Origin of the sequence: Edaphosphingomonas laterariae, assembly GCF_900188165.1 — a bacterium.
GTDB classification, from domain to species: Bacteria; Pseudomonadota; Alphaproteobacteria; order Sphingomonadales; family Sphingomonadaceae; genus Sphingomonas_E; species Sphingomonas_E laterariae.
Genome location: NZ_FZOS01000029.1, coordinates 1 through 43,121 on the forward strand (window position 1 = coordinate 1; position 43,121 = coordinate 43,121).

Below are 43,121 nucleotides of genomic sequence, written 5' to 3' on the forward strand. Positions count from 1 at the left end.
CTTGGCAGAAAGGCTTCAAGGTGGACGACTTTTACGCCGCCCGCAGCAGGGCTATCCCGCCGCTACCGTGGTCGAATATTGCTCCGCCGTTCTCAATCGGCGTGAAGACGCTCTACATCACGCCGGGTAGCCCGTGGGAGAATGGCTATTGCGAAAGCTTCAACGGGTCGCTGCGCGATGAACTGCTCAACGGCGAAATCTTCTACTCGCTCGCCGAGGCCCGGATCCTGATCGAGGCGTGGCGCCGACATTACAACACCGTCCGGCCGCACAGCTCGCTCGGGTATCGACCACCGGCGCCCGAGGCCGTTCCATCGCCAGTGTCGCCCTCCGGTTCCGCTTCGCTCCACCTACGGCCGACACTGGCGATGGAGGCTTCAATGCACTAACAATCCCAGCGGGCCACTCGGCGGGGGCCGGTCACGACTGCTACGTGGCGGTCCTTGAGGGTGGTGAGGCCATAACTCTTGTTCTGCTTCGCATAGTCAGCATTGCCGACGCGTATCATCGTGGTCTCGAGCAGATGCACTATGGTGGCGAGTACCTTTTCACGCGGGAGCCCACGTCGCTTCATATCGTCATCGACCTTCGCGCGGATCGCTGGCAGCGTGGCCGCGAATTCGAGCATATGTTCGTATTTCGTGCTGTCGCGAATGCTGCGGAAACGCTCGTGGTACCGATACTGCTTGCGCCCCTTCGCATCACGCCCGGTTGCCTGGATATGGCCATTTGCCTTCTGGCAGATCCACACGTCCGTGTATGCGGGCGGTATCGCGAGCTTCACGATACGCTCAAGTATCGTCTTGTTGGTTACGGCTTCGCCTCTGGGATCGCTATACCGGAACTTCGCGCCGTGTGTGTGGCGGCTGATACCGGGCAGGTCGTCGCTGACATAGATGAGCCCGACGCTCTCGGCAGCCTCCTTGGGATCGACGACGACACCCGCTTCGTCGGCATCTGAGATGGGGCGCATTTTGGATTTTTTCATCCTGGATCAGCAACCGAGGGCGCTTCAGGTTCCATCGTTCGATCCCCCCTCCTACAAGCGACCAGAGATGCCAGTCGTCGTAGACGGCGTTCCGGTCTGTTCTTGGGATGTCAGACCGATCGGGCACCCGTTTTACAACGGCGGGAGTGGCCTCTGCGGAATATTGTTCCGTCAGCTCGCCAGTTGGGCTTGGGGGATTATACCCAGGCTTTCGAGGATGGAGCGGGCTCTGGCCGCCCGGCGCGAGTGACTTTCGGCCAGGTCCAGATGCGAGGAGCGCTCTGCCGGATTGGATGAAGACATCGCAAGGGCACGTTCTTCCCTTTCTCGTCGCAGATGATGATGGAGATCAGAGACAGTGATCATTACGCCCTCCAGAATCCGACGTCTAAGCTGATTGCGGGCCTCAAAACTGAACATGGGGAGATTGGTTCCTCGGTGCGGAGCAACGCTCGCGGATGAATTGATCGCGCTCATGTGGAGCCGATGTCGGGACAAGGCTGCCCCGGCAGCGGGTTTGGCACGGAGGCGATCGAGGGTCGAACCCGCTCACCACCGCCGGTAGATCGCGCCCAGTAGGAGAACGGTGATGCCGAACGAGCGATGAATGTAGGCTAAAAGCCTCTGCCGCCAACCAACGCTTGCCAAGCCAATGCCGGTAGCCGAAGATTCCGCCGCAATGAAGAACGACGCCGATCACCTGCCCGAGCTCCAGCAGCGCGAACTGGAGCAGATCCAGAACGTGCTGATGGAGGAGTTTGCCAAGGCGATCGGCCGGGCGACCATGCCCAGTCGCAGGAATGGCAAGATCCTCAAGATCATCCTGTTCGGTTCCTATGCCCGCTCCGATTGGGTCGATGAGCCGGAAAATGGCTATCAGTCCGATTTCGACCTGCTGGTCGTGGTCAATCACGAGGATCTGACTGATATTGCCCACTATTGGTACGTTGCCGAGGACCGCATATTGCGGGATGCCGACATCGCCCGCCCAGTGAACATCATCGTCCATTCACTAGACGAGGTGAACCAAGCGCTGAAGCGCGGCGAATATTTCTGGGTCGATATCGCCCGCGAGGGGATCGTCCTGTACGAACTGCCCTGCCACCCGCTGGCCACGCCAATGCCGCTGACGCCGGCGGACGCTTATGCGATGGCCAAAGCCTACTTCGACGAGTGGCTGCGTAAGATCGAGAGCGGGCTAAAGCTCTCAAAATTCGCCATTGATGAAAGCGAGAGCAATGACGCGGCCTTCTTGCTCCATCAGACGACGGAACGCGCCTATATCTGCTTTCTGCTGGTGCGGACTCTCTATTTTCCGCGTTCGCACAACATCAAATTCTTGAGATCGTTGGCGGAAGACCATGAATCTCGGCTGATCGAGGCATGGCCGCGCGAGCGCCGGATAGACCGCCGGCGTTTCCAGCTATTGAAGCGAGCATATGTCGAGGCACGCTACTCGACTGCTTACGAGATCGACCTTGATGAGCTGAAGGCGATCCTCGCCGATGTGCGCCGGCTGCGCGATATCGTCGAACAGGTGTCGCGCGAACGGCTGGACGAGCTTGGAGTAGCGGCAGGCCTTTAGGACAGCGCCGTGCGGTCAAGGTGCCGGAGCCGGCTAACTCGATGCTCCAAGTACGTTCTCATTCGCACATAATCCGAATAGATGAACAGGCGCTCGCCCTTCAACTTGAAGTGGCGCGGAGCGGCGCCTCGCCCCATTGGTGTCCGACCTCACCGAAGCCGACGGTTATCGGCGGCTCGCGGCTGTCTCAACGATAGCCCACAACCTGGCCCGACGCATGAGCGGGCCGGTCGTATCGATCGATGCGTAGTGACGCCTATGCCTATGCCGCTTTTCCCGGAACTCGACAGCCAGCCGCAATGAACTGACGGGTTCGCGCCAAAGTCGGTGAACGATAGCGAGTGACGGCAAGCGTCGCATGACGTTTCGACCCCCTCGATGCGATCTTTCTCCTGCCGGGCATGGGGCCCGGACGGGAGGTCGCCATGTCGCCAACCAGGCTGCTTTACGGTCAGATTTTCGTTGTCATCGCGACCGTCATCGGCGGCATCTGGGTATCTACCCAATGGGCGGCAGCGATGCTCGGTTACCAGCCCGAGCTCGGACCATCCTGGTTCGAACTGGGCGGCCTCCCGATCTATCATCCCTGGGCGATCTTTCCCTGGTGGTACCGTTATGAAGCTTATGCCCCGGATGTCTTCGACAAGGCCGGAAGCCTGGCCGGCGGCAGTGGCTTCCTCGCCTGCCTGACCGCCATTGCCGGCTCGCTCTGGCGGGCGCGCCAGGCCCGGCATGTCACCACCTACGGATCAGCCCGCTGGGCCAGCGCGCAGGAGATCCGGCGGGCCCGCCTCTTCGGCGAGACCGGAATCATGCTCGGCCGCTACGAGGGCAATTATCTGCGCCATGACGGCCCGGAGCATGTCATGGCCTTCGCTCCTACCCGCTCGGGCAAGGGCGTGGGCCTCGTCATACCGACGCTCCTCAGCTGGATGGGCTCGACGATCGTCCACGATATCAAGGGCGAGAACTGGCAACTGACGGCGGGCTGGCGCGCGCTCTTCTCCCACTGCCTGCTGTTCAACCCCACGGATCCGCGATCGGCACATTATAATCCGCTGATTGAAGTCCGGCGCGGCGAACATGAAGTCCGCGATGTCCAGAATATCGCCGACATCCTCGTCGATCCGGAAGGCGCGCTCGAACGCCGCAATCATTGGGAAAAGACCAGCCACAGCTTACTCGTCGGTGCGATCCTTCACGTCCTTTATGCCGAGGAAGAAAAGACGCTCGCCCGCGTGGCAACCTTTCTCTCCGATCCGGCCCGCAGCTTCGTCGACACGCTGCGCGCGATGATGACGACCAACCACATCGGTACACCCGAAGTGCCCAGGGTCCATCCCGTCGTTGCATCGGCCGCGCGCGAGCTCCTCAACAAGAGCGAGAACGAGCGTTCGGGCGTCCTTTCGACCGCCATGTCCTTCCTCGGCCTCTATCGCGATCCGACCGTCGCCAAGGTCACGTCGCGCTGCGACTGGCGAATCCTGGACATTGTCGCCTCGGGACGTCCGCTCTCGCTTTATATCGTCATCCCGCCATCGGACATTTCGCGCACCAAGCCGTTGGTCCGCCTGATCCTCAACCAGATCGGCCGCCGGCTGACCGAGGAGCTGGAAACCGGTCGCCATGCCGGTGCCCGGCATAAACTTCTGATGATGCTCGATGAATTCCCGGCCCTTGGGCGGCTCGATTTCTTCGAGACTGCGCTTGCCTTCATGGCGGGCTACGGCATCCGCACCGTCCTCATCGCCCAGTCGCTGAACCAGATCGCCAAGGCCTATGGCGAGAATAATTCCATCCTCGACAATTGCCATGTCCGTATCGCCTTCGCGACCAATGACGAGCGCACCGCCCGGCGCGTGTCGGACGCACTGGGGACGGCAACCGAACAGCGCGCCATGCGCAATTATGCCGGCCATCGACTGGCCCCCTGGCTCGCCCATGTCATGGTCAGTCGGCAGGAAACCGCACGCCCGCTGCTGACGCCGGGCGAAGTGATGCAATTGCCGGCAAGCGACCAGCTCGTGCTCGTCTCAGGCATCGCGCCCATCCGCGCTAAGAAGCTCCGCCATTATGAAGACCGCAATTTCCAGGAGCGGCTTCTGCCCCCTCCCCTGCTGGCCGATGACACCTATCGCGATCGCCCGGCACAGCGCGGCAATGATTGGGGCAGCTTTGCCCGGCATATTGCCGCAGCGCTCGAACATAAGCTGAACCAGGACGAAGGTCTCGAAGGCGGCGGCTTCCAGCAGGAACGCCATCCAGGCCTGGCGATAGATGCCGTACCGCAACCCATCGAACAGGCAGAAAGTGATCCGCTGCGCGAAGGCGACGATGTTCCCAATGTGCCGGCCGATGTCGCGACCCTGGCCCGTTCGGGCAGCACCGGAGCCGTCGCCCGTGCCTTCGCGCTCGATGAAGGTCGCGGTCACGATAACCTCCTCCTCGACCGGTGAGGCACCATGAGACACCCGCAGGTCCGCTACCAACTCTTCGTTCCGAAGCCGCTCAGCGATCGTTTCGAGGCGATGGTGCGCGAAGGCGGCGCCACCAAATCGGCCCTTCTTGCAGCAGCGCTCGAAGACTGGCTCGACCGGAAGGGGGCCAACGACATCCAGATCTGGTTTGGTGGGCGGCTGGACCGCATCAACCGCCAGCTTAGCCGCCTAGACCGCAATGACCGGATCGCGATCGAATCGCTCGCGGTGCTGGCCCGCTATATCCTCACCAACCTGATCCCCGTCGCCGAAAGCGACACCGTCGCTATGGCCTATGGTCGCGATCGGTTCGATCGCCTGGTCCAGCGCGTCGCCGAAGCGCTTGCCACCGGCCGGCAGTCGATTGCGGGCGGGCCGATTGATCGCGATCCGGCGGAGCAGTCCGGTGATTGATACCGTGACGTTCACGCGTAGCCAGGCGATGCTCGCGGTCGCCATGGGTCCGGCCATCACCGCGGCGCTGGCCGATCCGATGGTGATCGAGATCATGGTCAATCCCGATGGCGCCCTCAGGCTCGACCGGCTTGATGGTGGCCGTGTGGACACCGGCATCCGGCTCGACTGCCGGCAGGTCGAACGCATCATCCGCCTCGTCGCGGCCCATCTTGGGCGCGAGGTTCATGGCGGCGCCCCGATCCTCTCGGCCGAACTGTCCGCGTCGACCAGCGGCGGCGAGCGCTTTGAAGGGGTGGTGCCGCCGGTCTCGGCCGCCCCCTGCTTCGCGATCCGTAAGCCCGCCGCGCGGATCCATAGCCTGATGGACTATGTGGACGATGGCATCCTGGCAGCCGAGGCGGCTCGGGCCGTGTCGCTCGCTGTCGTCGATCGCCGCAATATCCTGATCGCCGGCGGCACCTCGTCGGGCAAGACGACGCTAGCCAACGCGCTCCTCGTCGAGATGGCCCATCGCGACGAACGGGTCATCCTGATCGAGGACACCCGCGAACTCCAGTGCGCGGCACCTGACACGATCGCGCTCAGGACCAAGCCCGGCGTGGCATCGATGGGCGACATCATCCGCTCGACGCTGCGGTTGAGACCCGACCGGATCATCATCGGTGAAGTTCGCGGCGCCGAGGCACTCGACATGCTCAAAGCCTGGAACACCGGCCACCCCGGCGGCATCGCCACTGTCCACGCCAACAGCGCAGCTGCCGCACTCCATCGCCTCGAACTTTTGATCCAGGAAGGCGTGACCACCGTGCCACGCGCCCTGATCGCCGACGCGATCGACCTCATCATCTTCATCGCCGGGCGCGGCCCGGCCCGCCGGGTCGAAACCATCACCGTCGTCGAAGGGCTCGATGCCGCCGGCAATTACCGCCTCTCCCCCCTGTCCGTCGAAGGAGACCTGCCATGAAATATGCCTGCTCGATCCGTCGTGCACCGCTTGTCGCCGCTGCGGCGATGACTTGCCTCATGACAGGCCCGGCTTATGCTGCGGGGTCCGGAATGCCCTGGGAGGAACCGCTCCAGCAGGTACTGGAATCAGTCCAGGGGCCCGTCGCCAAGATCGTCGCGGTGATCATCATCATCGTGACCGGGCTTACGCTGGCCTTCGGCGAATCGGCGGGCGGCTTCCGGCGGCTGATCCAGATCGTCTTCGGGCTCTCGATCGCCTTTGCCGCCTCGAGCTTCTTCCTCTCCTTCTTCAGCTTTGGCGGCGGAGCGTTGGTCGCATGAGCGGGGTCGAGCAACCGATGCCCGGTTTCGAGGCCCCCATCCACCGCGCGCTGGTCGAACCAATCTTCCTTGCAGGCGCGCCCCGGAGCCTCGCCATCCTCAACGGCACGCTGGCGACCGCGATCGGGCTCGGCTTCCAGCAATGGCTGATTGGCATTCTCGCCGGCGCGATCGGGCATTCGATCGCGACGCTCGCCGCCCGGCGCGATCCGCACTTCGCCGCAGTGCTGGCCCGCCATCTCCGCCAAAAGGGTCAGATGTCATGCTAGCCCTGCACGAATATCGACGCAGGGCGGATCGGCTGGCGGATCATCTGCCATGGGCCGCGATCGTGGCCCCCGGCATCATACTCAACAAGGATGGCAGCTTTCAGCGGACCTTCGCCTTCCGCGGTCCCGATCTGGAAAGTGCCACGCCCGCCGAACTCGTGTCGATCTCGGCCCGGATCAACAACATGCTTCGTCGCTTCGGCAGCGGCTGGGCACTTTATTTTGAGGCCGATCGCCACGAGGCCCAAGGTTATCCGGCAAGCGATTTCCCGGACATCGCCTCGCGGCTTATCGACGCCGAACGCCGCGCCTCCTTCACGGTCGCCGCCCGCCATTTCGAAAGCCGCTACCGCCTGACGCTGCAATATCTGCCCCCCGAAGACGCCGTCGCCCAAGCGGGGCAGATGCTGATCGAACCGCGCATCGAAGAACATCCCCGCCGCGACTGGCGGCGGGAGCTCGACCAATTCCGGACGGAGACCGATCGGACGCTCGATCTTCTGAGCGCGATCCTGCCGGAGGTGTCGGCACTCGACGATGGCGACCTGCTCACTTATCTCCACGGCACAATTTCCGGGCGCGGACATAAGATCGCCGCGCCCGAGATCCCTTTCTATCTCGATGGCCTCCTAGCCGACACACCTCTGATCGGCGGGCTAGAGCCCATGCTGGGCGACCGCCATCTTCGCACACTCACCGTGCTCGGCTTCCCCAATATGAGCCAGCCAGGTCGCCTCGATGCGCTCAACGATCAGGCCTTCGCCTATCGCTGGGTCACCCGGTTCATCGCGCTCGATCGCGAGCAGGCAACTCGGACCCTGACCCGGCTGCGGCGCCAATGGTTCAACAAGCGCAAGTCGCTGTCCGCGCTGCTCCGTGAAATCATGTACAATCAGGCAGCCGCCCTCATCGACAGCGATGCCGACAACAAGGTCGCGGATGCCGATCAGGCGCTCCAGTCATTGGGCGAAGGCCTCGTCTCGTTCGGCTATCTGACGACGACGATCACCGTCGCCGACGAAACGCACGCTGGGGTTACCGACAAACTGCGCGCGACCGAACGCATCATCAACGGTCTCGGCTTCACCACCGTGCGGGAAAGCGTCAATGCCGTCGAAGCCTGGCTTTCTTCCTTGCCGGGCCAGGCCTATGCCAATGTCCGCCAGCCGCTGGTCCATAGCCTTAACCTCGCCCATCTGATGCCGCTCTCGGCCGTCTGGGCAGGGCCAGCGAACAACGCGCATCTGGCCGGCCCTCCGCTTTTCCAGGCGATCACCGGCGGGTCGACGCCATTCCGCTTCTCCACCCATGCCGGCGATGTCGGCCATATGCTGATCGCGGGGCCCACCGGTGCCGGGAAATCGGTGCTGCTCGCCTTCATCGCCTTCCAGTTCCGTCGCTACCCCCACGCTCGCATATTCATCTTCGACAAGGGCTGGTCGGCACGCGCTGCGGTGCTGGCGATGGGTGGGCGCCATTATCCGCTTGGCGCCAGTGACCATGGCGACGGGACGTCCGCCCTGGCCTTCCAGCCCCTGCGCCACATCGATGAGGAGGACGAGCGCGTCTGGGCCATGACCTGGATCACCTCGCTGATCGAGCATGAGACGATCCTGGTCACGCCGGATATCAAGGAAAGTCTGTGGTCGGCGCTCACCAGTCTGGCGACGGCGCCCGTCGAACAACGCACGCTGACGGGCCTCAGCCTCCTCCTGCAATCGGCACCGTTGCGATCCGCGCTAGCCAGCTACACGCTGGCGGGGCCTTATGGCCATTTGCTCGACGCCGCCGAGGACGGATTGGAAATCGGCACGCTCGAATGCTTCGAGACCGAAGCCCTAATGCAGCGCCCGGCGATCGTGGCTCCGGTTCTCACCTATCTGTTCCACCGGCTCGAGAAGCAGTTTGACGGATCTCCAACGCTGCTGATCCTCGACGAGGCCTGGCTGTTTCTCGATCAGCCGCTGTTCGCGGCCCGCATTCGCGAATGGTTGAAGACGCTGCGCAAGAAGAATGTTGCCGTCATCTTCGCGACCCAGAGTCTCGCCGACATCTGCGAGAACCGCATCGCACCGGCCATTATCGAGAGCTGCCCGCAACGTATCCTGCTGCCCAACCCTCGCGCGGACGAGCCACAGTCCCGTGATGCCTATCTGAGGTTCGGGCTCAATCACCGCCAGATCGAACTGATCAGCCGGGCGACGCCCAAGCGCCATTACTACCTTCAGTCCGCACTCGGGAACCGGCTGTTCGAACTGGGGCTGGGGCCAGCAGCGGCCGCGCTGTGTGGTGCGTCGGGGCCAGCCGCACAGGCGACGATCGATGCCTTGCTCGCCATTCACGGCGATGAAGATTTCGCAACCCGCTTTCTCGCCGCCTCCGGCCTGCCCTGGGCCGAAGCCCTTCTGCCTGCCCCCGATGATGGAGACCGCCGATGAGTGCTCACACGCTTCCGACGCCCGGCCGGCGAAATCTTGTCCGGTCGTTGCTGATCGCATCACTGCTCGTCGGGCTTAATGTCCCGGCCATGCCCGCAGCCGCGATCCCGGTTTTCGATGCCAGCAACTATGCGCAGAATGTGCTGACCGCCGCGCGCACGCTCCAGCAGATCAACCAGCAGATCCAGTCGCTGCAGAATGAAGCAGCCATGCTCATCAATATGGGAAAAAACCTGTCGCGGGTGGATTTCCCCCAGCTACAGGCGCTGCGGGATCGCCTCGCCGAAATCGATACGCTGATCGCTGAGGCGCGTGGGCTGGCCTTCGAAGTCAGCCGCCTCGACGATCAGTTTGGCGAAATGTTCCCCGATGCTTTTGACACGGCACTGAGGCTCGACCAACGCGTGACCGGTGCCCGCGCGCGGCTGGATACCAGCATGGCGACATTCCGCCAAACGATGGCGGTGCAGGCAGCGATCGCCGAAAATGTCCGCAAGGACAGCGAGGCGATGGCCGAGATCATCGCCACGAGCCAGGAGGCCGAAGGTGCGCTTCAGGCGGCCCAGGCCACCAACCAGCTGCTGGCGCTGACCGCCAAGCAGCAACTTCAGCTTCAGTCCATGCTCGCCACCCAGTTCCGGAGCACATCCATCGAGCAGGCCAGACGCGCCCAGGCCGAACAGGATGCGCAGGCGGTAACGCGCCGGTTCCTCGGCTCGGGTCGGGCGTACACACCCCAATAGGCTGAGGTGCCGCCGACGGCATTCCGCCTGCCGGCCGCTCCTCGTCGCGGGGCCCGCGCGAGTCCCCCCGCATCCGCACTCGGCCTGCGGCCCCGCGACAAAATCCTTCGAAAGGTCCGCCCACGTGCATGACCTCGACATCATCGACCAGTTCATGACGGTCTTCATCCACTATATCGACAGTGGCTTCGGCCTCCTCGGCGGCGACGTTGCCTTCCTCGGCACCACGCTGATTGGCATCGATATCACACTGGCCGGCCTGTTCTGGGCAATGGGCGCGGACGACGAAGTCCTGTTCCGCCTGATCCGAAAGATCCTCTATGTCGGCGCGTTCGCACTCATCCTGAACCATTTTCCGACGCTCGCGGATATCATCTTCCGGTCCTTCGCCGGCCTTGGCCTGACCGCCGGCGGCAGCGGGATGTCTGCCGATGATCTGCTGCGCCCGGGCCGGCTCGCCGCCACCGGGTTCGAAGCCGCCTGGCCGCTCCTCGATCAGGTGGCGGACCTGCTCGGCTTCACGACCTTCTTCGACAATTTCCTGACCATCTCCATCCTGATGCTGGCCTGGGCGTTGGTCCTGCTCGCTTTCTTCATCCTCGCCATCCAGCTCTTCGTCACCATCATCGAGTTCAAGCTGACAAGCCTTGCCGGTTTCGTCCTGGTGCCCTTCGCCTTGTGGAACCGCACCAGCTTCCTTGCCGAACGCGTCCTCGGCAACGTCGTCTCGTCGGGAATCAAGGTGCTGGTGCTCGCCGTCATTGTCGGCATCGGATCGGGATTTTTCGCGGACTTCATCTCCGCGCTCGATGGCCAGGAGCCCGATATCGGCCAGGCCATGAGCCTTGTGCTGGCGAGCCTGGCCTTGCTCGGACTTGGAATATTTGGACCGACAATCGCTTCCGGACTGGTATCGGGCGCCCCCCAGCTCGGGGCCGGTGCGGCGATCGGTACCACCATCGCGGGTGCGGGCGCGATCGCCATGAGCGGAAGTGCTGCGATGGCCGCCGCGCGCGGCCTCGCCGGTGGTGCGCTGACTGCCATGCGGGCCGGTACATCCTTGGGGGCTGCCGCCTCGACGGCCTACGCGTTGGGCCAGGAAGGGTCCGGATCGACCAGCACCGGCGCTGGCCTCAAAGGCATAGGGCGCGCCGTCGCCGGCGGCGTCGCATCGAAGGCAAAAGCCACAGCCGGCTTCGGCGCAGCAGCCGAAAGGGGCCGAACGGCGACATGGTCCGCGCTCAATCCGACATCTGCCTCTGCGGCCACGACCGGCGCTGAGACTCCGCCATCCTGGGTCCACGAGCTCCGCGCGGATCAGGCGGCCCGCCACCGCCGGCAGCTGGCCATCCATACGTTGGGCAGCGGCGATCATGGCGGCGCCGGTGCCCATCCTGACATCTCTGAAAAGGACTGACGCCATGGCATTCAAGCGAAGCGTGCAGCGCTACGGAACCACCCCGGAACCCGACACGCCCTATCAACGCGCGGGTCAACTCTGGGACGAACGCATCGGTTCGGCCCGCGTTCAGGCCCGCAACTGGCGGATCATGGCTCTTGGCGGTCTGCTCCTGTCATCCGGCCTCGCCGCATCTCAAATCTGGCTGTCGCTCCAGAGCCGGGTCATTCCCTATGTGGTCGAAGTCGATCGACTTGGCGAGGCGCGCAGCGTTCGTCCGGCCGATAGCAGCTACCGGCCCACCGACCCGCAGATTGCGTGGCATCTGGCGGCCTTCGTCCGCAACATCCGCTCCGTGTCGCTCGATCCGGTGCTGATGCGCGAGAACTGGCTGGCGGCCTATGATTTTACGACCAAGCAGGGGGCCATCCGACTTTCGGAACACGCACGCGCCGACGATCCCTTCGCGGATGTCGGGATCCGTACCGTGTCCGTGCAGGTCACCAGCATCGTGCGCGCCTCCGACCGCAGCTTTCAGGTCAAATGGACCGAGAGCGAATATGAACGCGGCAGCCTCACGGCCGAATCCCGCTGGACAGCAATGCTGACGGTGATTGTGCGGCCGCCACGCTCGGCCGATGCCATCCGCAAGAACCCGCTCGGGCTCTATGTCGACGCCATCGACTGGAGCCGGGAGCTCGAGCCACCGCCCCGCCGAGAGCCACGGTCGACGGCGCCAGCACCGGCGCCGCGCATCCCGTCCGACATTCCACATGGGTCTCCGCTCGATCCGGGCCTCAGCGGCGAGCTCCCCATTTTATCGGACCCTGAAAGGAACATCGGATGAACCTGCTTGCCCACGGCATCACCATCTTCGCCATTGCCGCCACCTCGCCCGCATGTGCCACCACCACGGTATCGGCTGGCCGAGTGCTCAGCGCCAATCGGGAGGCGCTTCGCGAGCCTCTCGCCACCCGCTTCACCAATGCCCGACAGGTCTATGCCTGGTCGGATGGCGCGACCTATCGGCTGTTCGCTCTCCCAGAACGGATCAGCGACATTGCGCTAGAGCCCGCCGAGAAGCTGATCTCGGTCGCCGCCGGAGACACCGCTCGCTGGATGGTCGGCGATACGGTGAGTGGCGACGGGTCCGAGACTCAGGTCCACATATTGGTCAAACCGATCGAGCGTCATCTCAGGACCAACATGGTCATCACCACCGATCGGCGGACCTATCATCTCGAGCTCGACAGCGGCTCGGCTGCCGCGATGGCGGCGGTCTCCTGGAGTTACCCGCGATCCGCGCTGCTCACAATCCGCGCGCCCGAACCGCCCGCCAAGCGCCCCCCGCCGCCTGCCGAAACTTTCGACGCGATGCGCCTTGATTTTGGATACTCAATCAGCGGCGATCAGCCATCCTGGCGGCCACTGCGAGCCTTCGACGACGGCAGGCAGACCTTCATCCAGTTTCCGGCATCGATCGCCGTATCCTCGGCGCCACCGCTGTTCCTGCTGAATGCGGAAGGCAAAGCCGAGCTGGTGAACTATCGGATGCGCGGCACCTATTATGTCGTCGACCGCCTGTTCGAGACAGCGGAGCTCAGGCTGGGCGAAAAGCGCCAGACCATCGTCCGCATCACCCGCACCGGAAGGCAGAAGTCATGACCGGCCGTTGTGACACACAGCCGGCGGATCCGGATACGCCGCCTCCTGCCAAACTCGACCCCGCAACGCTGGTATTGCGCGGCACGCCAACGCGACCGGTGCGCATCCGGCGCAATGTGGTGATCGCTCTGTCCGCCACGACTTTCGCCGCATTGGGAGCGACGACCTGGATGGCGCTCACCCCGCCTGCACTTCGTGCAAGCGGCGAAGAACTGGCCGAGCGACAGGCCGAACCAACCGGTGCAGACGAGAAACTGGCCGACATTCCGGCCAGCTATGACGCCATTCCCAAGCTGGGCCCGCCATTGCCGGGTGACCTCGGCAGGCCAATTCTCGCCCGACAGCAAGCAACAGTCAGCGGCGGATCTGGCCCCGGCCAAGCCGCCGAAGCCGATCCCGTAGCCGAGGCGTACCGAAAACGAGAAGCTGCCCGCGCTGCCGCCCAAGGTTCGGGGATCATGATGACGCTGCGCGGGGCATCCGCCGGGCCGGACCGCGTTCAGGCAGCGATTGCCGGGGCTCTGGAACCGGATGGCGCTGCAGCGCCACGGTCAAGCGATACTTCCGGCACCAGCGTGGTGGGCCCCTCCATCGACGGCATTAATCCATATGCCATGCGCGAGTCCCCGTCACCGTGGACGATCAGCGCGGGAACCATCATTGCCGCCAGCCTCTTGACCGGACTCAACTCCGATCTGCCGGGTATAGTCATTGCTCAGGTGAGCGAGAATATCGTCGACAGCGCGACCGGTCGCACGCTTCTGATACCGCAGGGCTCCCGGCTCATCGGCCGCTATGAGAACGGGCTGCGATTCCACCAGACTCGTGCGCTGCTGGTCTGGCAGCGCATACTGTTTCCGAACGGCAGTTCCATCCGTCTCGACGACATGCCCGCCACTGATGCTTCGGGCCAAGTGGGGATCAGCGACCGCGTCGACCTGCATGGCGGCGCACTTCTGAAAGGCGTCGCCCTTTCCACGTTGTTGGGCGTCGGCAGCGAACTTAGCTTCGGCGATAACGAAAGCGAGATCGTCCGCGCATTGCGTGAAGCCGGACAGTCCAGCGGAAATCAGGCCGGCCAGGATATCGTCCGCCGCAGCCTCGACATCCAGCCGACCATCACGGTCCGGCCAGGCTGGCCTGTCCGCGTGCTTGTTCATCGGGACCTGATTCTTCGACCCTGGACCGAGTGAGGATCCGCAGATGCTCAAACTGCCCAAACTGCCCGAGAGAGTGCCCGTCAAGCTGTCGATCCAGATCTCGCCCGAACTCAACCGCACCTTGCTCGCTTATGCCGAGATCTATGCCGAAACCTACGGCCAGCGAGAGGCGATGACCGACCTCGTACCGGTCATCCTGCAAACCTTCCTTGAGGGAGATCGGCACTTCGCCAAGGCCATGCGCGACCGCAGGCTGCCTGTAAGAGGAGCGACAAATGCCTGAGGATGCATCATGTAGTCGCTACCGGGGAGAGCGGATCCTGCGCCTGCCGGCAGTCATCGCACGTACGGGTCTCAGTCGCTCGTCGATCTACCGGAAAATCGATGAAGGCACCTTCCCTGCCCAGGTGAAGATCAACCACAATTGCGTTGGCTGGCATCAATCTGCGATCGAAGATTGGATCGGCAATCCCAGGAGCTATGTTCAACCTTTCGATTGAGTCACGGCAAGTGAGCCTGCGATTTGATTGCACGACCTCAGCTTCCCGCCAGCCACTCGGAGTGCCGGGCCAGCGGCACACGATGACTGCCCATTGACAAATGGGTTGCCATACATCCGCCGTGGAGAAATGGACCGCCAATCCCAAGGGCTCCATTCAGCCTTTCGCCGATTGAGCCGGTAACTGTTCGCTCGCATTCGAGTTCGCCGGCATCGGAAGGGCCGGCACACCGGCAAGGAAGCAATCCCATTCCATCATGAGTTGCCGCCGCTTGGCGAGCGCGTCCCCGCGACGATAGGCACGCTCGACTTCATCGCCAACTGCATGCGCCAGCGCCGCTTCAGCGATCTCCCGTGCATGGTTTGTCAGCTCACCCGCCCAGTCCCGAAACGAGGACCGGAACCCATGGACGGTGAAATCATCCTCATCCAGACGCCGAAGCAGCATCTCCATCGCCATGTTCGAAAGCGGCTTGTCCGGGCTACGGCCAAAAAAGACGAAGCCGTCCGCTTCATTCCCCAGGAACGCGGCATGCTTGAGGATCTTCAGCGCCGCTGGCGAGAGTGGGACACGGTGCTGGATGCCCATCTTCATGCGTTCGGGTGGGACGACCCAGAGCGCATTATCCAGGTCAACCTCATGCCACCGCATCTTCAGGGTTTCGCTGGTCCGGGCAGCGGTCAGGACAGTGAACTCAAGCGCTCGGGCCGCGACAGCATGGCGATTCCGAAGGCGCCTCATGAATTCCGGCACCTGATCATAGGGCATTGCCGGATGATGCCGGCGCGCCGATATGCGTCGCTTCGGCAGCAGAAGTTCCAGATGCCCTCGCCACCGCGCCGGATTCTCACCGTCGCGCCAACCAAGCACCTTTGCCGCATCGAGCACGCGTTCAATGCGGCCGCGCACGCGAGACGCAGTTTCAGGTAGCGCGGTCCAGATCGGATCAAGGCATTTGATGACATCCTCTGTGGAAATAGACGCCACCGGCTCATCCCAGAGCCCGGCCGCATGGGTTTTGAGCGTGTTGGTCCATTGCTGCGTGTGCTTGGCGTTCTTCCAGCCGGGTTTCAGTCGCTCGATCACCGAGGTGGCAGCTTCCCCAAAGGATTTGTCTGACCTCTCCACCTTGGGATTGACCCCGTCGGCGACCATCTTTCGCGATTTTGAAGCTGCCTCACGCGCTTCCGCCAGCGATACCAGGCTTAATGAGCCGAGCCCCATTTCCCGGCGCTTTCCAAGCCATTGATAGATGAACACCCAAGATCGCGCTCCGCCGGCTCCGACCTTCAGGTAAAGCCCGTCTCCATCTGCATGCATCCCAGGCGCCCGAATTGTTGCGGCGCCGCGGGCAGTCAGTCTGTTCGTCCTCTTCGCCAACCTGTCCCTCCATTTTTAGGAAAGGGCATGTCGCGATCCTAAAAGCTTTCCTAAAACGCGACCAGGATTGGCAGGGCTTGCCTGGGACGTGCCGGAAAAATGGATCACGAAAACCCGCGGATTTCCTTGGGTTTTGAGATTAGCTGAGATGTTGGGGGAACGGGATATGGCGGAGACGGAGGGATTCGAACCCTCGGTACGGGTTAACCCCGTACGGCGGTTTAGCAAACCGCTGGTTTCAGCCACTCACCCACGTCTCCGGGAAAGGCCGTGAGCGCGGGCTATAGCGAGGACATCGGGGGTGATCAACCGGGTCGCTGAAACTACCCACACATAATTTCGACTCGGGTCGCCGCGCCATCGACTCGGATCGTCGCCCGTTCATTGCCGGGCAAGGCGCAGCGGCGCTATTCTGGCGAACATATTGCCCCGGGGGATGAAATAATGCCGAAGCTCCTTGCCACTTGCCTGCTCGGATTGGGCACGGCCGCGCTTGCCGCCGTGCCGGCCGCGGCGCAGGTCAGGACGGTCGATCCCAACACCGCGATCCAGGCCGATGTCGCGCCTGTTCCGGCAAGCGAGGCGGGATATGGCACCGATGTCACGGCGCCCGCCCCTGCCCCCGCTCCCACGCCTGCCCCGGCGGGCGAACCCGCGCCGGCAACCGCAGCCACCACCAGCGCGGAGGCCAATGGCACCTATCAGGAAAACGACGTGCTTTCGGCGGCCGAAGGGGTGTTCGGCCGGGGGGCCGAAGGCCTCGCCAAGATGATCGAGAGCATCCTCAAGGATCAGGGCGAGCCCAACGGCTATATCGTCGGGCGCGAGGCCGGCGGCGCCCTGGCGATCGGCGTGCGCTACGGATCGGGCACGATGTTCCACAAGGTCGAAGGCCAGCGCCCGGTTTACTGGACCGGCCCGTCGGTCGGCTTCGACATCGGCGCCAACGGCTCCAAGACGTTCGTCCTCGTCTATAATCTCTACGACAGTCAGGAGCTCTATCAGCGCTACCCGGCGGTCGAGGGGCAGGCCTATGTGATCGGCGGCTTCACCGCCAGCTACATGCGGCGCGGCGATGTGGTGCTGATCCCGATCCGGCTGGGCGTCGGCTGGCGGCTAGGCGCCAATGTCGGCTATATGAACTTCACCGAAAAATCGAAGATCCTGCCCTTCTAAAGGCTGCGCGGGCGGCGGAGGCGCATGATGCCGCCCCTCTCCGCCCGCCTACAGGCCCTGGTCGCCGCGCTGCCGCTGAGGCCGGGCCTGCGTGTGCTGGAAATCGGCTGCGGCCCGGGCGCTGCGGCACGCGATCTTTGCCGGCGGATCGGGGGCGGCACCGTCCTCGCCATCGATCGCTCCCCCCGCGCGATCGCGCAGGCCATCGCCGCATCCGGGCCGGAGATCGCCTCCGGCCAGCTCACCTTCCGCTCCATCGCAATCGAGGACTTCGCCCTCGCCGCTGGCGAACCGCCTTTCGACCTCGCCTTCGCCTTTCGCGTCGGCGCATTCGATGGGCGTCATCCCGAACGGTTCGACGTGGCGATAGGGCGGTTGCGGGCGGCGCTGGCGCCCGGCGCGCCCTTCTTCATCGATGGCGGCGCCCCGCTCCGCGCGATCGACCTCAGCCCGAAGTGTCAGGCCGGCCGGTAAGTCGCTTCGAAGCGCACCGGGCGCCCTTCGGCGGCATTGGCCAGCGTGCCTTCCCACATCACGCGGCGCCCGCGAATGATCGTGCCCACGGGCTTGCCGGTCAGTTGCATGCCGGTGAACGGCGACCAGCCGCATTTGGACGCCAGCCAGCTTTCCTCCACCGTCCAGCGCGCCTTCAGGTCGACGATCGAGAAATCGGCATCATAGCCGGCCGCGATCCGCCCCTTGGTGACGAGGCCGAAGACGCGCTGCGGGCCGGCCGAGGTGAGATCCACCAGCCGCTGCAGGCTCAGCCGCCCCTGCGCCACATGATCGAGCATCAACGGCAACAGCGTCTGCACGCCCGGCATGCCCGATGGTGACGCCGGATAAGGCTTGGCCTTTTCCTCGCGCAGATGCGGCGCATGGTCCGATCCCAGCACGTCGGGCACGCCCTGGTTCAGCCACTGCCACAGCCCGTCGCGGTGCGCGCCCGAACGGATCGGCGGGTTCATCTGGGCAAAGGTGCCAAGCCGGGGATAGGCATCCTCCCCCGCCAGCGTCAGGTGCTGGGGCGTCACCTCGCAGGTCGCGATATCCTTGTGGCCCGCCAGATATTCCAGCTCGGCCGGGGTCGTGACGTGGAGCACGTGGATACGGCGCCCGGTCTTGCGCGCCAGCGCGATGATCCGCTTCGTCGCCAGCAGCGCGCTTTCGTCGTCGCGCCACACCGGGTGCGAGGAAGGATCGCCTTCTACCCGTTCGCCCAGCCGCGCGTTCATCCGCGCCTCGTCCTCGGCATGGATGGCGACACGGCGGCTGCCCGAACGCAGCACGCGCTCCAGTTGCTCGTCCTCGGCGACCAGCAGGCTCCCCGTGGACGCGCCCATGAAAATCTTGATCCCCGCCGCGCCGGGCAGCTTTTCCAGCTCCGCGCAATGTTCCGCATTCTCGGCGGTCGCGCCGACATAGAAGGCATGGTCGCACCACATCCGCCCTTCGGCGCGCGCCAGCTTGTCGGCCAGCGCCTCGGGCGTATCGGTATTGGGCTTGGTGTTGGGCATTTCGAACACCGCCGTCACCCCACCGAGCACGGCGGCGCGGCTGCCGCTTTCCAGATCTTCCTTCGGCTCCAGCCCCGGCTCGCGGAAGTGGACCTGGCTGTCGATCACGCCCGGCAGCACGGTCAGCCCGGTGCAATCCACCACCTCGCCCGCATCGCCGACATTGCCGATCCGATCGATCCTGCCGCCACTCACGCCCACATCGGCGGTGATCGGGCCGCCCGGCGTCCAGACGGTGCCGTTCTTCAAGATCATATCGTGCGTGGGCATGGTGCTTTCCTTTCGTCGCCGGCCTCCCTAACTCTTTCGCATGTCGCAAGCCACCACTCTCGCCGCCACCACCCTTGCCGATCGCGCCGTCATCCGCCTTTCGGGCGAAGATGTGCGCGGGTTCCTTCAGGGCCTCGTCACCAGCGATGCCGCCGGGCCGCTGCCGGTATGGACCGCCCTGCTCACCCCGCAGGGCAAGGCCCTGTTCGATTTCCTGCTCTGGGCGGATGGCGATGACCTGCTGATCGATTGCGAGGCCGATCAGGCCGATGCGCTCGTTCGCCGGCTCAGCCTCTATCGCCTGCGCCGGCCGATCACGATCGCGCGCGATCCCGCGCTGGCCGTCCACTGGGCCGCCGAAGGCAGCGAAGGCGTTGCCGATCCTCGTCTGGCCGCGCTCGGCCGCCGCTGGATCGCGCCGGCCGGCGCAGGCGATGCCGGCCCCGCCTGGCGCGCCCACCGGCTCTCGCTCGGCGTCACCGAAGGCGCCGCCGAACTTGGGCAGGACAAGACCCTGTGGCTCGAAACCAATGCCCGCGAACTGAATGGCGTCAGTTTCACCAAGGGCTGTTATGTCGGGCAGGAAAATACCGCGCGGATGCACCACCGCGCCAAGGTCAACCGCCGGCTCGTGACGGTGCCGCTGGCCGATGGCGAACCGGCCGATCTGCGCGCATCCTATCCCGATCTCGGGCTCGGGGTCGCCCTGCGCCGGGTGGAAAGCCTGGACCCGGCATCGCTGCCGCCCTGGCTGGCCGAAGCGATCGCCGCCTGATCGGGCCGATCAGGCGCAGGCGGCCGCCCGCGCGGCCAGCGGCCCTTCCACCGCGTGTGTGAAATCCCGCCGCGACCCGCGAAAACGGGCCGCCGGGTCGAAATTTTCGGGCTGGTGCGCAAAGCAGGCACCGGGCGGCGGATTGGGCACATCTTCCTGCAAATCGGGGTCGAAGGTCCGCCCGACGGAAATGAACACCGCGCGCCGCAACAGCAGCGCCGCCTCGCGCTCATCGGCGGGCAGCTCCGCCGCCCAATGGCGCAGTTCACGCAGGCTGCGGCCGGCATGATCATGGGGCGGCAGCACGGTTTCCCGGTCGAGCCGCCAGTCGATCAGGACCACGCCGTCGCGGTCGATCACCGCCCGGCGCAGGCCATTCTTCCAGTCCTCGACGAACATGCGGAACAGGTGCGGCCGATCACCCCCTGCCTTCGACGCCGCGAACAGCGCGAGATCGTAGAGGTGGGTGCACTGCGCATAAGGCGAATCGAAACTGGCGACATCGGCCAGCGCGACGCCGGTCAGCCGTTCGATCAATTTCGGCCCGGCACCCGCGCACGTCGTCCACGGATGGCGGATGGTGGTCGCCTCGACACCGGTGATCGCACGCCCGTCATGCGACAAGGCGATTTCGAAATGGTGGAAATCATCCTCGAGATAAGCGAGCACGCGGCCCGGTCTCGGATCGATCAGGACGGCGCGGCGCAGGCCCGCCTCACCCGGCAGGAGCGGCGCGGCGCGGCGATCGGATGTCATCGTCATGGCCCTGCCCATGCCTTCCGCCGCCCCGGCAAATCAACCCCGGCGATTTACGGAACCCGGAATCGAAACGGCCGCCCCAGGCAATGAAGCCCGGCGCGGCCGTCGCGAAAGCTGAAAGCTATCAGCCCTTGATCTCGTCCCAGCCGAGCGAGGTCTTGGCCGTGCGGCCGTCGACGCTGATGCTCGCGAGCGGAACGCGATAGATCTTGGTGTTGTAGATGAAGGTCACGACGCCGTCCGACTGGCGGACCTGCTCGACGCGGCCCAGCTTCTTGCCGGCGTTGTCATAGAGCGCATAGCCCTTCTTGACGACGGTGGCTTCAGCGGCGGCGTCCGCCGGCTGGGCCATCGCAGCGGCCGGAACCGCCAGGGCAAGGGCGAGCGCACTGCGCAGCACAAACTTGTTCATTTTAAGCCTTTCCAACCAAAACCAATGCATGAACGCACAAAATGCGTTGCGCAGTGCAATCTATGCTGCGCTTGCGAACGCCCATGCAGCAAGTCAGCGAGTCGCTCAACCCCTAATTTTCGATTCAGCGTCGAAAATTATCGCAATTTTGATTCATCCCCGCAAAGCGCAGCTTTCAACGCTGCCAGGGGCGATCAGGGGCGCGCGCCACCACAGATCACATCCGTGATCATTTCGGTATCGCAATATTCCTTGAATTCCACGATCCGGCCATCGCGCAGCCGGGCAAGGAAATGATATTTATTATTATAATCGCGGCCCGAAACATGCCGCGCGAAGGATTCCGCCTCGATGGCGACGCGATCGTCCTGCGCGGTGATATCGTGGATCACGAAGCGCACGCCTTCGGGAAACGCCTCGTAGATCCGGCCCGCCGCCATGGCGATCTGGGCCTTGTCGAAGCTGCCGGAAATCAGCGTGCCGCCCATCGTCACGCAGCGGCCGTCATCGGCATAGCTGTCGACGATCGTCGCCACGTCCCCCGCGTTCATCGCGTCGAAGAAGCGACGCATCGCCGCGACATTTTCCTCCACGCCCATCGCCATCCTCCCGCAATTCCGGCCACCAGCCATGCGCGTGGCCATGAACCGCTGTCCAGAACGAAAAGCGATGACGAACGCCAGATCTGCTGTAGGATGCGGAAGAAAAGCGGAAATCATGTCCGCAATCATATCGGGAGGGCCGGAATTATGGAGCAGGCGTCGATCGTCCGCCCGTCAGGCAGGATGCCCTATCGCGGCTGGCTGGTCGTCATCGCCGGCTTTGCCAGCGCGATGCTGACTGTCGGGGCAACCATCTATTCCTTCGGTTTTCTGGTGCCGACTTTGACGGGCGAATTCGGCCTGTCCTACGCGCAGGCCAATTTCGGCATCATGGCGCTGCTGATCGGCATGATGATCTGGTCGCCCTTCGTCGGGCGGATGATCGATCGCTTTCCCGTGCGCTGGATGATGACGGTGGGCGCCGCGATCTTCGCCGGCGGCTTCCTGCTCCTCGCCAATGCCGGCTCGCTCCAGCTGATGCTGATCGCCACCGTCGGCCCCATCGCCTTCGGGATGATCGCGGCCGGCGCCATCGCCGCCAATTCGATCACCGCGCGCTGGTTCCGCCGCCGTCGCGGGCTCGCCATCGGCATCATCGCGGTCGCCACTTCGGCGGGCAATGCGGTGATGACCCCGATCGCGGCCTCGTCGATCGAACATTTCGGCTGGCGCACGGCCGTCGCCGCGATCGGCGTCGGCGTGGCCGTCATCATCGCCGTGCTCGCCCTTCTGTTCATGCGCGATCGCCCCACCGAGGCCGAACTCGTCGCGGCGGGCGAAGTCGTGCCCGATGCCCCTTCGGCGCAGGCCGCGCTCAACGAACCGGTCTGGTCCACCGCCGCGCTGCTGCGCGAACGCAATTTCTGGCTGATCATGTTCGGCTGCGGGCTGATCCTCGCCAGCGATCAGACGCTGATCCAGACGAACGCGCCCTATTTCAAGACCAAGGGCATCGGTCCGGTGGATGCCTCCTGGCTGATCTCGGTCGGCGGCATATCGGCGGTCTGCGGCAAGCTGATCGCGGGGTGGTTGGCCGATCATATCGACGTGCGCCGCGTGTTCGCGGTCGTCGCGCTGTTCCACATCATCCTGCTCGGCCTTTACATCGTGTGGCCCGGCTATTGGGCGATGCTGGCCGCTTTCGCGCTGATCGGCGTGGCGATCGGCGGCGTCTATCCGGTGTGGACGGTGCTCACCGCCAACAGCTTCGGATCGCGCAGCTTCGGCGCCGCGCTCGGCGCGATGGCGATCGGCATGCAACCGCTGTCGATCGCGTCGCTCTACGCCATCGGCCGCATCCGCGACGTCACCGGCAGCTATAATCTCGCCTTTGCCGGCCTGCTCGGCATGGTCGTGCTGGCCTTCATCCTCGTCAGCTTCGCAAAACCGGGCGCGTGCACGCCCAAGGCATAGGTCAAGGCGTGTCGGCGGCCGCCCTCGCCCGGTCGGCCGCCGCGAAATGGGCCATCTGGTCACCATGCGCCTTGATGAAGGCCGGCCGCGCCGTCGCCCGCGCCACATAAGCGCGGCAGGCGGGACGGCCCGCCAGCCCATCGAAATGATCGACGAGGCGCAGCACATCGGCCATCGCGATATCCGCAACGGAGAAGCGATCCACCAGCCAATCCCGGCCTGCCAGCACGGCCTCCATATGCTGCAGCCGGATCTTCAGGAAATCATCGATCACCGCCCAGGCGGCGGATTTGCCGCGCTCACCCGAAAAAGCGAGGATCGCCCATGGCAGCGCCGCCATCTCAACCGAATTGAGCGCCGCGAACAACCATTGCCTCACGCCGCTGCGCGCCTGCGGATCGGCGGGCATCAGCGCCGCGCTGCGTTCGCCCACATGCAGCAGAATCGCGCCGCTTTCGAAGATCGAAAGATCGCCGTCGACCAGCCATGGCACCTGCCCGAAGGGCTGATGGGCGAAATGCGCCTCGCCGCGCGTCTCGAACGGCACGGATGCGATGCGATAGGGTATTCCGGCCTCCTCCAGCGCCCAACGCACGCGAAGATCGCGCACGAAGCCGCGCGGCATTTCGGGAACCCAATCGAATGTGGTGAGCACCAGTTCGGACATCGCATCACTCCCGCCGGATGAAACCCTCGATCGCCGCGCGGGTTGCCGGCGCGGCGACCGGCCGTGGCGCGGCCGGGCTATTCGCCCGCCACCGCCGCATCCACCGCGCGCAGCCGTTCGATCAGCCGCGCCTCGCCCGCGCGACCCTCACCCTCGGCTTCATGCTCCACCTCGAACAGGCCGGCATAGCCGGCGGCGCGGATGGCGCGCAGCAGCGGCACCCAATTGGTCGTCCCGCCGCCCACATCGATCCGGCCCGGCCCTTCGCCCTCGGGCATATCGGCCACCTGCACGCCCCCGATCAGATCGGCGACGCGCCCGAACACCGCTAGCGGATCATCGCCATTCATCGCGATGTGGCCCGCATCGAACATCAGCCGCACCGCAGGGTGCGCCGCCTGACGCACCACCGCCTCGGCATCGGCGATCCGGGTGACGAGCATGTCGGGCAACCAGGACGGGCTGGTCATCTCCACGCACAATGCCACCCCTGCCCGGCCGGCCGCATCGCCCGCGCGCCGGAGATTATCGACCATCGCCGCAAGCTGCGCTTCGCGCGTCCGCGCCCGATCGAAACCCGCGACGCAGATCACCGTGCCGCCGCCGATCCGTTCCGCCGTCGCCAGCGAATGCGCCAGTTCCTTCATCAACGCCGCGCGCCCCTCGGCATCGTCGGCGCTCCAGCGCGGCAGGTTCCAACCCAGCGGATCGTGAACGAAGCTCGCCAGCTTCAGCCCGCGCCGCGCGGCATGGCCCGCCACCCGCGCCTGCTCGTCGGCGGGGCGCAGCGCGGCATAATTGTCCTGCACGCCGGCAAAGCCCAGATCGGCGATGAAGTCGATCTGGTCGAATGGGTCCGCCGACCGCGCGGAATGGCGGAAAAGCGGCGCATCCGGCCCGCGCAGGCCGAGATGCGCGGTCCAGGGCAGGTGCCAGCTCATCGGCTTTTCAGGAAATCGATGAGCACGCGGTTGAACGCATCCGGCTGCTCCTGCTGGATGAAATGGCCCGCATCCGCGATCTCCACCACGTCCACCAGTCCGGGCACGCGCCGTTCCATCCGCTCCCGCCATTCGGGGAAGAAGCCGAAGGACGGATCCTTCGCACCATAGACGAACAGCGTCGGCACGGTGACGTCATGGTCGGCCCAGGCGCGGCCGATCTCCCAATTGGCGTCGGCCGTGCGGTAGGAATTGAGCCCGCCGATCGCGCGCTTTTCAACCACCGGGTCGTCATATCCCGCCACGAAGCGGTCGAATTCCGCCTCGCTCAGCCAGGGCCAGGGCAAGGGCGGCGTGGGCGGCAGCGCATCCAGATAGCCCGCCCCTTCGGTCGGCACCTCGGTCCAGTTCCACAGATTGCCGTCGGCTGACAGCGCGTAAAAATCGCGCTTCAGGAATTCGGCGAGCTTGTTGCCCAGTTCACGATCCGCCGGGCCAACCTCCTGAAAATAATGGAAGTGCAGGAAATGCTGCGCGGCCATCGCGGCAAAGCGCAAGGACGGCGGATGATCGGTCGATGCCATCACCGGCTGCGGCGGGCTGCCCGCCGGCAGGCTCGGTGCCGATCCCAGCATCGCGCGGCCGGCAAGATCGTAGTCATAGGGGATCGTCGTCACCAGCGCGCGCACCCGTTCCGGCGCGCGGACGGCCAGGTTCCACGCATATTGCGCGCCGAAATCCTGGCCGATGATGAAGGCGTCCTTCGCGCCAAAATGATCGAGGATCGCCAGCAGGTAACGCTGCATATGATCGGAATCGTAGAGATGCTGCTCGGCCGGCCGGTCGCTCTTGCCATAGCCCAGCGAATCGATCGCCACCGCCTTGAACCCGGCATCGGCCAGCGGCTGCATCTGGTGCCGCCACGACCAGGAAAGCCCCGGAAAGCCGTGGATCATCAGCACCACCGGGCCTTCGCCGGCCGTCACCGCATTGATCGCGACGCCGCCGACGTCGATCCGCTCTTCGTTCATTCCATCCTCTCCATGTTCGGCGGCAACCTTCCAGCCGTGGCCATTCTGCGGCAAGTGGCGGCTGTCGAAATCGAGCCACGAATTCTGTGGCACCATGGCGCTTTATCCGCCGCGCCGCATGTGCGATGCCACAAGGCGATGGCGACCTTATCCACGCTCCTCAGCATCATCGGCTGGATCATCCTCGCGCCCGTGGCGCTTGTCGGCACGGTCTTCGCGGTGGAAACCGCGATCGGGCTGGTGGCGGGCCTCCGCCGCCCGGCCGCCCCGCCGATCGCCCCGCAGGATATCGCGCTCGTCATTCCCGCGCATGACGAAGCCGCCGGTATCGGCACGATCCTTGGCCGGCTGAAGGCCGTCCTGACGCCCGGTGTCCGCATGCTCGTCGTCGCCGACAATTGCACGGACGACACCGCCGCCGTGGCCCGCGCCGCCGGGGCCGAGGTGATCGCGCGCCACGATGCCAGCCGCCGGGGCAAGGGCTTCGCTCTTGCCTTCGGGCGCGATCATCTGCGCGCGCAGCCCCCGCGCGCCGCGATCGTCATCGATGCGGATTGCGTGGCCGATCCCGGCGCGCTCGAACGGATCGCCGCGCTTGCCGTCGCCACCGGCCGGCCGGTGCAGAGCGCCTATCTGTTCAGCCCGCGCCGCGATGCCGCGCCGATGGTGCAGATTTCCAACTTCGCCTTTCTGGTGAAGAACCTGATCCGCCAGAACGGTGCGCGGGCAATCGGCGCGCCGGCCCTGCTCACCGGATCGGGCATGGCCTTTCCGTGGGAAATCTTCGGCCGGGCGGCGCTCGCCACCGACAATATCGTCGAGGATCTGGCGCTCGGCGTCGATCTCACGCGCGAAGGCCACGCGCCGATCTTCGACCCCCAGGCCCTTACCTGGACGCAGCCGAGCACCGAAGGCGGCACGCTCACCCAGCGCACCCGCTGGGAAAATGGTTTCATGACGGTCGCGCGCAAGCAGGCGCTGCCGCTGATCGGCGAAGCGTTGCGCAAGGGGCGCCCGGCACTGCTGTGGACCGGCCTTCACCTCCTCACCCCGCCGCTCGCCTTGTTGATGGCGCTCAATCTCGGCGCGGCGCTGCTGCTCGGCCTGCTTGCGCTGATCGGCATGCCGTCCGCACCCTTCGCCGCGGCCACCGCCTTGTTCGGCGTCAACGCGCTCCTTGTTCTCGCCGCCTGGGCACTTCACGGCCGCGCGCATATGGGCCTGGGCACGATCCTGCGGCTGCCGCTCTACATGCTGTGGAAATTGCCCATCTATCTCCGCCTCGTGCGCGGCGGCGAAACCCGCTGGATCAGGACGGAACGCGAATAAAGCCCGCTTACTCGCCCCGCCATTCGGGCTTGCGCTTCTCGGCAAAGGCGCGCGTGCCTTCCTGCGCATCGGCGCTACGATAAGCGCGTTCCCAGGCATGGCGGGCGGCGCGGAGTGCCGCAGTGCGCCCCATCTCCGTCGCCAGGTGAACGGTTTCCTTGCCGGCCAGCACCGATAAAGGCGCGTTTTCCACGATCTCGGCCGCCAGCGCGATCGCGGTGTCGAGCAGCGCATCGGGTTCGGCCAGCCGGTTCACCAGCCCGATCTCATAGGCGCGCTGGGCGCTGATCGGCTTTCCCGTCAGGATGATTTCCATCATGATCCGCTGCGGGATCATGTGGATCAGCGGCGCGGCCCAAGGCGAACCACGCCCCACCTTCACCTCCGTGATGGCAAAACGCGCCGCCGTGCTCGCCACGCACAGATCGCATGCCTGCGCCAGCAGCCAGCCGCCGGCATAAGCGACACCATTCACCGCCGCGATCGTCGGCTTGGTCACTTCGATCGTGTCGCCCGGAATCGGGAACATCCCGCGCGGCGGCACCGTCAATTTCAGCTCGGCCATCTCCTTCAGGTCACCACCCGCGCAGAAGGCCTTGGCGCCCGTCGCCGTCAGGATCGCGACACGCAGGCCCGGATCGCGCTCGAACCGCTCCCAGGCGGCGAACAGCCCGTCGCGCACATCGCGGCCCAGCGCGTTGAAGCTGTCGGGCCGGTTGATGGTGATGACGGCGATGCCATCGTCCCGCGCGTCGAACAGCACCGCGTCGCTCATCAATATCCCCTTTTCGCAATCTCGAACGCGGCGCGATCCAGTGTCTCTCGGAAATCGGGATGCGCGATCGCCACCAGCCGCCGCGCGCGCTCCGCCAGGCTTCGCCCCTTCAGTTCCGCCGCGCCATATTCGGTGACGATCACGTCCGCCTCGCTCCGCGCCGTGGTGACGGGGCCGGAAAGCGCAGGCACGATCCGGCTGGCCTTGCCGCCCGCCGCCGTCGCCGGCAGCGCGATGATCGAACGTCCCCCCGGCGCACGCGCGCCGGCGCGAACATAATCGACCTGCCCGCCCGTCCCGCCGATATAGGCGCCATTGGTCTGTTCGGCGTTCACCTGGCCTGTCAGGTCCACCTCGACCGCTGAATTGATCGTGACGAGCTTCGGAATCGCGGTCAGCACCGCATCGGCATGGGTCAGCCGCGACGATCGCATCCCCACCGCCGGGTTGCGATCGGCAAAATCATACAGCCGCCGCGTCCCGATCAGCGCGCCCGTCACCGACACGCCGGTCTCGAACGGCTTCAGCGCATTGGTGACGACGCCGGCTTCGACCAGATCGACCAGCCCGTCGCCGATCATCCCCGAATGGACGCCAAGATCGCGCCGGTCGCGGATCAGTTGGGTGATCGCGTCAGGCACGGCACCGATGCCGACCTGGATGACCGATCCGTCCCCGATATAGGCGGCTGCATGCCGCGCGATCGCCAGATCGCCTTCGCCGATCGCCGCCGGCTTCACCTCCACGGGCGGGCGCGACACATCGATGCGATAGTCGATCCGTGCCGCCGGCAGCAGCGCATCGCAATGCGTAAACGGGATCTGGTCGTTGACCTCCGCCACCACCACCCGCGCTTTGGCGACGGCCGCCTGCACATAATCGTTGATCAGGCCGTAGCTATGATTGCCATCGGCATCCGCCGGGCTGACCTGCACGAAGGCAATGTCGCAGCCGATGATCCCCGCTTCGATCATGCCGGCAATCTGGCCGACATGACAGGGCACCACCGCCAGCGCACCGGCCTTGGTCAGCGTTCGCAGCGATCCGATCGCCCCCATGCTGGAAAGCGCGATATGATCGGTGATGTCCGGCGTCAGCAGCCCGGAAAAGCTCGACCCGGCAAAGGCCGATACGCCGCCCAGATCGGCACGCTGGGCAATCAGCGCCTCGATCAGCGTCGCCGGTTCGCCGCAGGCCTGGCCCCAGACCACATGGTCGCCCGGCCGCATGAAGCGGCCCAGTTCCAGCGCCTCGGCCCGCAGCGTCTCGGTCATGCAGCGCCCACCCGCGCCAGCACCGCCTTGGCGCGGTTGAGATGGGGCAGGTCCAGCATCTCGCCCTTGTGGCCGATCGTCCCGATGCCCGGATTGGCGGCAAACAGATCGACGATCTCGCGCGCGGCCGCGACCTCCGCATCGCTGGGCGTGAAGGCGCGGTTGATGATCTCCACCTGCGCCGGATGGATGGCGAGCATCCCCCGGAAGCCGGCGCGGCGCACATCATTGGCCACCTGTTCCAGCCCCGCTTCGTCGCGGAAATCGCCATGGATCGTCTCGATCGCCGGCACGCCCGCCGCCGCCGCGCCGACAAGGCACAAAGTGCGGGCAAGCTGATAGGGAAATTCGTAGGCGCCATTCGCGTCGCGATTGGCGATCGCACCGATCGCGGTGGCGATATCCTCCGCCCCCCAGGTCATCGCCGCCAGCCGGGGCACGCCTTCATAGCTGCCGGTCGCCAGCATGCCTTGCGGCGTCTCCGTCGCGACGATGATCACCGCGATGGTGCCCGGCGCCTCCCCGGCGGCCACTTCCAGCGCGGTCAGATAATGGTCGAGCAGTTCCACATCCGCGCGCCCGCGCGGCTTGGGCAGCATCACGCCGCCCGGCCCCGCCGCGACGATCGCCGCCAGATCGTGCAGCGCAAGGCCGCTCTGCAACGGATTGATCCGCACCCACAGCCGATCGCGCTGATCGCGATGGGCGCGGAGAAACTCCGCCACGGTCGCCCGCGCGGCGGGCTTGGCGCTTTCCGCCACCGCGTCTTCCAGATCGATCAGCAATATGTCGGCGGCGGTGCCGATGCCCTTGGCGAGCTTCTTCTCGCTGTCGCCCGGAATGAATAGCCAGGACCGCGCACCCGCAGCCCGTTCAGAAGCCGACATGATCTCCACCCTTCAAAGCCAGTATCTGCCGCGCTTCATCGGGCGTCGCGATCTCCAGGCCAAGCCCCTCCAATATCTTTCTGACGGTCGTCACCTGTTCGGCGTTGGATTCCGCCAGCCGCCCCGGCCCGCCCCACAGATTGTCCTCCAGCCCGACGCGGACATTGCCGCCCATCGATGCCGCCATCGCCGCGATCGGCATCTGGCTGCGCCCCGCCCCCAGCACCGACCAGCGATAATCCGCGCCGAACAGCCGGTCGGCGGTCCGCTTCATATGCATCACATCATCGGGATGCGATCCGATGCCGCCCAGCAGGCCGAAGCAGGTCTGGATGAACAAGGGCGCCTTCACCAATCCCTGCGTGTAGAAATAATGCAGGTTGTAGAGGTGGCTGGTGTCGTAACATTCGAACTCGTAACGCGCGCCCGTCTCGTTCAGCGTGCGCAGCGCATATTCGATGTCCTTGAACGAATTGCGGAAAACCAGGTCGCGGCTGTTTTCTAGCATCTGCGGTTCCCAGTCATGCTTGAACGCCTTGTAGCGGTTCAGCATCGGGAACAGGCCGAAGTTCATCGACCCCATGTTGAGCGAGGCGATTTCGGGCCGCCACACCGTCGCCGGGCGAATGCGTTCGTCAATCGGCATGAAGGGCGAGCCGCCGGTGGTCAGGTTCACCACCACGTCCGATCGCTGCTTGATGACGCGCAGGAACGGCTCGAACGCCTCCGGCGTTTGATCCGGCCGGCCGTCTTCCGGGTTGCGGGCGTGGAGGTGGACGATCGCCGCGCCGGCCTCCGCCGCCGCCAGTGCCGCCTCGGCAATCTCGGCAGCCGTCACCGGCAGATGCGGCGACATGCTGGGGGTATGGATCGATCCCGTCACCGCGCAGGTGATGATGATCTTGCCGGCCATGGTCATCCTCCGAACCTTCGGGCGAAGTCTATGCGCTCGCCTTCGGATTCATAAAATGAACATGATTCACTATGAAGTCCAGCCCGAAACGCACGGGCCGGACCCAACAGGCTCAGGCGGCGATCGCCACCTCTTCCGGCACGCCGAAATTATGCGCCAGCCGTTCGAGATCGAGGATCAGCACCATCTCGCCATCGACCGAAACGATGCCCTCCAGCAGCTCGTCCTGCCCGTCGCCGCTGATGCCGGGCGGCGGCTGGACCGCCGCGCCGTCGATCGTCGCGATATCGTTCACCGCATCGACGATCAGGCCATATTGCCGATCGCCGATCTGCAGCACCATGATGACGTGCCGGGCGCCGGGTTCGGTATCGCCCCAGCCCAACCGCGCCGAAAGGTCGATCACCGGCAGCACCATGCCGCGCAGATTGACGATGCCGCGCACGAAGGCGGGCACCTGCGGAATCGGCGTGGTCGGCGACCAGGCACGAATTTCGCGCGTCGCCATGATGTCGACGCCCAGGCACTGGCTGCCGACGTGAAAGGTGATGAGCTGGCGTGTCATTGCGCTGTCTCCCCCCGGCGGATCAGAAATCGGTCCAGTCGTCCTGCGCCGCCGGATCCATGGCGAGCGCAAGGTTGCCGGCAACCGCCGGACGCGACACCGGCTGCGGCGCCGAACGCTGGGCCGGCCGGGCAGGCGCGGCGCGCGCGATGCGCTGCTGGCCGAGCCGGAAATGCTGGACCAGCGTGATCAACTGATCCGCTTCCGCCTCCAGATTGCGCGCGGCGGCGGCCGATTGCTCAACCATCGCGGCGTTCTGCTGCGTCATCTTGTCCATGTCGGCGGCGGCGCTGTTCACCTGCTGCATGCTCGCCGCCTGCGCCTCGGCCGATGTCGAGATGCGGTTCGCCAGCCCCGCAATCTCCGAAATCTTGGTCAGCATGCGATCGAGCACCTGCCCAGTCTGGCCGACAAGCTGGACCCCCGATTCCACCTGCTTCGAACTTGCCCCGATCAGGCCCTTGATGTCCTTGGCGGCATCGGCCGACCGCTGGGCCAGCGCACGCACTTCGTTGGCGACGACGGCAAAGCCCTTGCCGGCATCCCCCGCGCGCGCCGCTTCCACGCCCGCGTTCAGCGCCAGCAAATTGGTCTGGAATGCGATGCCGTCGATCACCCCGATGATCTGCGCGATTTCCTGCGCCGATTTCTCGATGCCGTCCATCGCCTCGATCGCCTCGCGGACCACGCGGCCGCCTTCATTGGCATCGGCCTGCGCGTCGCCCACCGAATTATTGACCAGCGCGGCCCCTTGCGCGGTATCGCGCACCGCCTGGGTGATCTGGTCCATCGCCGCGGCGGTTTCCTCCAGCGACGCGGCCTGCTGCTCGGTCCGGCGCGAAAGATCGTCGGTCGCCTGGCTGATTTCCGATGCGCCCGTATTGATGCTGTCGGCGGTATCGGAAACCTGCATCAGCGTGTCGCGCATGCGCAGCCGCATCGAATTGAAATCGTCGACCAGCTTGGCATAGCTCGCTGGCAGGCCATCCAGCTCGGCGGTGAAATCGCCCTGGGCCAGCCGGTCCATCGCCTGCCCCACCTTGTCGATCACCGCCACCCGGGCAGCTTCCTCCGCACGGAAATAGGCGGACAAGGCGATATCCATGTCGACCAGCGCGCATTTCACCAGCGTGCTCACCACCCGCGCGATCTGCTTGCCGCCCAGCCGGGCGCGCAGCGATTCCGTCAGCAGACGGCCGATCATCGCTTCCAGCACCAGCGCATAGCCGCCGATATACCAGGTCGGCTCCAGCCCGATCCGGGCGTGGACGTTGCCGATCGTTTCGGCCTTGGCCACATAGCGTTCGTCCATGCGGCTGGAAAACATGTCGCGCCAATGATCGAGCTGCTTGCCCTTGGCGTGGTTGATCATCGCCGTGGACGAAAAGAAGCGCGCGGTTTCCGGCGTCTCCTGCACCTTCGCGTAAAAGCGATCCAGCGCATCCGGCGCGGCCCGCTCGACGGCGCGGGCGATTTCGGGGAACACGGCGTAATTATTCTCGTCGAGGCTGAAATAGTTCACGGGGAAACTCGATTCCGTAAAAGATGTCACCGGCATGCGGGGGGGCGATCCGGCCTGCAATGCGCAGACGGATAGGCCGCACTGGTTAACATCCGATTGGGCGTCCTCCCTGAATTATAGGACGACGGGGCGGAGAAACCGGTGGAATCCCGCCAAAATTTCACATCTGCCCAAAGCCGAAATCGTTACGGATTCGTCATCAATATTAAGCGTGGCGCCGTGCGCGACGCCGCCCCGGCCGGTCAGTCGCGGAACACCACCGTGTTCGCGCCGTTCAGCAGCGCGCGTCCTTCGAGGTGGAAGCCCACCGCGCGGGCAAGCACGCGCCGCTCGATGTCGCGGCCCTTGCGCACCAGATCCTCGGGTGTGTCCGCGTGGCTCACCCGTTCGACATCCTGTTCGATGATCGGCCCTTCATCGAGGTCCGCGGTCACATAATGCGCGGTCGCCCCGATCAGCTTCACGCCACGCGCATGCGCCTGATGATAGGGCTTGGCGCCCTTGAAGCCCGGCAGGAAACTGTGGTGGATGTTGATGCACCGGCCCGAAAGCCAACCCGCCAGATCGTCGGACAGGATCTGCATGTAACGGGCCAGAACCACGAGGTCCGCGCCGCTTTCGGTGACGATCGTCTTGAGCTGCGCTTCCTGCTCCGCCTTGGTCGCCGCCGTTACCGGCAGGTGATGGAAGGGGATGCCGTCCAGATCGAGCGTGCGATAGGTTTCGCGCGGATGGTTGGAAACCACGCCGGCAATGTCCATCGCCAGTTCGCCGATCCGCCAGCGATAGACCAGATCGACAAGGCAATGATCGAACTTGGAAACAAGGATCAGCACGCGCTGCCGTTCGGCCTGCGCGCGCAATCGCCACGCCATGCCGAAGCCATCGGCCAGCGCCGCGAACTCACGCTCCAGCGCCGCCGGATCGCCGGGCAGCGTGAACACCACCCGCATGAAGAAGCGATCGGTGGCCGCATCGTCGAACTGGTTGGCTTCGCGAATGTCGCCGCCATGGTCGAACAGGATTTTCGACACCCCGGCGACAATACCGGGCTGGTTGCGACAAGAAAGCGTGAGGAGATGGCTGGCGGTCATGGCGGGCTTCCATGGCAGCGGCGGCGCCTGTCGACAAGATGGGCCCGTGCGAACCTTCCATTTGGGGGCGCTCCATTCGCCTCCGTCCCTTTGGCCCCCTCCATTTGGCTCCCGTCCATTTGGCCCCGTCCATTTGGATCGCATCCATTTGGACGACGCGGGCCGCGTCGATCTGGCCCATGATCGTTCCAATCGAAGAAGGATTGGTGCGCAATGGCCAGGAAATTGAAAGCGGTGGTGATCGGTGCGGGCATGGCGGGGATTCTCGCCGCGATCCGGCTGAAGGAACTGGGGCATGATGTGACCGTGCTTGAAAAGGCCGATCGGGTCGGCGGCACCTGGCGCGAAAACCGCTATGCGGGCCTCCATTGCGACGTGCCGGCGCACGCTTACACCTACAGCTTCGCGCCCAATCCCGATTGGAGCCGCCATCTTTCGCCCGGCCCCGAAATCCAGCTCTATTTCGAAAAGGTCGCCGACGATCATGGCGTCACGGCGCTCACCCGCTTCGGCCAGGAAGTGTCGGAAGCCCGCTGGGATGACGCGGCCAACCAGTGGAAGATCGAAACCAAGGCGGGCCTCAAGCTCGACGCCGATATCCTGATCGCGGCCACCGGCGTGCTCCACCACCCGAAGATGCCCGACATCGAAGGGCTGGACAGCTTCGCCGGCACCGCCTTCCACAGCGCGCGCTGGCAGGACGGCATCGATCTCGCCGGCAAGCGCATCGGCATTATCGGCAATGGCTCCACCGGTGTGCAGATCGTCTCGGCGCTGGCCGGCGTCGCCGCCAAAACCGTGCATTTCCAGCGTTCACCGCAGTGGATCATGCCTGTCGAGAACGAATTTTATTCGGACGAACAGCGCGCCGCCTTCCGCGCCGATCCCAAGCTGGTCGATGCGATCCGCTACGCGCCCGAATATGAAGCCAATGTCCGCCGCTTTTCCGAAGCGATCAACGACATGGATTCCGAAGCGATCCACCAGATCGAATGGGTGGTCGCCAACCATCTCGAAACCTCGGTCGCCGATCCGGTGCTGCGCGAAAAGCTGCGCCCCAATTATCGCGCGGCGTGCAAGCGCCTGATCTTCTCGTGGGATTATTACGAAAAGGTCCAGCAGCCGACAGTCGATGTCGTGACCGACGGGATCGAGCGGATCGAGCCGGCCGGCGTGCGTGATCGTGCGGGCAATCTGCACGAACTCGACGTGCTGATCCTCGCCACCGGCTTCCACGCCGATCGCTTCGTCCGCCCGATCAACATGATCGGTCGTGGCGGCGCCGCGCTCAACGACGTGTGGGCAAAGCGTCCGTCGGCCTATCTTGCCGTCGCCGTGCCCGATTTCCCCAACATGTTCCTGCTCAACGGCCCGACCGGCCCGGTCGGCAATTTCTCGCTGATCGACATCGCCGAAAAGCAGTGGGGCTATATCAGCCAGCTTATCGCCAGGATCGCCGATGGCGAGATCGCCAGCGCCGCTGCAAGCCATGCCGCGATGGCCGATTATGACGAGCGCCGCATCGCGGCCGCCAAGAAGACGATCTTCGCCTCGGGCTGCTCCAGCTGGTATCTCGATGCCGAAGGCGTGCCCGCGAGCTGGCCGTGGAGCTACGACGCCTTCACCCAGGCGATGACCACGCCCAAGCTGGACGATTTCGACCTCGCGGCCTGATCGCGTCCCTTATCGTCACTTGCGGCCACCGCCGCTTCCGCGCCAAACATCGCCGTCCCCTTTCATGGGGGGCGGCGATGTTCTGTTATTGGCGAGGATCACGGCATGACGCTTCCCACCCGACGGATCGGCCCCTTCACCGTCTCGGCGATCGGGCTCGGCTGCATGAACCTCAGCCATGCTTATGGCCGCCTGCCCAGCGAGGCCGATGGCATCCGCCTGCTCGAACGCGCGCTCGATCTCGGCGTCACCTTCCTCGATACCGCAGCGCTCTACGGCTATGGCGGCAATGAACGGCTGATCGGCAAGAGCGTGATGCGCCGCAAGGACGAGTTCACGCTCGCCAGCAAATGCGTGCTGGACGTGTTCGACGGCGAACGCGGGCTGAATGGTCGCCCCGAAGCGATCGCGAAGACGCTCGATCAGGCGCTCGTCCGGCTCGGCACCGATCATATCGACCTCTATTATCTCCACCGGCTCGATCCGCAGGTTCCGATCGAGGATTCGGTGGGGGCGCTCGCCCGCGCAAAGGAGGCCGGCAAGATCGGCGCGCTCGGCCTGTCCGAAATATCCGCCGCCACCATCCGACGCGCCCATGCCGTCCACCCGATCGCGGCGGTGCAGAGCGAATATTCGCCCTGCGTCCGCAACCCGGAAGTGGCGGTGCTCGATGCCTGCCGCGAACTGGGCATAGGCTTCGTCGCCTTTTCGCCCGTCGCGCGCGGCTATCTTGCCGACGCGATCGCGCATGATCGGTATGAGGAGGATGATATCCGCGCGATCATGCCGCGCTTCGTCGAACCGCAGCTTTCCAGCAATCTCGCGCTGCTCGCCCGCTTCCGCGATTTAGCGCGCGGCTCGGGCATCACGCCTGCCCAGCTCGCGCTTGGCTGGGTGCTCGCGCAGGGGGACGATATCGTGCCGATCCCCGGCACGCGCAGCATCGCCCATCTGGAAGAAGACGTCGCGGCCGCGCATGTCGCGCTCTCCGCCGATACCATCGCGGCGGTCGATGCGATCTTCACCCCCGGCGCCATGGCCGGCCCACGTTATTCGCCCGCCATGCAGGCGACGATCGACACCGAATTGCTACCGGAAGAAATGGCGGACGCCTGACCGCAAAGGGGAGTGGGCGGCCCGCGCCGCCCTCCCCCGCACCCGTCAATCCAGCCGCATGCCCGGCCGCCAGCCGCTTTGCGCCAGAAAGGCCTTGGGATCGCGCATTTTGATGATGTCGCGCACCGCCGCCTGCTTGTCGCGCGCCTGCTGATAATAAGCCTTAACGATGCGATATCCCACCCAATAGCCCAGATCACCCGGCCATTCGGCGGTGCCCCGGCCGTTGTAGATCCAGCGGGATTTCAGTGCCGTCTGATCCTGTTCGGCAACAAACGCGCGCTCCACCTCCGCCTCGCGGCCCCTGGCCCATTCGTGCAGATTGATATAGCTCACCGATCCGGTCATCAGCTCGCCGATGAACTCGGCCCCGCCTTCCATCACCGCCGCGCGCAACACGGTTTCGTTGGGATCTTCCACCTGCGCGCCGGGCTGCTGCACGTGCACATATTCATGCCCGATCAGGTGGACGAAGCGTTCCTCCATGTCCGGGTTGAAATAGTCGACGGCGCACAGTGATTCGAGCCCGACCATCACGCCCGATGCATTGGCCGTGCCCGCTGTCCGCCCACGCCCCACCGCCACCGTTACCGGCGGAAAGATCGCCGCGGGATAGAGCGTGCCCAGCTTGGCCAGCATCGGCGCCAGCCGCGTCTTCACCGCCGGCAACACCGCCGCGCAGCGCCGGGCATCGGCGTAAAGCGTCGGCCGCTCGGCAATCGCCGCCGCGATCCGTTCACCGCTGAAGCGGCGTAGCCGCGCGAACTCGGCCAGCCCCGCCGTGCCCTTGTCCAGATAGTCCTGCTGGATCTGCGTTGCCGTCGGCGTGCCGCCCGCCGCATCATATACGGCATAGAAGCGGGTAACGTCCTCGGTGTGAATCTCCGGCCCGCGCGGTGCCGCGCCGGTCAGGGCAAAGGCGATGACGCCTGCAAGCAAGATGCGTTTCATGCCCCTGGCATAAACCGCCAGCTCGTCGCAAGCCATTGAAAATGCCATGCCTGAACGTGTCAGGCGGCCGTGCCCGGCGCCTCCCAGCCATAACGCCGGTCCAGCTTGGTCAACTGGCTGGTAAAGCCTTCACGCTGCATTTCGGTGAATGCGGCGTCATGCATCGGGCTCAGCGTCACCACCATCCGCACCCGCCCTTCGGACAGGGGAAAGAACTCAACCAGCATCGTGCTGTCATATGGCGCCACGCCCGGCAGAAAATCGATGATGTGGGTCAGTTCCAGCCGCTCATAGGGCCTGAACTCGGTGAAGGTGCCGCGCGTTTCGTGGCTCGGCGGCTGGCCGACCGCCTTCATCTCCGCCACCATCTCGGGCGTGTCCGCCACCATGTCATAATGCAGCGCCCCGCCCAGCCGCGCTTCCAGCCTGTGCACGTCGGCGCGAAAATCCTGCGGGCCCCACCAGGAGGCAAAGCCCTCGCTGGTCGTCCACAGCGCCCATAACTCCTCGGCCGTCGCCTTATAGGTGCGCTCGATGACGATGCTCGCCGCGATCCTGTCGGTCATACTGCCGGCTCCTCATCCGTTTCGTTCTGTGCCTGCCGGGTGGCGAGCGCGGCACCGAAGCGATCGAGCCGCGCCTCCCAAAGCCCGCGATATTTGGCCAGCCAGTCATCCAGTTCACGGAACGGATCGGGCTTCAGCGAATAGAGCCGCCGCTGCCCGTCCGGCCGCACGACTACGAACCCGGCCTCGTGCAGGATGCGCAGATGGCGGGATACGCCCGATTGGTGAATACCCACATCGTCGACGAGGTCGTTCACCTGCCGCTCCCCGTGGCTCAACGCATCGAGCACGCGGCGGCGTGTCGGATCGGCCAGGGTCTGGAACATATCGAATTGCATGATGGTGCATATACACCATCATGCATATACAGTCAAAGCCAACGGTATCGCGCGGGGCCAGTGATCAAGCCGGCCCCGCTATCCCGCGATCAGTTGCCGGGAATGATCGGCGGCACGACGCCCTTCTCTGCCGCATAAACGTTCCAGGACTTCACCAGATCGGCGAGCAGTTCGCGATTGTCGCGGCTGAGATCATGGACCTCACCCGGATCCTTATCCATGTCGAACAGTTGCCAGCGGCCCGACCCGGTGGGCGGCGGAATGTGGACCGCCTTCCAGTTGCCGCGCCGCACATAACGGCGGCCGAACATCTCGCCGGCGGCGAACACAGGCGGCAGAACCTCGGCCTTCGCGCCGGGGGCAATCCGCGCGGCGAAGGAAATGCCCTGCGGGGCGATCACATCCTTGCCCTTATAATGGGCAAGATCGGCTTGGACGCCCGCATAATCCAGCAATGTCGGCACCACGTCGCGCACCGAAACATAGCTGCTTTCGATCCCGCCCCTCAGATGCGCGGGATAGCTGATGAACGCCGTCACGCGCGTGCCGCCCTCGGTCGGGAACGACTTATATTTGCGGAACGGCGCGGACGCCGCCTCCGCCCAGTTCGGCCCATACCACACATAGGACTGCGCCGAACCGATCGATTCCAGCCGGTTGTCGGCGCTGGCGAGCATCGCCTTCCCCGCTTCGGGAATGATGAACGACTTGTCGAGCTCGTGGCCCTCCGGGCCATTGTCCGACAGGAACATCACCACCGTATTTTCGTCGAGCCCGCGCTTCTTGAGCGCCGCCATCAGCCGGCCGATATTCTGGTCCACGCGATCGACCATCGCCGCATAGACTTCCATCTTGCGTGCCTCGACCTTCTTAACGTCATCGGGCAGCGCCGCCCAGCGATCCGGCGATGTCGGCGCATGCGCCTCCACATTGGGGGCAATCAAGTTAAGCGACTTCAGCCGGGCGAGCCGCTGTTCGCGCAACACATCATAACCGGCATCATATTTGCCGGCATAACGCTTGATGTCTTCCGGCAGCGCGTGCAGCGGATAATGCGGCGCGGTCAGCGCGAGATAGCCGAAGAACGGCCGCTTATCGCCAGCTTCCGGCAGGAAATCGATCAGCCGATCGGTAAAATAGTCGGTCGAATAAAACTGATCGGGAATGCTCACCGCCTTGCCGTCGAGCGTGTAGACGAGGCCGACATTCGGCATATCGGGGCGCTTGCGATCCTTGTCCGTGCCGAAATGATTGTGCCCGCCGCCGAGCATCGAGAAGGACCGTTCGAACCCGCGCGCCGCCGGGTTGGCCGCCGGGTCATAGCCCAGATGCCATTTGCCCGAATGGATCGTCTTGTAGCCGGCGTCGCGCAGACGCTCGGCGATCGTCACCACCCGGTTGTTCAGATAGCCCTCATAGCCCGGCCTGCCGGCCTGATTATCCTGAATCAGTTCGGGAAAGTTGCCGATCCCGGTCTGGTGATGGTCCACCCCGGTCAGCAATTCCGCCCGCGTCGGCGCGCAGACCGGCGTGGCGTGGAAATTGCTGAAACGCACGCCCTTGGTGGCCAGCGCGTCGAGATTGGGGGTGCGGATCTCGCTGCCGAACGCGCCGAGATCGGAAAAGCCCATGTCGTCGACGATGACGACGATGATGTTGGGCCGGCCCGCCTGGGCGGCGGGTGCCGCCTGCGCCGGCGCGATCGCCATGGGGCTTGCCATGCCGGCAAGCGCGGTCGCCGCCAGCATCGTCTTGAACAGGTTCATTGCCGATCCTCCCGTCGTGCCGGCCCTCTTTCGCCGGCTTCAGCGCGTTTTCAGATTTTGGTTCGCAGGGTGATGCCATAAGTGCGCGGATCGCCGGTGCCGCCGCTATACTGGCCGGTATTGAAGGCGCCCGGCCCGATCGTGTTGAAATATTTGGTGTCGAACAGGTTGCGCGCGAAGATCGACGCATCCCAATTGCCATCGGGCGATCGCACGCCAAGTGCGATGTTGGTCAGGCCATAGCCGTCGACCACGGCATCGGCGGCCAGATTATAGGTCGCGTTGAACTTGGACCGATAGCTGTAGTTCAGGTTGAAATAGGCTTCGGAATCCGTGTCCAGCCCGACCGCATATTCGCCGCCCGCCGCCGCCGAATATTTGGAAACGCCCGGCAGCGAACGCCCGCTCAGATCGCACACCGGCACCGAATATTCGATCGGGCACGGCGCATTCTCGAAATTGCGGTAGGTCGCGTCGATATAGCTGCCCGACGCGAACAGGCTGAGCCCGGGCACCAGCCGCAAGGTCGCGTCCGCCTCCAGCCCGCGCGAACGCACGGTGCCGACATTGGCGATATAGGCGGTCAGCGCGACGGCGGTGTCGATCTGCTGGCTCTGATAATTATGGATCTCGGTCGAGAAGGCCGACAGGTTCAGCGTCAACCGCCGGTCAAGCAGCGTGGATTTGATGCCGACCTCGAAATTGTCGACCTTTTCGGGCGCGATGGTGGGCGGCGCGCCCGTCGCGTTGAGGTTGAGGCCACCCGACTTATAGCCGCGCGAATAGGTGCCATAGGCCATCACGTCGGGCGTGAACTTGTAGGACAGGGTCAAGAGGCCCGAAATATTGTCCTCGCTGGTCTTGGCCGTATAGCGCGGAATATCGCGGCCGAAGGCGTTGCGGATCGCCTGCGCGCCCATCGCGATCTGCCCCGGCGTCAGCGTCGGCCCACGCTGCACCTGTTCGAAGAAACCGTCCTTCTTCTCATAGGTGTAACGCAGGCCGCCGGTCAGGTCGAAACCCTCGGCAATGTGCCAGATGAGCTGGCCGAACGCCGCATAGCTCTTGGTATCGGCGCGCGCCGTGCCGTCGACGAACAGGCCGTTGAGCGCGGCCTGCGCGCCGGCCGATGCCTGCGTGCTGCCCATCGCCGGCCCGATGATCCACAAGGCCGCGTCCGGCCCGTATTTCGTGAAGATCTTGTCGTCGATCCGCTGCGAGAAATAATAGAGGCCGGCGACATAATCGATCGTATCGCCGTCGTTCGACGCGATCCGCAGCTCCTGGCTGAACTGCTCCTGCTTTTCGTAGATGCCGGCATCGGTGAAGATGTCGAGGCCGATGGTGTCGGCGTCGATCTCCGGCGTGTAGGACAGCGAACGCCAGGCCGTGACCGACGTGATCGTGGCGCTGCCCAGATCGAGATCGGCAATGCCGCTAATACCGTCGGTCTTGACCTTCAGGCCGAGTGGCCGGTTGAGATCGAGCTTGCGGGCGAACGGATCGATCGGCAGCGGCGTGTAGCCGAAGCGTGCCGCGCGGGCGTAGAAATCGTTGGGCACGGCCGATCCATCAAGCCGCGTCTGGCGCACCGTCGTCATCGAACCGATGCAGCAATCCTGCTGCAGATCGCTATGGTCGGCGATCAGCCGCAGCGAGAAATTGTCGGTCGGCTTGAACAGCAACTGCCCGCGCACCGAAAAGCTGCGCAGATCATTCTTGCGCGATCCATCGCGAACATTGACGCTGAATCCCTTGTCGCGGATCGTGTCGGTCACGCTCACCCGCACCGCCAGGGTGTCGGTGATCGGCGCGCTTCCGCTCGCGCGCAACTGGGTCAGCTGGTAATTGCCGATGCTCAGTTCGCCACGAACCTCGGGATCGAAGGATGGCGCGCGCGTCGTGATGTTGATCGCGCCGGCGGTGGTGTTCTTGCCGAACAACGTCCCCTGCGGGCCGCGCAGCACCTCCAGCCGTTCCAGATCATACAGGTCGAACGCCGCCTGCGTGGGGCGGCTGTAATAGACCTGATCGACATAGATGCCGACGCCATATTCCACGCCCAGGCTGGCAAAGGCCGGGGTCGCGCCGAGCCCGCGAATATTAATGTTCGTCTGCCGTGCGTTGGTCGCGGTGATCTGCAGGCTGGGCGCCAGCTGCGCCACCTGCGTCAGCCCCATGGTGCCGGGAACGGCCACCTGTTCGTCGTTCAGCGCGGTCAGGGCGATCGGCACGTCCTGCGCGCGTTCGGTGCGCCGCCGCGCGGTGACGACGATCGTGTCGCCGGTATCGACGGCGGTGCGCGCCGTCCTTTCGGCTGCCGGTGCCGGTGCCGGTGCCGGGGGCTGTTCCTGAGCGGCGGCCGGGATGGCCATCACCGCCGCACTAGGCGTCGTGGACAAAGCTTGACGGCGTGACTCTGGATTGATTCAAGGCTGCTTTTGGGAGGCAGCGTTGGGCGAGCGGATCGGCGTGTCGGA

Annotated in this window: 43 protein-coding genes and 1 tRNA gene; 22 read left to right on the top strand and 22 right to left on the bottom strand. The window is 64.9% G+C overall.

All coding sequences use genetic code 11. From position 1 onward, the window contains the following. On the top strand, positions 1–389 hold a 389-nt coding region (locus CHB74_RS17615; RefSeq protein WP_245843000.1), incomplete at its 5' end, for an integrase core domain-containing protein. Here the strand turns inward: CHB74_RS17615 and CHB74_RS17620 are convergent. Next, positions 386–988 carry a DNA topoisomerase IB gene (locus tag CHB74_RS17620; protein WP_089220852.1) on the bottom strand — a complete coding sequence of 201 codons (603 nt, stop codon included), beginning with the start codon at positions 986–988 and terminating at the stop codon, positions 386–388. The genes CHB74_RS17615 and CHB74_RS17620 overlap by 4 nt on opposite strands. A gap of 679 nt (positions 989–1,667) precedes the next feature. Here CHB74_RS17620 and CHB74_RS17625 point away from each other — a divergent pair. The 14 genes from CHB74_RS17625 to CHB74_RS17690 all read left to right on the top strand — a co-directional run bounded on the left by CHB74_RS17625 (position 1,668) and on the right by CHB74_RS17690 (position 14,928). Beyond that, positions 1,668–2,573, top strand: a complete 906-nt coding sequence (locus tag CHB74_RS17625; RefSeq protein ID WP_089220853.1) for a nucleotidyltransferase and HEPN domain-containing protein — start codon at positions 1,668–1,670, stop codon at positions 2,571–2,573. A gap of 425 nt (positions 2,574–2,998) precedes the next feature. Further along, positions 2,999–5,029, top strand: coding sequence for a conjugal transfer protein TraG (locus tag CHB74_RS17630; RefSeq protein WP_089220890.1), 2,031 nt, complete (start codon positions 2,999–3,001; stop codon positions 5,027–5,029). A gap of 6 nt (positions 5,030–5,035) precedes the next feature. Continuing rightward, a complete protein-coding gene (locus tag CHB74_RS17635) occupies positions 5,036–5,464 on the top strand; it encodes a CopG family transcriptional regulator (RefSeq protein WP_144033848.1) in 429 nt (142 codons plus the stop codon). A 28-nt stretch (positions 5,465–5,492) separates the two neighbouring features. After that, positions 5,493–6,431, top strand: coding sequence for a P-type conjugative transfer ATPase TrbB (trbB, locus tag CHB74_RS17640; RefSeq protein WP_089220891.1), 939 nt, complete (start codon positions 5,493–5,495; stop codon positions 6,429–6,431). Beyond that, entirely contained in the window at positions 6,428–6,754 is a 327-nt protein-coding gene (locus tag CHB74_RS17645) for a TrbC/VirB2 family type IV secretion system protein (RefSeq protein ID WP_089220855.1), read from the top strand. Before trbB ends, CHB74_RS17645 begins: the two co-directional genes overlap by 4 nt. After that, positions 6,751–7,023 (top strand): VirB3 family type IV secretion system protein, encoded by a 273-nt coding sequence (locus CHB74_RS17650; protein WP_089220856.1) that lies wholly within the window; start codon positions 6,751–6,753, stop codon positions 7,021–7,023. The genes CHB74_RS17645 and CHB74_RS17650 overlap by 4 nt, the downstream gene beginning before the upstream one ends. Continuing rightward, positions 7,017–9,461, top strand: coding sequence for a conjugal transfer protein TrbE (trbE, locus tag CHB74_RS17655; RefSeq protein ID WP_089220857.1), 2,445 nt, complete (start codon positions 7,017–7,019; stop codon positions 9,459–9,461). Before CHB74_RS17650 ends, trbE begins: the two co-directional genes overlap by 7 nt. Next, complete coding sequence (trbJ, locus tag CHB74_RS17660; RefSeq protein WP_089220858.1) at positions 9,458–10,204, top strand: P-type conjugative transfer protein TrbJ; 747 nt, start codon at positions 9,458–9,460, stop codon at positions 10,202–10,204. The genes trbE and trbJ overlap by 4 nt, the downstream gene beginning before the upstream one ends. 124 nt (positions 10,205–10,328) lie before the next feature. Further along, positions 10,329–11,621, top strand: a complete 1,293-nt coding sequence (gene trbL / locus CHB74_RS17665) for a P-type conjugative transfer protein TrbL (RefSeq protein ID WP_089220859.1) — start codon at positions 10,329–10,331, stop codon at positions 11,619–11,621. A 4-nt stretch (positions 11,622–11,625) separates the two neighbouring features. Next, positions 11,626–12,450: a conjugal transfer protein TrbF gene (gene trbF, locus CHB74_RS17670; protein WP_089220860.1), complete on the top strand. Its 825-nt coding sequence runs from the start codon at positions 11,626–11,628 to the stop codon at positions 12,448–12,450. Further along, on the top strand, positions 12,447–13,268 hold the full coding sequence (gene trbG, locus CHB74_RS17675) for a P-type conjugative transfer protein TrbG (protein WP_089220861.1): 822 nt from the start codon (positions 12,447–12,449) through the stop codon (positions 13,266–13,268). The genes trbF and trbG overlap by 4 nt, the downstream gene beginning before the upstream one ends. After that, a complete protein-coding gene (locus tag CHB74_RS17680) occupies positions 13,265–14,461 on the top strand; it encodes a TraB/TrbI/VirB10 family type IV secretion system protein (RefSeq protein WP_089220862.1) in 1,197 nt (398 codons plus the stop codon). Before trbG ends, CHB74_RS17680 begins: the two co-directional genes overlap by 4 nt. Before the next feature lie 10 nt (positions 14,462–14,471). Further along, entirely contained in the window at positions 14,472–14,711 is a 240-nt protein-coding gene (locus tag CHB74_RS17685; RefSeq protein ID WP_089220863.1) for a DUF2274 domain-containing protein, read from the top strand. Beyond that, positions 14,704–14,928 (top strand): helix-turn-helix transcriptional regulator, encoded by a 225-nt coding sequence (locus CHB74_RS17690; protein ID WP_089220864.1) that lies wholly within the window; start codon positions 14,704–14,706, stop codon positions 14,926–14,928. The genes CHB74_RS17685 and CHB74_RS17690 overlap by 8 nt, the downstream gene beginning before the upstream one ends. Positions 14,929–15,084: 156 nt before the next feature. Here CHB74_RS17690 and CHB74_RS17695 read toward each other — a convergent pair whose 3' ends face one another. Both CHB74_RS17695 and CHB74_RS17700 read right to left on the bottom strand, forming a co-directional pair. Continuing rightward, a complete protein-coding gene (locus CHB74_RS17695; RefSeq protein ID WP_089220865.1) occupies positions 15,085–16,308 on the bottom strand; it encodes a tyrosine-type recombinase/integrase in 1,224 nt (407 codons plus the stop codon). A 167-nt stretch (positions 16,309–16,475) separates the two neighbouring features. Continuing rightward, positions 16,476–16,568 (bottom strand) — tRNA-Ser (locus tag CHB74_RS17700). Between the two features lie 184 nt (positions 16,569–16,752). On the opposite strand from CHB74_RS17700, the gene CHB74_RS17705 reads away from it, so the two are divergent. Together CHB74_RS17705 and CHB74_RS17710 are read left to right on the top strand one after the other, a co-directional pair. Beyond that, positions 16,753–17,484, top strand: a complete 732-nt coding sequence (locus tag CHB74_RS17705) for a DUF1134 domain-containing protein (protein WP_089220866.1) — start codon at positions 16,753–16,755, stop codon at positions 17,482–17,484. Between the two features lie 24 nt (positions 17,485–17,508). Further along, the gene (locus tag CHB74_RS17710) at positions 17,509–17,958 is read left to right on the top strand and encodes an SAM-dependent methyltransferase (protein ID WP_089220867.1); all 450 of its coding nucleotides are present in this window, start codon (positions 17,509–17,511) and stop codon (positions 17,956–17,958) included. On the opposite strand, the gene CHB74_RS17715 is transcribed toward CHB74_RS17710, so the two are convergent. After that, positions 17,943–19,271 carry a dihydroorotase gene (locus CHB74_RS17715; protein WP_089220868.1) on the bottom strand — a complete coding sequence of 443 codons (1,329 nt, stop codon included), beginning with the start codon at positions 19,269–19,271 and terminating at the stop codon, positions 17,943–17,945. The two genes, CHB74_RS17710 and CHB74_RS17715, sit on opposite strands and share 16 nt — an antisense overlap. 40 nt (positions 19,272–19,311) lie before the next feature. On the opposite strand from CHB74_RS17715, the gene ygfZ reads away from it, so the two are divergent. Continuing rightward, the gene (gene ygfZ / locus CHB74_RS17720; RefSeq protein ID WP_089220869.1) at positions 19,312–20,046 is read left to right on the top strand and encodes a CAF17-like 4Fe-4S cluster assembly/insertion protein YgfZ; all 735 of its coding nucleotides are present in this window, start codon (positions 19,312–19,314) and stop codon (positions 20,044–20,046) included. Positions 20,047–20,055: 9 nt separating this feature from the next. Here ygfZ and CHB74_RS17725 read toward each other — a convergent pair whose 3' ends face one another. The 3 genes from CHB74_RS17725 to CHB74_RS17735 all read right to left on the bottom strand — a co-directional run bounded on the left by CHB74_RS17725 (position 20,056) and on the right by CHB74_RS17735 (position 21,822). Next, a complete protein-coding gene (locus tag CHB74_RS17725; protein ID WP_245843002.1) occupies positions 20,056–20,808 on the bottom strand; it encodes a hypothetical protein in 753 nt (250 codons plus the stop codon). Between the two features lie 121 nt (positions 20,809–20,929). After that, on the bottom strand, positions 20,930–21,217 hold the full coding sequence (locus CHB74_RS17730; RefSeq protein WP_089220870.1) for a hypothetical protein: 288 nt from the start codon (positions 21,215–21,217) through the stop codon (positions 20,930–20,932). Between the two features lie 194 nt (positions 21,218–21,411). Next, positions 21,412–21,822: a nuclear transport factor 2 family protein gene (locus CHB74_RS17735; protein ID WP_245843003.1), complete on the bottom strand. Its 411-nt coding sequence runs from the start codon at positions 21,820–21,822 to the stop codon at positions 21,412–21,414. Between the two features lie 144 nt (positions 21,823–21,966). Between CHB74_RS17735 and CHB74_RS17740 the strand changes: the two genes are divergently transcribed. Then, positions 21,967–23,232: an MFS transporter gene (locus CHB74_RS17740; RefSeq protein ID WP_089220871.1), complete on the top strand. Its 1,266-nt coding sequence runs from the start codon at positions 21,967–21,969 to the stop codon at positions 23,230–23,232. A gap of 1 nt (position 23,233) precedes the next feature. Here CHB74_RS17740 and CHB74_RS17745 read toward each other — a convergent pair whose 3' ends face one another. The 3 genes from CHB74_RS17745 to CHB74_RS17755 form a co-directional block, all read right to left on the bottom strand. After that, positions 23,234–23,899: a glutathione S-transferase family protein gene (locus CHB74_RS17745; protein ID WP_089220872.1), complete on the bottom strand. Its 666-nt coding sequence runs from the start codon at positions 23,897–23,899 to the stop codon at positions 23,234–23,236. Between the two features lie 77 nt (positions 23,900–23,976). Further along, positions 23,977–24,840, bottom strand: coding sequence for a sugar phosphate isomerase/epimerase family protein (locus tag CHB74_RS17750; protein ID WP_089220873.1), 864 nt, complete (start codon positions 24,838–24,840; stop codon positions 23,977–23,979). Then, positions 24,837–25,967 (bottom strand): alpha/beta fold hydrolase, encoded by a 1,131-nt coding sequence (locus tag CHB74_RS17755; protein ID WP_245843004.1) that lies wholly within the window; start codon positions 25,965–25,967, stop codon positions 24,837–24,839. Before CHB74_RS17755 ends, CHB74_RS17750 begins: the two co-directional genes overlap by 4 nt. A 42-nt stretch (positions 25,968–26,009) precedes the next feature. Here CHB74_RS17755 and CHB74_RS17760 point away from each other — a divergent pair, with 42 nt between their 5' ends. After that, a complete protein-coding gene (locus CHB74_RS17760; protein WP_089220874.1) occupies positions 26,010–27,200 on the top strand; it encodes a glycosyltransferase family 2 protein in 1,191 nt (396 codons plus the stop codon). A gap of 7 nt (positions 27,201–27,207) precedes the next feature. Here CHB74_RS17760 and CHB74_RS17765 read toward each other — a convergent pair whose 3' ends face one another. The 7 genes from CHB74_RS17765 to purU form a co-directional block, all read right to left on the bottom strand. Continuing rightward, the gene (locus CHB74_RS17765) at positions 27,208–27,975 is read right to left on the bottom strand and encodes an enoyl-CoA hydratase/isomerase family protein (RefSeq protein WP_089220875.1); all 768 of its coding nucleotides are present in this window, start codon (positions 27,973–27,975) and stop codon (positions 27,208–27,210) included. Beyond that, positions 27,975–29,249 carry an acetyl-CoA hydrolase/transferase family protein gene (locus tag CHB74_RS17770; protein WP_089220876.1) on the bottom strand — a complete coding sequence of 425 codons (1,275 nt, stop codon included), beginning with the start codon at positions 29,247–29,249 and terminating at the stop codon, positions 27,975–27,977. The genes CHB74_RS17765 and CHB74_RS17770 overlap by 1 nt, the downstream gene beginning before the upstream one ends. Further along, positions 29,246–30,136, bottom strand: a complete 891-nt coding sequence (locus tag CHB74_RS17775; protein ID WP_089220877.1) for an HpcH/HpaI aldolase/citrate lyase family protein — start codon at positions 30,134–30,136, stop codon at positions 29,246–29,248. Before CHB74_RS17775 ends, CHB74_RS17770 begins: the two co-directional genes overlap by 4 nt. Beyond that, the gene (kce, locus tag CHB74_RS17780; protein WP_179220898.1) at positions 30,123–31,049 is read right to left on the bottom strand and encodes a 3,5-dioxohexanoate:acetyl-CoA acetone transferase; all 927 of its coding nucleotides are present in this window, start codon (positions 31,047–31,049) and stop codon (positions 30,123–30,125) included. Before kce ends, CHB74_RS17775 begins: the two co-directional genes overlap by 14 nt. Before the next feature lie 112 nt (positions 31,050–31,161). After that, positions 31,162–31,614 (bottom strand): chemotaxis protein CheW, encoded by a 453-nt coding sequence (locus tag CHB74_RS17785; RefSeq protein WP_089220879.1) that lies wholly within the window; start codon positions 31,612–31,614, stop codon positions 31,162–31,164. Positions 31,615–31,636: 22 nt separating this feature from the next. Beyond that, complete coding sequence (locus CHB74_RS17790; protein ID WP_342746614.1) at positions 31,637–33,136, bottom strand: methyl-accepting chemotaxis protein; 1,500 nt, start codon at positions 33,134–33,136, stop codon at positions 31,637–31,639. Between the two features lie 242 nt (positions 33,137–33,378). Then, positions 33,379–34,230 carry a formyltetrahydrofolate deformylase gene (purU, locus tag CHB74_RS17795; protein WP_089220881.1) on the bottom strand — a complete coding sequence of 284 codons (852 nt, stop codon included), beginning with the start codon at positions 34,228–34,230 and terminating at the stop codon, positions 33,379–33,381. Positions 34,231–34,443: 213 nt separating this feature from the next. Between purU and CHB74_RS17800 the strand changes: the two genes are divergently transcribed. Together CHB74_RS17800 and CHB74_RS17805 are read left to right on the top strand one after the other, a co-directional pair. Next, on the top strand, positions 34,444–35,904 hold the full coding sequence (locus tag CHB74_RS17800) for a flavin-containing monooxygenase (RefSeq protein WP_089220882.1): 1,461 nt from the start codon (positions 34,444–34,446) through the stop codon (positions 35,902–35,904). Positions 35,905–36,009: 105 nt separating this feature from the next. After that, positions 36,010–37,020, top strand: a complete 1,011-nt coding sequence (locus CHB74_RS17805; protein WP_089220883.1) for an aldo/keto reductase — start codon at positions 36,010–36,012, stop codon at positions 37,018–37,020. A gap of 45 nt (positions 37,021–37,065) precedes the next feature. Here the strand turns inward: CHB74_RS17805 and CHB74_RS17810 are convergent, their stop codons facing one another. The 5 genes from CHB74_RS17810 to CHB74_RS17830 form a co-directional block, all read right to left on the bottom strand. Beyond that, positions 37,066–37,971, bottom strand: a complete 906-nt coding sequence (locus CHB74_RS17810) for a DUF2268 domain-containing putative Zn-dependent protease (RefSeq protein ID WP_218821462.1) — start codon at positions 37,969–37,971, stop codon at positions 37,066–37,068. 59 nt (positions 37,972–38,030) lie between these two features. After that, entirely contained in the window at positions 38,031–38,537 is a 507-nt protein-coding gene (locus CHB74_RS17815; RefSeq protein ID WP_089220885.1) for an SRPBCC family protein, read from the bottom strand. Next, positions 38,534–38,875 carry an ArsR/SmtB family transcription factor gene (locus CHB74_RS17820; protein WP_089220886.1) on the bottom strand — a complete coding sequence of 114 codons (342 nt, stop codon included), beginning with the start codon at positions 38,873–38,875 and terminating at the stop codon, positions 38,534–38,536. The genes CHB74_RS17815 and CHB74_RS17820 overlap by 4 nt, the downstream gene beginning before the upstream one ends. Before the next feature lie 89 nt (positions 38,876–38,964). Continuing rightward, positions 38,965–40,641 (bottom strand): arylsulfatase, encoded by a 1,677-nt coding sequence (locus CHB74_RS17825; protein WP_089220887.1) that lies wholly within the window; start codon positions 40,639–40,641, stop codon positions 38,965–38,967. Positions 40,642–40,691: 50 nt separating this feature from the next. Further along, positions 40,692–43,016, bottom strand: coding sequence for a TonB-dependent receptor (locus tag CHB74_RS17830; protein ID WP_089220888.1), 2,325 nt, complete (start codon positions 43,014–43,016; stop codon positions 40,692–40,694). Between the last annotated feature and the right edge of the window lie 105 nt (positions 43,017–43,121).

Coding starts and splice junctions, on each gene's coding strand:
- CHB74_RS17620 (WP_089220852.1), bottom strand. CDS start 988: ATGAAAAAATCCAAAATGCGCCCCATCTCAGATGCCGACGAAGCGGGT.
- CHB74_RS17625 (WP_089220853.1), top strand. CDS start 1,668: ATGAAGAACGACGCCGATCACCTGCCCGAGCTCCAGCAGCGCGAACTG.
- CHB74_RS17630 (WP_089220890.1), top strand. CDS start 2,999: ATGTCGCCAACCAGGCTGCTTTACGGTCAGATTTTCGTTGTCATCGCG.
- CHB74_RS17635 (WP_144033848.1), top strand. CDS start 5,036: ATGAGACACCCGCAGGTCCGCTACCAACTCTTCGTTCCGAAGCCGCTC.
- trbB (WP_089220891.1), top strand. CDS start 5,493: ATGCTCGCGGTCGCCATGGGTCCGGCCATCACCGCGGCGCTGGCCGAT.
- CHB74_RS17645 (WP_089220855.1), top strand. CDS start 6,428: ATGAAATATGCCTGCTCGATCCGTCGTGCACCGCTTGTCGCCGCTGCG.
- CHB74_RS17650 (WP_089220856.1), top strand. CDS start 6,751: ATGAGCGGGGTCGAGCAACCGATGCCCGGTTTCGAGGCCCCCATCCAC.
- trbE (WP_089220857.1), top strand. CDS start 7,017: ATGCTAGCCCTGCACGAATATCGACGCAGGGCGGATCGGCTGGCGGAT.
- trbJ (WP_089220858.1), top strand. CDS start 9,458: ATGAGTGCTCACACGCTTCCGACGCCCGGCCGGCGAAATCTTGTCCGG.
- trbF (WP_089220860.1), top strand. CDS start 11,626: ATGGCATTCAAGCGAAGCGTGCAGCGCTACGGAACCACCCCGGAACCC.
- trbG (WP_089220861.1), top strand. CDS start 12,447: ATGAACCTGCTTGCCCACGGCATCACCATCTTCGCCATTGCCGCCACC.
- CHB74_RS17680 (WP_089220862.1), top strand. CDS start 13,265: ATGACCGGCCGTTGTGACACACAGCCGGCGGATCCGGATACGCCGCCT.
- CHB74_RS17685 (WP_089220863.1), top strand. CDS start 14,472: ATGCTCAAACTGCCCAAACTGCCCGAGAGAGTGCCCGTCAAGCTGTCG.
- CHB74_RS17690 (WP_089220864.1), top strand. CDS start 14,704: ATGCCTGAGGATGCATCATGTAGTCGCTACCGGGGAGAGCGGATCCTG.
- CHB74_RS17705 (WP_089220866.1), top strand. CDS start 16,753: ATGCCGAAGCTCCTTGCCACTTGCCTGCTCGGATTGGGCACGGCCGCG.
- CHB74_RS17710 (WP_089220867.1), top strand. CDS start 17,509: ATGATGCCGCCCCTCTCCGCCCGCCTACAGGCCCTGGTCGCCGCGCTG.
- CHB74_RS17715 (WP_089220868.1), bottom strand. CDS start 19,271: ATGCCCACGCACGATATGATCTTGAAGAACGGCACCGTCTGGACGCCG.
- ygfZ (WP_089220869.1), top strand. CDS start 19,312: ATGTCGCAAGCCACCACTCTCGCCGCCACCACCCTTGCCGATCGCGCC.
- CHB74_RS17725 (WP_245843002.1), bottom strand. CDS start 20,808: ATGACGATGACATCCGATCGCCGCGCCGCGCCGCTCCTGCCGGGTGAG.
- CHB74_RS17730 (WP_089220870.1), bottom strand. CDS start 21,217: ATGAACAAGTTTGTGCTGCGCAGTGCGCTCGCCCTTGCCCTGGCGGTT.
- CHB74_RS17735 (WP_245843003.1), bottom strand. CDS start 21,822: ATGGCGATGGGCGTGGAGGAAAATGTCGCGGCGATGCGTCGCTTCTTC.
- CHB74_RS17740 (WP_089220871.1), top strand. CDS start 21,967: ATGGAGCAGGCGTCGATCGTCCGCCCGTCAGGCAGGATGCCCTATCGC.
- CHB74_RS17745 (WP_089220872.1), bottom strand. CDS start 23,899: ATGTCCGAACTGGTGCTCACCACATTCGATTGGGTTCCCGAAATGCCG.
- CHB74_RS17750 (WP_089220873.1), bottom strand. CDS start 24,840: ATGAGCTGGCACCTGCCCTGGACCGCGCATCTCGGCCTGCGCGGGCCG.
- CHB74_RS17755 (WP_245843004.1), bottom strand. CDS start 25,967: ATGGTGCCACAGAATTCGTGGCTCGATTTCGACAGCCGCCACTTGCCG.
- CHB74_RS17760 (WP_089220874.1), top strand. CDS start 26,010: ATGGCGACCTTATCCACGCTCCTCAGCATCATCGGCTGGATCATCCTC.
- CHB74_RS17765 (WP_089220875.1), bottom strand. CDS start 27,975: ATGAGCGACGCGGTGCTGTTCGACGCGCGGGACGATGGCATCGCCGTC.
- CHB74_RS17770 (WP_089220876.1), bottom strand. CDS start 29,249: ATGACCGAGACGCTGCGGGCCGAGGCGCTGGAACTGGGCCGCTTCATG.
- CHB74_RS17775 (WP_089220877.1), bottom strand. CDS start 30,136: ATGTCGGCTTCTGAACGGGCTGCGGGTGCGCGGTCCTGGCTATTCATT.
- kce (WP_179220898.1), bottom strand. CDS start 31,049: ATGGCCGGCAAGATCATCATCACCTGCGCGGTGACGGGATCGATCCAT.
- CHB74_RS17785 (WP_089220879.1), bottom strand. CDS start 31,614: ATGACACGCCAGCTCATCACCTTTCACGTCGGCAGCCAGTGCCTGGGC.
- purU (WP_089220881.1), bottom strand. CDS start 34,230: ATGACCGCCAGCCATCTCCTCACGCTTTCTTGTCGCAACCAGCCCGGT.
- CHB74_RS17800 (WP_089220882.1), top strand. CDS start 34,444: ATGGCCAGGAAATTGAAAGCGGTGGTGATCGGTGCGGGCATGGCGGGG.
- CHB74_RS17805 (WP_089220883.1), top strand. CDS start 36,010: ATGACGCTTCCCACCCGACGGATCGGCCCCTTCACCGTCTCGGCGATC.
- CHB74_RS17810 (WP_218821462.1), bottom strand. CDS start 37,971: ATGAAACGCATCTTGCTTGCAGGCGTCATCGCCTTTGCCCTGACCGGC.
- CHB74_RS17815 (WP_089220885.1), bottom strand. CDS start 38,537: ATGACCGACAGGATCGCGGCGAGCATCGTCATCGAGCGCACCTATAAG.
- CHB74_RS17820 (WP_089220886.1), bottom strand. CDS start 38,875: ATGCAATTCGATATGTTCCAGACCCTGGCCGATCCGACACGCCGCCGC.
- CHB74_RS17825 (WP_089220887.1), bottom strand. CDS start 40,641: ATGAACCTGTTCAAGACGATGCTGGCGGCGACCGCGCTTGCCGGCATG.
- CHB74_RS17830 (WP_089220888.1), bottom strand. CDS start 43,016: ATGGCCATCCCGGCCGCCGCTCAGGAACAGCCCCCGGCACCGGCACCG.